The organism is Brevundimonas sp. 357, from assembly GCF_003938605.1.
GTDB lineage: Bacteria > Pseudomonadota > Alphaproteobacteria > Caulobacterales > Caulobacteraceae > Brevundimonas.
The window spans coordinates 1-57,220 of record NZ_RHWX01000004.1; the positions used below are offsets into that span (position 1 = coordinate 1).

Below are 57,220 nucleotides of genomic sequence, written 5' to 3' on the forward strand. Positions count from 1 at the left end.
TCCGCTCCTTCCCAGCCAGGGAAATCTCAGCGGAAAACTCTAACGTCCGGTGATCCAGTTTTCGGGGAGCAGATCAACTAACCCAAGGACTCTGGTCGCCGCTGGATGAAAACTCAGGGGCACGTCAGAGGTGGTCGCTCGCGTCGCCGCCATTCTGAGACGGGTGAACCTCTCGCCGCCTCCGCCTCCGCCCGGCGGGGTGCGGATCGGACGTCTGTCGCTGGATACGGACGGTTGGCGTACGCGTTGGGATGATCTGGAGGTCTCGCTGACTCTGACCGAGTTCGGCATCGTCAAGATGCTGGCTTCGGCGCCGCGGATGGTCTTCACGCGCGACGCCATCATTGATCGCATTCACGGGCCGGGCTTCGCCTTGACGGACCGGACCATTGACAGCCACGTCCGCAACCTGCGCGCCAAGTTCGCCGCGCTAGGCGCCGCTGACGTGATCGAGACGCGTGCGGGAGTAGGCTATCAGATGGGGCCCTGTCGCGGCGGTTCGGCGTGATCGGCGACGTTGTCCGGCGAGCTCGAGCGTTCGTTCATGAGCATTGGCCGGCCCTGCGCCTGCGCACCATCCTGCTGTCGGTGCTGTTCTTTGCGGCGGTCCTGCCGGGGATCAGTGCGATCTTCCTGCGCGTCTATGAGAACACCCTGGTCCGCCAGACGGAGGCTGAACTGATCGCGCAGACCGCCGCCCTGTCTGCAGCGGCCGAGGCGTTGTGGCCGGGCGCCCTTAACGTCGCCTCGACAGAGGTCCAGCGGTCGGAGCCGGGGTATTATCGACCCGAACCGGCGGACATCGACCTGCGTTCCGATCCGGTCCTGCCGCCACGTCCGTCCGTTCGTCGCGCCCTTGGACCGCCGGATCAAGCGGCGGTGGTCGCCGCGGCGCACATGGCGCCGATTATGGAGGAGACCAGTCGGATCACCCTGGCTTCCGTCGCGCTTCTGGACCGAAACGGCGTCGTGGTGAGAGGATTGGGGAGAGGCGGATCATGGGGCGATCTACCGGAGGTGAGGACCGCCCTTTCCGGCGCCTCAGCGACCGTGTTGCGTCGTAACGACGCCTATCTGCCGCGATATCAGATGGAATGGCTCAGTCGAGCTTCGGGACTGCGTATCCATCACGCGCGGCCGGTGGTGGTGAATGGTCGGGTTGAGGGCGTGGTTCTGGCTTCGCGATCACCGCGCGCCCTGTTCAAGGGGATTTATCAGGACCGGGGCAAGATCCTGTTCGGGATCATCGCGGTCCTCGGCCTGCTCAGCGTGCTGGCGGTCGTGGTCTCGCGCGGCATCGCACGACCGATCGAGGCGCTGCGTCGCGTCGCCCGGGACGTGACCCATGGCGGGGGGGCGGTGCCGCCTCCGCCCGCGACGGCGGCGGTCGAGATTCGCGACCTCTATCAGGACTTCGGCCGTATGGCTGAGGCAGTCGATCGTCGCTCACGCTATCTGCGCGACTTCGCCGCCGCCGTCAGTCATGAATTCAAAACGCCGCTGACAGGCATCCAGGGCGCCGTCGAACTGCTTCAGGACCACGGCGACGACATGGAGGCGGAGCAGCGCCGACGCTTCCTCGACAACATCGACGCTGATGCGCGGCGTCTGTCGGACCTAGTGACGCGATTGCTGGACCTGGCGCGAGCCGACATGGCGAAGCCAGAAGCCGGGGCGGCGGTGGATGTTCGGTTGGCGGCGGCTAGGATCGCGGATGCTCTTCGAAATCGTCTGAGGATCGTCATTGATTTTCCGGACGACTTGCCCCGTGTCGCCGTACCCGAGGCCAGTCTGGAGATGGCCTTGACGATTCTGCTGGAGAACAGCCGGCAGGTCGGAGCGGGCGAGGTTGCGATCACCGCTCGTGTCGAGGACGAACAGGTCTGCCTGCGGGTAGCGGACGACGGACCCGGCGTGGCCGAGGGGGACGCCGGGCGTATCTTCGAGCCTTTTTTCACGACCCGTCGAAGCGAAGGCGGCGCAGGTCTGGGACTGTCGATTGCCCGTTCGCTTCTACGAGCCAATCATGCGGACCTGGTGTTGAAGTCCGCCTCAAAAGGAGCCGCTTTCGAACTCGTTCTGCCGTGTTCGCTTGGATGAGACCACATCTGACGGAACAGGAAACGACGCGTTTGGACGCCAAAGAAAAAAGCTGAGTTCACGCTATGTGTCGGCCGCACACTTTCAGTCCCGCTCATCCCGGTGGACGTCGAGATGAGGGGGGAGGCAGTCGCCAGCACTCAGCCTCCAATTCGGTCAAGAAAAAACGCCGGAGCTTGCGCCCCGGCGTTTCTGCATTTCGCGCTGTGCGCGGTCTTAGCCGCGCTGGGCCAGCGGGACGTAGTCGCGCTCGGTCGGGCCGGTGTACAGCTGACGCGGGCGACCGATCTTCTGCGACGGATCGGCCATCATTTCCTGCCACTGGGCGATCCAGCCCACGGTGCGCGCCAGGGCGAACAGCACGGTGAACATGGTGGTCGGGAAGCCCATGGCCGACAGGGTGATGCCCGAATAGAAGTCGACGTTCGGGAACAGCTTGCGCGAGGTAAAGTACTCGTCCTTCAGGGCGACGGCTTCCAGTTCCTTGGCGACCTGGAACAGCGGGTCGTTCTCACGGCCCGTGGCGGCCAGCACTTCATAGGCCGACTGCTGCATGACCTTCGCGCGCGGGTCGTAGTTCTTGTACACGCGGTGGCCGAAGCCCATCAGCTTGTAGCGTTTGTCCTTAACGCCCTGAATGAACTCAGGAATGCGGTCCGGTGTGCCGATTTCCTTCAGCATGTTCAGCGCCTCTTCGTTGGCGCCGCCGTGCGACGGGCCCCACAGGCAGGCGATGCCGGCGGCGATACAGGCGAAGGGGTTGGCGCCCGACGAGCCGGCCAGCCGGACGGTCGAGGTCGAGGCGTTCTGCTCGTGGTCGGCGTGCAGGATGAAGATGCGGTCCATGGCGCGCACCAGGGCCGGGTCGACGTGATAATCCTCGGCCGGCACGGCGAAGCACATGCGCAGGAAGTTCTCGGCGTACGACAGGTCGTTGCGCGGCGAGATGAAGGGCTGGCCGATGTGGTACTTGTACGCACGAGCCGCGATCGTCGGCATCTTGGCGATCAGGCGGATGGCCGAGATGTTGCGCTGGACCGGATCATGGATGTCCAGGCTGTCGTGATAGAAGGCCGACAGGGCGCCGACGGTGCCGACCATGATCGCCATCGGGTGGGCGTCGCGGCGGAAGCCTTCGAAGAAGCGGTCGAACTGGGCGTGCAGCATGGTGTGGCGCGTGACGCTCTGCTCGAACTCTTCGAACTCGGCGGCGTTCGGCAGTTCGCCGTGCAGCAGCAGGTGGCAGACTTCCAGGAAGTTGGACTTGGAGGCCAGTTGATCGATGGGGTAGCCGCGATGCAGCAGCACGCCTTCATCGCCGTCGATATAGGTCAGGCCCGATTCGCAGGCCGCCGTGGAGGTGAAGCCGGGATCGAAGGTGAAGGCGCCGGTGCCGCCGTACAGCTTGCGGATGTCGATGACGTCCGGGCCGGTCGAGCCGGAGAGGACGGGGAGCTCAATGGACTTGTCCTGGTAGGACAGGGTCGCCGAGCCGGCGGGTTTCGCTTGTTCAGTCATCTAGGCCCCTTGTTCTTCTTTCGACCGGCGCGCGGGGAGGCGGACGGCCTGAGTTGGTTATGGGTGATCACTTAGTCTGTTGCAGCGCATCATCCAAGCGTCCGAGACTTTCGTCGCGCCCGAGAGCGCAGAGAGTGCGTGCGATATCTGGCGACGTCGAGCCGCCCGTCAAGGCGGCGCGCATGGAAGGCCCGATTTTTCCGAAACCTACGCCTTCTTCTTCGGCGAAAACCTTAAGCTCGGCTTCCAGAGCAAAGACGTCCCAGCTCTGGAAAAGACCCAGTCGTTCACGCAGTCGTGAAATTCGCTGGCCGCCTTCGCCTTGCAGCAAACCGGCCGATTTCTCGTTTAAGGCGAGCGGACGCGCCTGCAACACGAATGCCGTCTGATCGGCCAGTTCGGGGATGGTTTTGGCGCGATCCTTGACGAAGGGCATGGCGCGAAGAAGCCGTTCCTCGTCGTCCGGCTGCAACGTGCGGCCGCGCGCCAGATGGGCGTCCAGGGTCAGCTTGGCCAGGCGATCGTCGTCCGCCAGACGCAGCCAGTGGGCGTTGACGTGGGCCAGCTTGTCGAAGTCCAGGCGGGCAGGGGCCTTGTTGACGCCGGTCAGGTCGAACCAGGCCAGGGCCTGCTCGTCGCTGAAAAGTTCGTCATCGCCATGCGCCCAGCCCAGGCGGGCCAGATAGTTGCGCATGGCCTCGGGCAGATAGCCCATGTCGGCATACTCGTGCACCGCCTGGGCGCCGTGGCGCTTGGACAGCTTGGCGCCGTCCGGGCCATGAATCAGGGGGATGTGGGCGAAGGTCGGCCGCGTCCAGCCCAGGGCGTCATAGATCAGGCTCTGACGGGCGGCGTTGTTCAGATGGTCGTCGCCGCGGATGACGTGGGTCACGCCCATGTCGTGGTCGTCCACCACCACGGCCAAGTTATAGGTCGGCGCCCCGTCCGAGCGCAGGATGACCAGGTCGTCCAGCGACGCCGAGTCCCAGCGCACGGCTCCCTGCACGGCGTCATCGACCGCGACGGCCTGATCCAGCGGGCGGCGGAAGCGCACTGTGTGCGGCTTGGCCAGATCGTCGACGCTCGGTTCGCGATCGCGCCAGGGCGAGACGAAGTCGCGGCCCTCGGCCTTGGCCTGGTCGCGCAGGGCCGTCGTCTCGTCGGCGGTCAGGAAGTCGCGATAGGCGTGGCCGGTCGCCAGCAGTTCATTGACCACATCGCGGTGACGGTCGGCGCGAGCGAACTGGAAGACCGGTTCTTCGTCGCCGAACAGTTCGAGCCAGGACAGGCCGTCGAAGATGGCCTTCACCGCCTCGTCGGTCGAACGCTCGCGGTCGGTGTCCTCGATGCGGATCAGGAATTTGCCGCCGCGCCCCTTGGCGTACAGCCAGTTGAATAACGCAGTTCTCGCCCCGCCGATATGCAGGTAGCCTGTGGGCGAGGGAGCGAAGCGGGTGACGACGGTCGAGGAAGGGGAGGTCATAGAGGCAGGGTCCATAGGGCAGGGTCTTATACGCCCGCCCGTGGGGAAGCGAACCCTTGTGGCCCGGTTATTTGACAGTCTTCGCCATGACGTGCGGGCGCAGGCGGATCGCTGGCCCCTGTGGTCGTCCGTCTGTTTCGGCGCAGGGTGCGCGGCCTACTTTGCGCTGAAGGATGAACCTGCGACGTGGCCGCTGGCGACGGCGACCACGGTCTTGTTCGGAGCCTGGTTCGTCGGGCGGGCGCGGGGGCTGCCACGCGCGGCGACCCTGATGCTGTTGATGCTGGCGTGCTTCGGCGGCGGCTTGGCGGTCGCCAAGCTGAGGGCCGAGGCCGTGGCGGCGCCGATCGCACCCGCCGACATGAAGCCTACGCAGCTTGAGGGCTGGGTCATGGACGTGGATTCGCCCGGCCGGAACGGCGCGCGCGTCGTCGTGGCGCCGGTGCGCGTGCGTGGTCTGGCGCCTGAGGCGACGCCCGAGCGATTGCGCGTGACGGTGAAAGGGACGCCGCCGCCGCCCGGCGCGGCGATCCGCGTCTTCGGCATCCTGAACCCGCCGCCGCCTCCGGCCAGTCCTGGCGCCTATGACTTCGGCCGCAACGCCTATTTTCAGGGTATGGGCGGGACGCTGTTCGCTTTGGGTCCGACGCGCACCGCCGATCTGACGCCGCCGCCCTGGCGGATGCGGATGGCGATGAAGGTCAACGCCGTGCGCTACGCTCTGGCCGAGCGGATCGTGGCGCGCCTGGGCGAGCGCACCGGCGGGGTGGCGGCGGCCATGACCACGGGGCACGAGACCTGGATCCAGAGCCCGGACCTGGACGCCATGCGGGATTCGGGACTGGCGCACATCCTGTCGATCTCGGGCCTGCACATGGCGGTCGTGGGAGGCTTCGTCTTCTTCGCCGTGCGCCTGCTGGTCGCGGCCTGGCCGTGGCTGGCGTTGCGCGTGTCGGGCAAGAAGGTTGCGGCGATCGCAGGCCTGATCGCGGTCGGGACGTATCTGGTGATTTCGGGGGCGCCGCCGCCGGCCGAGCGGGCGGCGGTCACGGCCTCCATCGCCTTTCTGGCCGTGTTGGCGGACCGGCAGGCGGTGACGATGCGGGCGCTGGCGGCGGCGGCCTTCGTCGTGCTGTTGCTGCGGCCAGAAGCCGTCGTGACGCCGGGGTTCCAGATGTCCTTTGCGGCGACGGCGGCCCTGGTCGCCCTGGTCGAGGTCTGGCCGCGCCGCATCCGAGAGTTCGCCGCACCTTGGCCCATCGTCGCCGTGCAGCGGTTCGGCAGCTGGCTGTTGGCCGCCTGCGCCGCCAGCCTGGTGGCGGGCATGGCGACGGGACCGTTCGCCATGCAGCATTTCAACCGCACGGCCGTCTATGGACTGATCGCCAATCTGGCGACGGCGCCGTTGGCGGATTTCGTCATGATGCCCGCGCTTGCGCTGGGCGCGGCGCTGGAGCCGCTGGGCCTGGGCGCGCCCTTCCTTTGGCTGGCGGGCAAGTCGGTGGATGTCATGCTGGCGATCGGCCATTGGGCGGCGGGTCTGCCCGGCGCGGTTCAGGCGATCCCCAGCGCCCCGGCGGCGGCCCTGCCGGTCGCCTTCCTGGGCATATTGTTCATGTGTCTGTGGCGCGGGCGGTGGCGCTGGCTGGGCCTGCCGTTCGCGGCGGCTGTGCTGATCTGGCCGCGCCCGACGCCGCCGGATGTCTGGATCGGCGACGGCGGGGCGAATGCGGCGTATCGGCAGGCGGAGCAGGCGGTTGTCATGCGGCCTGCGGTGCGCCAGTTCGCCAGCGATCTGTGGTCCCGCCGACGAGGGCTGGAGGCGGTCGGGCGACCGGGCGAAGGCTGGACCTGCAAGCGGTCCTTCTGCGCGCCGCAGGACGAGGAAGGCGCGCTGGCGCTGTGGTGGGGCAAGGCGTCGCCTAGCGAGGCGCAGATGGATCAGATGTGCCGCAGTGCTGAGGTGGTCAGCATAAGGGCCGTGATCGCGGTCCTGCCGCCGTCATGCGAGGGGCGGCTGGTGCTGGACGGCGCGGATCATGCGCGCGGCGGTTCAGTGGAGCTTTGGCGCGATGAAGCCGGCGGCTGGCGCGCCCTGTGGGCGGCGGAGGTGCGGGGAAGGCGGCCGTGGAGCGGAGCTCACTCCTAACCGCTCATCCCGGCGGACGCCGGGATCCAGTAAGAGATACACGCGCTATCGCTGGCCAGATGAGGTCAGAGGACAGGCAAACTTCCAGACAGCACCGCTTAAAGCCAAAGCACTGGATCCCGGCGTCCGCTGGGACGAGCGGAGATGGGGGAGGGCCCCTCAGTGATAGCGGCGCAGCAGCCCGACCAGCTTGCCCTGAACCTCGACCTGATCGGGGCCGAAGATGCGGGTCTCATAGGCGCTGTTGGCGGGCTCCAGCGCGATGGATTGGCCTTTCTTGCGCAGGCGCTTCAGCGTGGCTTCCTCGCCCTCGACCAGGGCGACGACGATCTCGCCCGAGGAGGCGTTCTCCACCCGTTTGATGATGACGGTGTCGCCGTCGAGGATGCCGGCCTCGATCATGGAGTCGCCCTCGATTTCGAGCAGGTAGTGCTCGCCCGCACCCAGCATGGCTTCGGGGACGGGCAGGCGCTCGCGCTCGTGCTGGATGGCGGCGATGGGGGTGCCGGCGGCGATCTTGCCCAGCAGGGGCAGGTCGCGGACGTCGTTGGCGGCCTCGGCGACGGCGGGGCGAGGGTTCAGGCCGCCGCCCTGGATCACGTCGGGCTTGAAAGGCGCGCGGCCCTTGGCCGGGGCGGCGGTCGTCGCCTGTTCCGGCAACTTCACCACCTCCAGCGCGCGGGCGCGGTGGGCGAGGCGGCGGATGAAGCCGCGTTCCTCCAGCGCCGTGATCAGGCGGTGGATGCCCGACTTGGACGCCAGGTCCAGCGCCTCCTTCATCTCGTCGAAGGATGGCGAAACGCCTGTCTCCCGGATGCGCTCATGAATGAACATCAGGAGTTCGTGCTGTTTCTTCGTGAGCATGGCGCAGAATCCAGAACAAGGCGTGAACCGTTGATGATGTTCTGTAAGTGTTCTGGTTAAAAGTCAACTAACGCCACGCTGAACCCCCGCGCCCGCCGCATGACGGGCGCGGGGCCGGGTCTTATTGCGCCGGAGCGGCCGGCGCGCCGTCCTTGTAGCGCGCGAACCATTCGATCATGGCGTTCATGCGGGCGGCGTTCTGGGACGGGCGGACGGCCAGGCTGTGGCCGACGCCGGGGATCTTCACCAGGGCCGTGGGCACGCCTCGCAGTTGCAGAGCGGTGTAGTACTGCTCCGACTCGCTGACCGGGGTGCGATAGTCCTCGTCGCCGACGACGACCATGGTCGGGGTCTTGACGTTGCCGACCAGCGACAGCGGCGACCGGCGCCAGTAGGCCTCCGGGTTCTCCCACGGATATTCGCCGAACCAGTAGCGGGCGAAGAAGGCCGGATTGTCGGCCGTCAGCACGAAGCTGGCCCAGTCGATGACCGGCTTCTGGACGACGGCGGCCTTGAAGCGGTCGGTCTTGCCGACGATCCAGCTGGTCAGCACGCCGCCGCCTGAACCGCCGGTGACGAACAGCTTGTTCGGGTCAGCGATCCCCTGAGCGATGACGGCGTCGACGCTGCTGATCAGATCGTCATAGTCGTTCGACGGATAGTTGTGGTGGATCAGGTTGGCGAACTCGTCCCCATAGGAGGTCGAACCGCGCGGGTTGACCGACAGCACGGCATAGCCCGCGGCGGCGAACAACTGGTTGTCCGTGGCGAAGTGCGGGCCATAGGCGGCGAAGGGGCCGCCGTGGATCTCCAGCACCAGCGGATAGCGCTGGCCCTCGACATAGTCGGCCGGCAGCGTCAGCCAGCTTTCGACCGCGCGTTGATCGTGGGAGGAGGCGACCTGGATGCGGCGCACCTCGCCCAGGCGGCGGGCGCTGAGGAAGTCGGCGTTCAGGCGGGTCAGCTGGGTGCTGCGGCCGCCCTTCAGGACGTGGACGTCGGCAGGACGCGCAGGCGTGCCGCGCGTATAGGCGATGGCCCCGTCGTCGGCCACGGTGAAGCCGCCGCCGGTGTAGGGGCGGCCGAAATCGTCGCCGGTCAGATCCTCGATCAGGGTGGTGACGGCGCCGTCCAGCGACACGCGGGCGACCTTGGTGCGGCCCTGATCGTCATAGGCGACATAGACCGAGCGGCCGTCACGGCTCCACACCGGAGACTGGACCGAGCGGTCGAGGCTCTCGGTCAGGACGCGGCTGTTCGAGCCGTCGGCGTCCATCACATAGAGGCGGGTGTTGTGATAGCCCATCCGCTTGTCGTCATAACCCAGGTAGGCGATGCGGCGGCCGTCGGGCGAGGCGACGGGGGCGTTGTCCGGCCCGGCGCGGCTGGTCAGGGCGGTCAGGCCGCCGGTCTGAACATCCAGGGCGAAGACTTCGCTGTCGGCGGCTTCGCGCTGCCAATCGGGGCGACGGTTGGCGCTGAGGTAGAGGGTGCGGGAATCGGCCGACCAAGACAGGCCGCCGCCGTGGTGGAAGTCGCCGTGCGTCAGCTGGCGCGCGCCGCCGCCCTGCGACCCGACGACGAAGACGTGGCGGAAGCCCGGCTTCAGATAGCCCTGGCCGTCGGAGCGGTAGGAGACGCTGTCGATGATCTCCAGCGGCGGGGCCCACTGGGCGCCCTCGGGCTTGGCCAGGGGCGAGCCGATCTTGGGCTTCTCGCCAGGGACCAGGACGGAATAGGCCAACTGCTCGCCGTTGGGCGACCAACTGACGCTGGACGGGGTGTTGGGCAGGTTGGTGACGCGGACCGATTCGCCCGACGCCATCCAGCGCACGAACAACTGCGACGCGCCGCCCTCGGCGCTGGAGATGTAGGACAGGCGCGTACCATCCGGCGACCAGCGCGGCTGGCGATGCGACCCGGCCGAGGCGACCAGGGGCGAATGGCGGCCGGTTTTCACGTCGATCAACCAGATGGTCGGGCGCATCCGGTCGGTCATGATGTCGGCGGTCTGGCGGACATAGGCGATCTGCCCGCCGTCCGGGCTGATCTGGGCGTCGGAGGCGACCTCCATGCCGAACAGGTCTTGCGCGGTGAACAGGCCGCGGTCGGCGGTCGGCAGGCTGGGCGCGGCGGCCGTCTGGACGGCGGTTTGCGCCATCGCGGGCGCGTGGGCGCTGAGGATCAGGGCGCAGGCCGCCCAGGCGAACTTGTTCATATGAAACCCCCTCTGGTTGAGAGGGATCATAGAAAGGCCCGAGTGCGCCACAAGACATGGAAAGGGCCGCCGGAACGAATCCGGCGGCCCATTTTCATTCGGGTTCCGAAGAAAAGTCAGAACTTGAAGCTGGCCCGCAGCAACAGGGTGTAGCGGACGTAGTCTTCCAACAGCTCGGCGTCGCCGGTGATGGCCAGCATGCCCAGGTCGTTGCCGACATTCAGACGGAAGCCCAGGATCGGGCCGCCGCCCTCGATGCTGGCGGGATCCAGGGTGAAGGAGTCGCCGCCCGAGGCGAAGCGGGCGATGGTCTTGCCTGCATCGACAGAGAAGTTCTGGCGCCAGCCGACGCGCAGCTCCGGACGAATCCAGCCGTCTTTGCCGAAACCGTAGCCGATGTTGACGGCGGCCACGCCCGAGAACAGATGGCCGTCGCGCTCGTCGATCTTCAGGTCGAAACCGTCGCCGCCGCCTTCTTCGGTGCGAGCGTCTTCGCTCAACGAGAAATACTCGACATAGACTTCGGGACGGACGTTCACCCGGCCGAAGTGGCGTTCGTACGAGGCGCCCCCGGCTGCGGCGAGGGTGAAGCCGTTCCAGTCGGATTCGTTCTTCAGGTTGACGCCGTCGGCGACCAGCTTGCGCGTGGCGCTGAAGGAAGCGTAACCGCCGGCGGCACGCGCCCATGTGGTCCAGTACTGACCCTGGGCGCGCCAGTAGAGACCGAGTTCCAGCAGATTGGCCGACAGCACTTCCTCAGCCGCCGATTCCGGGTCTTCCAGATCCGACGAGGTGAAGGCCGCCGTCAGACCGAAAGCGCCCATGTTGGTGCCGCGCTCGACGCCGCCCGCGAGGCCGAAGCCTTCCGAACGGAAGCCGTAGGTGTCGGTCTTGTCCTTGTCGGCGTAGAAGTTGATCTCCTGCACCCAGGCGCTGGTTTCGCCCGGCGCGGCGGCGGCGTTACGGCCGGTCAGGGCGCGGGTCACGGCGTCCACGCCGCTGGCCAGGGACAGCAGCGGGCCGCCCGAATGCTCGGGCAGCAATTGCTGGTAGATGTTGAAGAAGCCGTCGCGGTCCGTCTGGTTCAGCATGGCGGCGCGGATGACTTCATTGTCAGCCAGGCCAGCGTACAGAACGTCATAGGCCGATGCTTCGGCCTTGATCATGCCAGCCTCTTCGGCCGTACGCTTGCGCGCATCGACGGTCAGCTTTCCTGCAGCCTCATCGACGTTCGCGCTGACGACGAAGGCGTAGGGCGAGTTGGACTGCAAGGCGGCCTGGTCGATGTCGCCGACGTTCAGGTCGCCGGCCTCGATAATGGTGAAGGAGGTCGGATCCTGGATCAGAGAGTTGAACCGCACGCCGAGACCGGCGCCGTCGGCTAGATCGGCCGAGCCGCTGACCTTGAAGCCGCCAGAAGCCTGGTTGGCGGGGTCCAAGGTCACGATCAGATTGCCGTCAGCGCCGACGTTCAGGTCGCTGACCTGAAGTTGGCCCGTGTGGCGGGCGTCGAGCGTGCCCTTGGAGATATCAATGTCCAGCTGGCCGTCGCCGTTGGACAGCTTGCCAGTCACGACGGCGCCGCCGCTGATCGACAGGCGGTCGGCGCCCGTACCGAAGGAGATGTCGCCGTTGATCGTACCGTTGCGGATGTCCAGCACGTCTGCGCCTGAGCCGAGGCGGATGTCGCCGATGATGGCTGGTTCATTGGCGTCCGGAACACCGTCCTTGTCTGCGTCAGGCAGTTTGTGGTCCGGGATTACTGTCCCGTCCTGCACAAGGTTGACGCCGGTCATGTTGGCGCTGACGTCTACAGCGATGGCGGAGCCGGTACGCTCGACATCCTTTTCGGGCGTGATGGCGGCGACGATCCGACCGGTGTTGTTGATCGACGACAGCGTGCCCGACTCGTCGCGGATCGCCACGGCGTTGCCTTTGGAGCCGTTAAGGCCGACGGCGAGGGTGCCCGAATTCGAGAGCGAAGCGACATTGGCGCCGCTTTGAATCAGAACGCCTGTAGCGGTGTCTGCGTCGGAACTGGTGACGGCGCTCTGAATGGCGCCCGTGTTGATGATCGTGGGAAGCGACGCGCCGCTGCCGACAAGCACTGTGCTGCTGTTAGCCGACAGGGCGGACGAGCCGATAGTTCCTTCGTTGCGGAAGCCGCCGGCGATGTTCACGGCTTGCCCCGTGCCGCCGATCTGCACGGCCTTGGCGTCCACGTCCTTATAGACCCCCGACGCCTCGATGGCGCCTCGGTTGATGAGGCCATAGGCGGAATTGCCCGTGCCGACTTCGCCGAGGGTGATGGCGCTGTCCGTGGATCCTACGAGGACGGCGGCCGCGCCGCCGAAGGAGCGGATGCTGGCCGTCGTTTCCTGGGCGTCCAGAATGCCGTCGCCGTCACGGTCGGTGTCTTCGCGATTCTTTTTGCCGTCGCCGTCGTCGTCCTCATCACCGTTCTTGACGCCGTCGCCGTCGTCATCGCCATCGATGCCGCCGGAGCCATACGAAGGTGCGGTGTCGAAGACGACGCCCTTGCCTACATCGCCTGCGATGCGCACGGCGGGACCGCCCTGCAGCAGGTCGTCCGCGTCGAGGTTTTCGAGATAGGTCTGGCCTTCACGCGGCTCGCCTGTCGCCGGTTTCGAAGGCGGCGGGACGGTATAGCGATAGCCGGTAGCGGTTACGGCGCCTTGAATCTTGACCCCGCCGCCGACGGCTCCGTCGATAGCTACGCCGGTCGCATTCTCACCGACAGCACTGACCGCGCCCAGCAAGGTTACATCGCCGCTGACGTCCCCCGTGGTTCGCACGCCATAGGTGTTGTTGCCGATGGCCGTGATCTGGCCCTGGCTTATGATGTTGCCGGTGAGGGGCGCTTCAACGGACAGGCCGTAGGAGTTGTTGCCCTCGACCCGGATGGAACCGGAATTCTCGATCGTGATGTTGCCGACGAGCGGCGACGAACCGGCGACTCGCACGCCGTAGCGGCCAGTTCCATCCGCAAAGGGACCATCCAGGTCCCCGTCCTTGTCGTCGTCCTTATATTCCTCGATCGAGTCGGTGATGTTGATGGCGCCGCCGATGGTGACGTTGCCGGTGTTGCCGCCGTTGACCAGCACGCCCGTGGCGCCGTCGGCGGCTTTCAGCATGTCGATCTTGGAGCCGGCGTCGAGATCGACGCTGTTGCTCGAATCCAGCGTCACCGCCGCACCAGACGTTACCGTGATCGAGCCGCCGTTGGCGATCCGCACGTCGTCGCGCGCGCCATTGTTGGCGGTGGATGTGCTGATCGGCGTGGTGCGGCCGTTCGAGATGACCTGTTCGGCCTGAGCGCCGGCCGCAACCATCAGGGGAGCGATCGCTACAGCGGTCGCGAGCAGAATACGCATTCGTAGGAAACCCCTCGTGGTCGCACGCGCAAGGATTGAGGCGCCCCTCCTAACAGGGTCCGCACCCGCACGCCCCAAGTTTCTTGAATTTGGGGCGAATGCAAGGCCTGGCGTAGGGGGACGAAGCTGAACGCCAGATGAAAACACGGGTTTCACGCCAGTGAAAGCTGGACCTTTCGTGCTTCTCACTTGAGCGTTCTCGGCGACGAATGTAGGGCGGAAAATCTGCAGGGCGCTGATTTCCAACGTTCCGCATCCAAAGTCGGAGCCTTGGCGTTAGCGTGAAGAAGTTCAACGAAAAGGTTTCCGGCATGAGCGCCAGCCCCATCGACGTTCAGGAAAGCGAACTGCGGCTGTTTCCTGGCCTGGACGACGAAGTGGCGGCGACTCTCCGGGCGCTGAAGGCTTCTGCGGCTGGGGAGCGGCCGAGATTGGTGGACACCACCATGCTGTTTGCGCCCCGTTCGGGCGGGGTGAAACGTTATCTGTTGTCCAAGAAGGCCTGGCTCGCGGACCATCGCCCGGATGTGGCGCACAGCCTGGTGGTGCCCGGGGCGGGCTACAAGGCAAGCTTGGACGGAATCGTCCGGTTGCAGGCCGCTAAGCTGCCGTTCGGCGACGGCTATCGCTGGCCCAGTTCGGTGCGCCGATGGGGCGCCTGGGTGTCGTCGCTTAACCCCACCCTGATCGAAGCGGGCGATCCCTATACGCCGGGCCAGGGCGCGCTGGAGGCGGGCCAGAGGGTCGGCTGCCCCGTCGTCGGCTTTTGCCACTCGGATCCGGCGGCGCTGGCGGCGCTGCATTTCGGAGAATGGGCCAAGAAGCCGGTCGAAAAGCGTTGGGCCAAGCTGTTCTCGCAATTCGACCGAGTCGTCTCGCCCAGCCGTTTCATCGCTCAGCGTCTGGAAGAGGCGGGCGTGGGCGGCATTGTGATTCGTCCGCTAGGCGTCGAGGTCGACACCTTCCATCCGGATCGTCGGGATCGCGACTGGCTGTTGAAGAAGCTGGGTCTGGGCGCCGACGCCCGCCTGCTGTGCTTCGCCGGCCGACCGGCCAAGGAGAAGAACGTCGGCGTCCTGATCGATGCGGTGCAGCGTCTGGGCGCGCCCTATCATCTGGTGCTGGTCGGCGCGGGGGCGGGGATGCCGCCCGAGGATCGGGTCATCTCCCTGCCGTATGAGAAGGATCCCCGCGCCGTGGCCCGCATCATCGCCAGCTGCGACGCCTTCGTGCACGCCAACGACAAGGAGCCGTTCGGGCTGATCGTGCTGGAGGCCATGGCCTGCGGCCGGGCCGTGGTCGGCGTCAACGCGGGCGGCGTGGCCGAGACGGTCGACGAGAGCGTGGGCCAACTGGCCGCCTCGGCCGATCCGGTCGATTACGCCGAGGCGATCGAGGCCCTGTTCGCGCGCGACGTGGAGGCTCTGGGTCAGGCGGCGCGGGTCAAGGCGGTCGAACAGTTCGCCTGGAGCCGGGTGTTCGAGGATCTGACCATGCTCTACGGCGAACTGACCGGAAAGGCGGAGTTCGTCACGCCGCAAGAGGCGTTGCCGATCAACTAGGCGTCTGCGCTGTCACCGCCCTCGGGCTCGTCCCGAGGGCTTAAGGCCGGACACGGCGGAACAGACGCGCGAAAGCTGCGTCTGCGATCAATCTCGATTTTCTGAGAGATGGAGAGGGAAGGGCGGTGCGCCACTCCCTCAGATCCCTGAGAGGAGTGGCGCGAGTGACGGGGCTCGAACCCGCGACCTCCGGCGTGACAGGCCGGCACTCTAACCAACTGAGCTACACCCGCGTTCCCATCCGAAGCGACTGTGCGCCCCGGCGAGGGGCGTCGTTTAGGCGGGGCCGCGTCGCACGTCAAGCGACGCGGCTGTGGATAAATCAAATCATCTTGCCGAGGGCGTAGCGGCGGCTTGAGGCGGGGCTGTGGGACCGGCGATTCCGCCGTCCGCAGGCAACTGCGACGCCGTGGCGGGCGGCGGCGGTTCGTAGTGCACGCCCACGCCCGGCCCCAGCGGCAGGTCCAGCGCCACCCAGGTCGCCACCATGATCAGACCGGCGACCAGGAAGGCTCCGGCGTAGGGCAGCATGGTCGCCATCAACGAGCCCAGGCCGAACCTGGGATCCCAACGCTGGGCGAAGGTCAGGATCAGCGGGAAGTAGCTCATCAGCGGCGTGGCGATGTTGGTGACGGAATCGCCCATGCGATAGGCGGCGGTCGTCATCTCGGGGCTGATGCCCAACAGCATGAACATGGGCACGACGATGGGCGCCAGGGCCGACCACTTGGCCGAGGCCGAACCGATGAACAGGTCGAAGACGCAGGACACCAGCACCACCACGATCAGCAGCAGCGGCGTGGGCAGGGCCAGTTCGCGCAGGGAGGCCGCTGCGTTGACCGCCAGGATCGGCCCCAGGCCCGACCAGTTGAACATGGCGACGAAGTGGGCGGCGAAGAAGGCCAGGACGATATAGGGGGCCAGTTGGCTGATCCCCTCGCGCATCATGCGGACCAGGTCGTGGTGGGTCTTGATCGAGCCGGAACCTGCGCCGAAGGCCGCGCCCGCCATGAAGAAGGTCAGGGCGAAGAAGGCGACCAGAGAACGATACAGAGGGTTGTAGCGTTGCGCCGGTTCGGCGTCGGCGTCGACGAAGGGCGAGCCGGGCAGGAAGGTCACGGTCGCCCAGACGGCGATCATGGCCAGGATGGTCAGGCCCGCCCAGGCCAGTCCGCGCTTCTCGGCGGCGGTGAGGGGCGTCTTCTCCTCGGCGGCGATCGGGGCGGCGTTATGCGGTACCCAGGGGCCCAGGCGCGGCTCGATCACCCGGTCGGTCAGGAACCAGACGATGGGGGTGAAGACGATCACCACTCCGACGATGAAGAACCAGTTGCCCGCGATGCTGACGGCGTAGGACGGGTCGATCAGGTGGGCGGCGGGCTCGGTGATGCCCAGGATCAGAGCGTCGCTGGCGCCGGGGAACAGATTGCCCGCATAGCCGCCTGAGACAGCGGCGAAGCCGGCGGCCAGGCCGGCCAGGGGGTGGCGCCCCGCCGCGGCGAAGATCACGGCCGCCAGCGGAATCACCACGACATAGGAGGCGTCCGAGGCGTGGTGGGACACCATGCCCGTCACCACCACGATCGGCGTCAGGATGAAGCGCGGCGCGTTCAGCAGGGCGCCGCGGATGGCCGTCGAGAACAGGCCCGTCCGTTCGGCTACCGAGGCGCCGTAGATGATGGTGATGACGATCCCCAGCGGCGGGAAGTCGGCCAGGGTGCGCGGCATGCCGATGAACAGCCGTTCGAGGTTGGCGGGGGAAAGGAGGCTCTGCGCCTGCAGCACCTCTCCCGTCACCGGGTTGACCGCCGACCAGCCCAGCCCTGCGCCGACCAGGCTGAGGGCCACAAGGCCAAGGATCAGCCATAGGAATAGGAAGACGGGATCTGGCAGCCGATTGCCGATGCGTTCGATGGAGTTCAGCAGGCGGGCGGCCAGGTTCATACGCAAGCTCTCGGCTATATTGGAGGCGGTGACGCATTTCGCGGATCAACGGCATAAGAGGCAATCGCGCGGCCTGCGGCAAATCGCCCAAAAAACTGCGAACCGTTCGCAACAAAAAACCTTTGCCGACATGGGTTTGAACCCTGGCGAGGTTGGGTCTAAGAAGCCCCGAATCCGCCCCCTACCTCCCGGCGGGCGAGGCAGCTCGAATGAACGAATTTCTTCTAGAATATCTTCCGATCGTCGTTTTCCTGGGCATCGCCATCGTGCTCGGCGCCGGCTTCATGCTGGCGGCCTGGGTGCTGGCCCCCAAGAACCCCGATACCGAGAAGCTCTCGGCTTATGAGTGCGGCTTCAACGCCTTTGACGACGCGCGCATGAAGTTCGACGTGCGCTTCTATCTGGTGTCGATCCTCTTCATCATCTTCGACCTGGAAATCGCCTTCCTGTTCCCGTGGGCGGTGTCGATGTTCGACCTGTCGCACGGCGGCATGGTCTTCGCCTTCTGGTCGATGATGGTCTTCCTGGGCGTCCTGACGGTCGGCTTCATCTACGAATGGAAGAAGGGAGCCCTGGAATGGCAGTGATCGCCCCCTCCAGTCCTCTGGTCCCCGCCGGCTCGGCCGCGCGTTCGACCGTCGAGGGCTATGATCCCAAAATCCACGACAAGTTCTTTGAGTCCGTCAATACGGAGCTGGGCGAGCGCGGCTTCCTGACGACCTCGCTGGACGACGTCATCACCTGGGCCCGTACGGGTTCGCTGATGTGGATGTCGTTCGGCCTGGCCTGCTGCGCCGTCGAGATGATCCACCTGTCGATGCCGCGCTTCGACCTGGAGCGCTTCGGCACCGCGCCGCGCGGTTCGCCGCGCCAGTCTGACCTGATGATCGTCGCCGGGACGCTGACCAACAAGATGGCTCCGGCCCTGCGCAAGGTCTACGACCAGATGCCGGACCCGCGCTACGTCATCTCGATGGGCAGCTGCGCCAATGGCGGCGGCTACTATCACTACAGCTACAGCGTCGTGCGCGGCTGCGATCGCGTGGTGCCGGTGGACGTTTACGTTCCGGGCTGCCCGCCGACCGCCGAGGCCCTGCTGTACGGCATTCTGCAACTGCAGAAGAAGATCCGCCGCACGGGGACCATCGAACGATGAGCGAACTGGTGCGCGTTGCGGAGCGCGAATCCGCCCTGACGCCCCTGGGCACGGAAATGGTCGCGGCGCTCGGCGTCGAGGCCGTGGTGGCCTATGGCGAACTGACCCTGATCGCCCCGCGCGAGAAGATCGTCGAGGTCATGACGGCCCTGCGCGATCAGTTCGGCTTCCAGCAGTGCATGGACGTCTGCGGCGCCGACTATCCCGACCGCGCCGAGCGGTTCGAGGTCGTCTATCACCTGCTGTCGCTGACGCGCGCTGCGCGCGTTCGCGTCAAGGTGTCGACCGATGAGGTCAAGCCGGTCCCCAGCGTGTCGTCGGTCTATCCGTCGGCCGGCTGGTTCGAGCGTGAAGCCTTCGACATGTACGGCATAATCTTCTCGGATCACCCGGACATGCGCCGCATCCTGACCGACTACGGCTTCCAGGGGCACCCGCTGCGCAAGGACTTCCCGATGACGGGCTACGTCGAGGTGCGCTACGACGAAGTGCAGAAGCGCGTTGTCTATGAGCCGGTGAAACTGACGCAGGAATTCCGCAACTTCGACTTCCTGTCTCCGTGGGAAGGCGCCGACTATCCGACCGTCCTGCCGGGCGATGAAAAGGCGGGAGCGCAGTAATGGCCGACGTCAAGAACATGCCCGCGCCGCTCGGCGCCGCCATCGACCCGTTCGAGGACTATGAAGACGGCCTGACCCCGCACGCGCGGGCGATGGACGACCGCAAGTTCACCATCAATTTCGGCCCGCAGCACCCGGCCGCGCACGGCGTGCTGCGCCTGGTGCTGGAACTGGACGGCGAGCTGGTCACGCGCGTCGACCCGCACATCGGGTTGCTGCACCGCGGCACCGAGAAGCTGATGGAGGCGCGCACCTACCTCCAGAACATCCCCTACCTGGACCGGCTGGACTACGTCTCGCCGATGAACCAGGAGCACGCCTTCTGTCTGGCCATCGAACGGTTGCTGGGTCTGGACGTGCCGTATCGCGGCCAGCTGATCCGGGTTCTGTACTCGGAGATGGGCCGTATCCTGAACCACCTTCTGAACGCGACCATGCAGGCCATGGACGTGGGCGCCCTGACCCCGCCGCTGTGGGGCCACGAAGAGCGCGAGAAGCTGATGGTGTTCTACGAGCGGGCCTGCGGCGCGCGCCTGCACGCCAACTACTTCCGTCCGGGCGGCGTTCACCAGGATCTGACGCCCGAGCTGATCGACGACATCGGCCGCTGGTGCGCCGAGTTCCCGGCCAAGCTGGCGGACATCGAAAGCCTGGTCACCGAGAACCGCATCTTCAAGCAGCGGAACGTCGACATCGGCGTGGTGTCCAAGGAAAACGCCATGGCCTGGGGCTTCTCGGGCGTCATGCTGCGCGGCTCGGACATCGCCTGGGATCTACGCAAGGCCCAGCCATACGACTGCTACGCCGACATGGAGTTCGACATCGTCGTCGGCAAGAACGGCGACTGCTGGGACCGCTACCTGGTCCGCGTCGAAGAGATGCGTCAGTCGGTGCGCATCATGGAGCAGTGCATCCACAAGCTGCGCAACTGCCCCGGCGAGCCGGTCCTGACCGAGGACCACAAGATCGCTCCGCCGCGTCGCGGTGAGATGAAGCGTTCGATGGAAGCGCTGATCCACCACTTCAAGCTCTACACCGAAGGCTTCCGCACCCCGGAAGGCGAGGTCTATGCGGCCGTCGAAGCGCCCAAGGGCGAGTTCGGCGTCTATCTGGTGTCGGACGGCACCAACAAACCCTACCGCGTCAAGCTGTCGGCGCCCGGCTTCCGTCACCTGCAGGCGATGGACTGGATGAACCGCGGCCACATGCTGGCGGACGTGTCCGCCATCCTCGGCTCGCTCGACATGGTGTTCGGAGAAGTGGACCGATGAGCGTTCGTCGTCTGGCCAAGGAGCAACCAGCCTCTTTCGAGTTCTCGAAGGAGACGATGGACAAGGCTCAGTGGTGGATCAAGAAATACCCGGAATCGCGTCGCCAGTCGGCGGTGATCCCGGTGCTGTGGCTGGTTCAGAAGCAGGAAGGGTGGGTGTCCGAGCCCTCGCTGCGCGCTGTCGGCGAGCTGTTGGGCATGGCCTATATCCGGGTGCTGGAGGTCGCGACCTTCTACACCATGTTCCAGCTGACGCCGGTCGGCGCGGCGGCCCTGATCCAGGTGTGCGGCACGACGCAGTGCATGCTGCGCGGCTCCAACGACCTGATGCGCGTCTGCCGCGAGAAGATCGGCCCCAAGGACGAGCTGTCCGCCGACGGCCGCTTCACCTGGCAGGAAATCGAGTGCATCGGCGCCTGCTCGAACGCGCCGGTGGCCCAGATCAACGACCTCTATTACGAAGACCTGACGCCCGAGAACATGGCTCAGATCATCGACGACTTCGCCGCCGGCAAGACGCCGAAGGCGGGTAGCTATGTCGGCCGTCACACGTCGGAGCCTGAAGGCGGCGCACGGACGCTGACCGATCCGTCGCTGTACGACGGCTCGGCCGCCAAGAAGATCAAGAAGCTGCCGAACTCGGAGCCTGTCGCTGAAAAGGCTCCGGCCTGATGGCGCGGCCGGACCTCGAAACAGAAACGGGCAGGGCGGCCTATCGGGCCGAGCTGCGTCGCGTCGGCTGGCGCCCGCGTTGGGCGGGCCTGGCCTGTATCGTGGTCGCGGCCGCTCTGGTTTTGTTCGCGCGCGAGGGCCGTTTCGGCCTGACTGAAAACGCCGCGGTGGCGGCCTATGGCCTGTTGGCCGTCGGATGGGTGCTGGTGATCTACGCCGTCTTCCAGCGCACCCGCCACCACAAGCGCCGCATGGCGGAAGGACTTTAAGGGATCATGGTCGGCATCCTCCAAGACAAGGATCGGATCTTCACCAACCTCTACGGTCTCCAGGACTGGGGCCTTGAGGGGGCGAAGCAGCGCGGCGCGTGGAACGCCACCAAGGACATGCTGGACCTTGGCCGCGACTGGATCATCACCAACGTCAAGAACTCGGGCCTGCGCGGACGCGGCGGCGCCGGTTTCTCGACCGGCCTGAAGTGGTCCTTCATGCCCAAAGAAGTGAAGGATCGCCCTCACTACCTGGTCATCAACGCCGACGAGTCCGAGCCCGCGACGTGTAAAGACCGCGAGATCATGCGTCATGATCCGCAACTGCTGATCGAAGGCGCGATGATCGCCTCCTTCGCGATGCAGGCCCACGCTTGCTACATCTACCTGCGCGGCGAATACATCCTCGAGCGCGAGCGCATGGAAGCCGCCGTCAAGCAGGCCTATGAGGCCAAGCTGATCGGCAAGAACAACGTCCACGGTTGGGACTTCGACGTCTATATCCACCACGGCGCCGGCGCCTATATCTGTGGCGAAGAGACGGCCCTGCTGGAAAGCCTGGAAGGCAAGAAGGGCCAACCGCGCCTGAAGCCGCCGTTCCCGGCGGGCGCCGGTCTGTACGGCTGCCCGACGACCGTGAACAACGTGGAATCGATCGCCGTGGTCGGCACCATCCTGCGCCGTGGCGCAGACTGGTTCGCCGGCTTCGGTCGCCCGAACAACACCGGCACCAAGCTGATGTCCCTGTCGGGTCACGTGAACACGCCCTGCGTGGTCGAAGAGGCCATGTCGATCCCGCTGCGCCAGTTGATCGAGGATCACGGCGGCGGCGTGCGCGGCGGTTGGGGCAATCTGAAGGCCATCATTCCGGGCGGCGCGTCCTGCCCGGTCATCACGCGCGAGCAGGCTGAAGTCGCGCTGATGGACTTCGACTCCATGCGCGAAATGCGTTCGTCGCTGGGTACGGCCGGCGTGACCGTCATGGACGAGTCCACCGACATCGTGAAGGCGATCGCCCGCATCAGCTACTTCTTCAAGCACGAGAGCTGCGGTCAGTGCACGCCGTGCCGCGAAGGCACCGGCTGGATGTGGCGCGTGCTGGAACGCATGGCGATCGGCGACGCCGACCCGTCCGAGATCGACCTGCTGCTCGACGTGGCCGGTCAGGTCGAAGGCCACACCATCTGCGCCCTCGGCGACGCCGCCGCCTGGCCCGTTCAGGGCCTGATCCGGCACTTCCGTCACGAGATCGAAGAGCGCATCCACACCTACCGCAGCCGCCGCGCGAACTTCGCCGGCCACGCGATCGCGGCGGAGTAATCGTAATGCCTATCGCCAAGGTCAACGGCGTTGAAGTCGAGTTCGAACCGGGCATGACCGTGCTGCAGGTCGCCGAGCGCGCCGGGCAGGAAATCCCGCGGTTCTGCTACCACGAGCGCCTGTCCATCGCCGGCAACTGCCGTATGTGCCTGGTCGAGGTGAAGCCCGGACCGCCGAAGCCGCAGGCTTCGTGCGCGCTGCCGGCCGCCGACGGCCAGGAAATCTTCACCGACACGCCGATGGTGAAGAAGGCCCGCGAAGGGGTGATGGAGTTCCTGCTCATCAACCACCCGCTGGACTGCCCGATCTGCGACCAGGGCGGCGAATGCGACCTGCAGGATCAGGCGGTCGGCTACGGCCGCGATGGTTCGCGCTACGGCGAGAACAAGCGCGCGGTTGAAGAAAAGAACATGGGCCCGACGGTCAAGACGTTCATGACGCGCTGCATCCAGTGCACGCGTTGCGTTCGCTTCATCACCGAAGTGGCGGGCGTGCCGGACATCGGCATGATCTCGCGTGGCGAAAGCGCCGAGATCACGACCTATCTGGAAAAGAACATCGACAGCGAACTGTCGGGCAACGTCAACGACCTGTGCCCGGTGGGCGCCCTGACGCACCGCCCGTGGCAGTACCACTATCGTCCGTGGGAGCTGAAGAAGACCGAGACCATCGACGTGATGGATGCGCTCGGTTCGAACATCCGCGCCGACTCCCGCGGCGCCGAGGTCATGCGCGTGCTGCCGCGCGTGAACGAGGGCATCAACGAGGAATGGCTGTCGGACAAGAGCCGCTACGCCGTCGACGGCCTGCAGGCGCGTCGCCTAGACCGTCCGTGGGTGCGTGAGAACGGCAAGCTGCGTCCGGCGTCGTGGGACGAGGCGCTGACCGCCGTCGCCGACAAGCTGAAGGCGGCCCCGGCCGACCGTATCGGCGCCATCGCCGGCGACCTGCAGGACGCCGAGTCGATGAAGGCTCTGCTGGATCTGTTCCGTTCGCTGGGTTCGGCCAACACGGACTGCCGTCAGGACGGCGCAGCGCTGGGCGGCGAGGCTCGCGAGGGCTGGTTGTTCAACTCTGGCCTGCAAGGCATTGAAAACGCTGACGCCATCCTGATCGTCGGCGCCAATCCGCGCACGGAAGCGCCGCTGCTGAACGCGCGCATCCGCAAGACCTGGCTGAAGGGCGGCGTCGAGGTCGGCGTCATCGGGCCGCAAGCCGATCTGACCTATGGCTACGCCTGGCTGGGCGCCGGTTCGAAGACCCTGGGCAAGCTGCCCAAGGCCGCGACCGACTTCCTGACCAAGGCCGAACGTCCCGCCATCATCATCGGCGCGGGCGCCCTGACCGGCGAGACCGGCCCGTCCGTGCTGAACGCCCTGGGCGCGCTGGCCAAGAAGGTCGGCGTGGTCAAGGACGGCTGGAACGGCTTCAACGTCCTGCACAGCGCCGCCGCGCGCGTCGGCGGTCTGGACATGGGCTTCCTGCCGGGCGAGGGCGGTCTGGATGTCGCCGCTATGCTGAAGCCGGGCGCGCTGGACGTGCTGTTCCTGCTGGGCGCCGATGAGGTGAACGCGGACGCATCGGGCGCCTTCCGCGTCTATCTGGGCTCGCACGGCGATCGCGGCGCGCACGGCGCGGACGTGATCCTGCCGGGCGCGGCCTACACCGAGAAGTCGGGCCTGTACGTCAACACCGAAGGCCGGGTGCAGATGGCCGAGCGCGTGGTCTTCCCGAAGGGCGAAGCCAAGGACGACTGGGCCATCATCCGCGCCCTGTCCGAGCGCGTCGGCCACAAGCTGCCGTTCGACACGCTTGAGCAACTGCGCGCCAAGCTGATGGGCGACCATCCGACCTTCGGCCGCATCGACTATCTGGCCCCGGCCGCGACGTTCGACGTCGCCAAGCTGGGCGCCAAGGGAGACCTGGGCGACGTCGCCTTCGTCTCCGTCATCGCCGATCCCTATCTGACCAACCCGATCGCGCGCGCCAGTGAAACCATGGCCCAACTGTCCGCTGAGCGGACGGCGCCGGTCGCCCTGGCGGCGGAGTAAATCATGGACGCTGCGACTTCCTTCTGGACCACGCCTCTGGGTTGGACCCTCGCCACTGTCGGCGGGATCCTGCTGGTGGTGGTCGGTATCCTGATCTCCCTGGCCTTCCTGTTGCTGGCCGACCGCAAGATCTGGGCGGGCGTTCAGCTGCGCAAGGGCCCGAACGTGGTCGGCCCCTTCGGCCTGCTGCAGTCCTTCGCCGACTTCTTCAAGTTCGTGCTGAAGGAGATCGTCATTCCGGCCGGGTCGGACAAGGTGGTCTTCATCCTGGCCCCGCTGATCAGCTTCGTGCTGGCCTTCGTGGCGTGGGCGGCGATCCCGTTCGCTCCCGGTTGGGTGGTCGCGGATCTGAACGTCGGTATCCTGTACATTCTGGCGATCAGCTCGCTGGGCGTTTACGGCATCATCATGGGCGGCTGGGCTTCGAACTCGAAGTACCCGTTCCTGGGCGCGCTGCGCTCGGCGGCGCAGATGGTGTCCTATGAGGTCTCGATGGGCCTCATCATCATCAACGTCATCCTGCTGGCCGGGACGATGAACCTGACGCAGATCGTGACTCAGCAGTCCGGCTGGTTCTGGAACTGGAACGCCTTCGGCGGCGGCCTTGAGACTCTGCCGACGATCATCGTCATGCTGCCGATGACCATTGTTTTCTTCATTTCGGCCCTGGCCGAGACCAACCGCCCGCCGTTCGACCTTCCGGAAGCGGAGTCGGAACTGGTGGCTGGCTATCAGGTCGAATATTCCTCGACGCCCTATCTGCTGTTCATGATCGGCGAGTACGCCAACATCGTCTTCATGTGCGCCATGATCACCCTGCTGTTCTGCGGCGGGTGGAATCCGGGCTTCCCGACCGACTTCCTGAACAGCGTCCCGGCCTTCGTCGCCAACCTGTTCTACCTGCTGGTCTTCATCACCAAGGTCGTCTTCTGGTTCTTCATGATCGCCCTGGTGAAGGCCTTCGTGCCTCGCTACCGCTATGACCAGCTGATGCGTCTGGGCTGGAAGATCTTCCTGCCGGCCTCGTTGGTCGCCGTGGTCTTCGTGGCGGCGTGGCGCGTGTTCGCGGTGGGCGGCTGATGGGCGGTTACGCCACAGTCCTGATCGCGCTGGCGCTCGCCGCCGGTCTGTCGGCCTGCACCTTCAAGCCGATGGATCCGGCTGCGCCCGAGACCGCGTCCGCGCGTCTCGAGCGGCTGGACCGCGAGCGGCGAGAGGAGGCGGACAAGCGCGCCTATTGCCAACGTCTGTCGCGGGACGATCCGCGCTTCAGCAGGGACGGCTGCGAACGCCGGATCGGTGGATGAAGACGAAAGCCGCAGCCCTGATGTTCGCCCTGGCCGCGCCCATGCTGGCGTCGGCCTGCGCGCCCTATGAGGCCGACCCGGTGTCGGTCTATCAGTGGGAGCGCAAGGTGCAGGAAATCGAACGGCGCGAGGCGGAACGTCAGCGCCTTTGCCAGACCCTCGACAAGGAAAGCGCCCGCTATCAACGCGAGTGCGCCGGAGTGAAATCGTAATGCTGACCCGTATCGTTCAGGCGGCCAAGGGCGCGATGCTGACCGACGTGTTCGGCGCCGTCGGCCTGTCGATGAAGTACATGATGAAGCCGAAGGCGACGGTGAACTATCCGTTCGAGCGGAACCCGCAGTCGCCGCGCTTCCGTGGCGAACACGCGCTGCGCCGCTATCCGAACGGCGAAGAACGCTGCATCGCCTGCAAGCTGTGCGAGGCTATCTGCCCCGCACAGGCCATCACCATCGAGGCCGAACCGCGCGCCGACGGCAGCCGCCGCACGACGCGCTACGACATCGACATGGTCAAATGCATCTACTGCGGCCTGTGCCAGGAGGCCTGCCCGGTGGACGCCATCGTCGAGGGACCGAACAGCGAGTTCGCCACCGAGACCCGCGAAGAACTGCTCTATGACAAGGCGCGCCTGCTGGACAACGGCGACCGCTGGGAGCGTCTGATCGCGAAGAATCTGGAACTCGACGCTCCGTATCGCTAAACGGAGCGGCGATTCCGCCACGCTGACCCTGACCTTCGGGCCGGGGCCGATTTTGGAAGGGTCCGGGGGTTCTCCTCGGGCCATTGGTTTTGAAGAGGGGCGTCGTCCCGCACATGTTGCAAGGCCTGGCCTTCTATCTTCTGGCGACGGTCGCCGTGGTTTCCGCCCTTCTGGTGGTGACCGCGCGCAATCCCGTGCACTCCGTTCTCTGGCTGATCCTGACCTTCTTCTCGGCGGCCGGTCTGTTCGTTCTGCTGAGCGCCGAGTTCCTGGCGATGCTGCTGGTCGTCGTCTACGTCGGCGCCGTGGCGGTGCTGTTCCTGTTCGTCGTCATGATGCTGGACGTCGACTTCGTGAAGCTGCGCGAAGGATACGCGCGCTACCTGCCGCTGGCGGGCATCGTGGCGGGCGTCCTGCTGGCCGAGATGATCATGGTGTCGATCACCGTCGTTCAGGGCGGAGCCGCCCGTGACGCCACCTCGCCGGTTCCGGCGGGGCCTGACGTCACCAACATGGAGACGATCGGCCGCGTGCTCTACACGGACTACGTCTACTTCTTCCAGGCGGCGGGCGTGGTCCTGCTGATCGCGATGATCGGCGCCATCGTCCTGACCCTGCGTCACCGTCCGGGCGTGCATCGCCAGGATCTGGCGGCACAGGCTAACCGCGAACGCGCCAAGGCCGTTGAGATCAAGTCCGTGACCACGGGCCAGGGCGTCACCCCCGAGGAGCTTCTGTAATGGATATCTCGCTCCAGCATTATCTGGCGGTCGCCGCCATGCTGTTCACCATCGGCGTCTTCGGCATCTTCGTGAACCGCAAGAACGTCATCATCATCCTGATGTCGGTCGAGATGATCCTGCTCGCGGTGAACATCAACTTCGTGGCCTTCTCCACGCACCTGAACGACGTGTCGGGTCAGTTGATGGCCATGTTCGTCTTGACCGTCGCCGCGGCCGAGGCCGCCGTCGGCCTGGCCATTCTCGTGACCTTCTTCCGTAACCGCGGCGACATCGCGGTCGACGACGCCTCCGTGATGAAGGGCTGATCGGAACCGTGACTATCCAGACTCTCGTCACTCTCGGCGTCTTCGCCCCCCTGCTGGGGGCCATGATCGCCGGCTTCTTCGGTCGCCGGATCGGCGACGTCGCCTCGCAGGCCGTCACCACGGGCCTGCTGTTCTTCTCGTGCGCGGTCTCCTGGATCGTGTTCAGCCAGTGGACCTGGGGCGGGTTGGAAGCCTTCACCGTGCACCTGGCGCCGTTCATCCACGTCGGCGAGTTCCAGTCGAACTGGTCGATCCGCGTCGACGCCATGTCGGCCACCATGTTGATCGTGGTGACGTCGGTGTCCTCGCTGGTTCACCTCTATTCCTGGGGTTACATGAAGGAGGACGACAGCCGTCCTCGCTTCTTCGCCTATCTGTCGCTGTTCACCTTCATGATGCTGGCGCTGGTGACGGCGGCCGACTTCCTGCAGATGTTCTTCGGTTGGGAAGGCGTGGGCCTGGCGTCCTATCTGCTGATCGGTTTCTGGTTCAAGAAGCCCTCGGCCACCGCCGCCTCGATCAAGGCCTTCGTGGTCAACCGCGTCGGCGACTTCGGCTTCCTGCTCGGCATGATGACCGTGTTCTGGATGTTCGGCACGATCGAGTTCGCCAAGCTGTTCCCGCTGATCGCCGGCAAGGCCGGGACGGGCTGGGAATTCCTGGGCCACACCTGGTCGGCGCTGGATCTGGCCGGTCTGCTGCTGTTCATCGGCGCGATGGGCAAATCGGCGCAGTTCTTCCTGCACACCTGGCTGCCGGATGCGATGGAAGGCCCGACGCCCGTGTCGGCCCTGATCCACGCGGCCACCATGGTTACGGCCGGCGTCTACATGGTCTGCCTGCTGTCGCCGCTGTATGAGCACGCGCCCGTCGCGTCGCAGTTCATCGCCATCATCGGCGGCATCACGGCCATCTTCGCCGCGACCGTCGGCATGATGCAGAACGACATCAAGCGCGTGATCGCCTATTCGACCTGTTCGCAGCTGGGCTACATGTTCTTTGCGGCGGGCGTCGGGGCTTACCAGCCCGCCATGTTCCACCTGTTCACCCACGCCTTCTTCAAGGCCCTGCTGTTCCTGGGCGCCGGTTCGGTGATCCACGGCATGCACCACGAGCAGGACATGCGGAAGATGGGCGGCCTGTGGAAGCTGCTGCCCGTCACCTATGCGACCATGATGATCGGCACCATCGCCATCACCGGCCTGGGCATGCCCGGCGTCGGCGGCTTCGCCGGCTTCTACTCCAAGGACTCCATTCTTGAGAGCGCCTATGCGGCGGCGACGACCGGCCATTCGGCCGCGGGCATGTTCGCCTTCGTCATCGGCATCTCGGCGGCCCTGCTGACGGCTTACTACTCGTGGCGCCTGGTGTTCATGACCTTCCACAACAAGCCGGTGTGGAAGGAAGAGGAGGGCGCGCACCATGCGGACGCCCACGCTCATGACGATCATCATGCTCATGACGATCATGCGCACGACGACCATCACCATGGTCCGCTGAAGCCGCATGAGAGCCCGCTGGTCATGGTCGTGCCGCTGCTGGTGCTGTCGATCGGCGCGGTGTTCGCGGGCATGATCTTCGCCCCGCACTTCATCGGCCATCATGAGGCTGAGTTCTGGCGCGGCGCCATCTTCGTCGGGGCTGAGAACCACGTCCTGCACGAAAGCCACAACGTCCCGACCTGGGTGAAGTGGGCGCCGCTGATCGTGACGCTGCTGGGCACGGCCATCGCCTACTGGCTGTATGTCGTGAAGGAAGGCGCGGCCAAGGAGATGGCCGACCGCAAGGGCCCACTGTGGACCTTCCTCTACAACAAGTGGTTCTTCGATGAGCTGTACGACGCCGTCTTCGTGAAGGGGACCAAGGCGATCGGCGACTTCTTCTGGAAGATCGGCGACGTGAAGATCATCGACGGCCTCGGTCCGAACGGCGCGGCCTGGGCTTCGCTGAAGTCGGGCGGCTGGTTGTCCCGGTTCCAGTCCGGTTTCGTCTACTTCTATGCATTCGTGATGCTGATCGGCGTGGCGGCATTCCTTGCCTTCGCCATCTTCACGTGGGGAGCCTGAGCCTCGTGCCTCACATTCTGAGCATCGTCACCTTCCTGCCGCTTCTCGGCGCGGCCGCGATCCTAGTCGCGCGCCTGCTGAACAAGGGCGGTCAGGACGCCGCGGCCCCGGCCGCTCGCTGGATCGCCCTGATCACCACAATGGTGGTGCTGGCTGTGTCCGTCCTGCTGGTCGCGCAGTTCGATCCGTCGAACCCGGCCTATCAGTTCGTCGAGAACTACGCCTGGTTCGCGGGCGCCGGCTATCACCTGGGCGTGGACGGGATCTCCATCCTGTTCGTCCTGCTGACGGCCTTCCTGCTGCCGATCTGCATCGTGGCCAGCTGGAAGTCGATCGAGACGCGCGTCGTCGAATACATGATCGCCTTTCTGATCCTGGAGACCATGGTCATCGGGGTGTTCACCTCGCTGGACCTGTTCCTCTTCTACATCTTCTTCGAAGGCACCCTGGTGCCGATGTATCTGATCATCGGCATCTGGGGCGGCGCCAACCGCATCTACGCGGCGTACAAGTTCTTCCTGTACACCCTGCTGGGATCGGTCCTGATGCTGCTGGCCATGCTGTGGATGGCCCACACGACCGGCACCACCAGCATTCCGGAACTGAAGCAGTACGCCTTCGACCCGGCGGTGCAGCCGCTGCTGTGGCTGGCCTTCTTCGCCTCCTTCGCGGTGAAGATGCCGATGTGGCCGGTGCACACCTGGCTGCCCGACGCCCACGTTCAGGCGCCGACGGCCGGTTCGGTCATTCTGGCCGGCATCTTGCTGAAGCTGGGCGGCTACGGCTTCATCCTGTTCAACATCCCGATGTTCCCGCTGGCGTCGCAGATGTTCACGCCTCTGGTGCTGACGCTGTCTGTGATCGCCGTGGTCTACACCTCGCTGGTCGCCTTCCGTCAGACGGACATCAAGAAGCTGATCGCCTATTCGTCGGTCGCTCACATGGGCTTCGTGACCATGGGCATCTTCGCGGGCAACGACACCGGCGTGCAGGGCGCCGTCTTCCAGATGCTGAGCCACGGCCTGATCTCGGGCGCGCTCTTCCTCTGCGTCGGCGTGGTCTATGACCGGATGCACACCCGTGAGATCGCCTTCTACGGCGGCCTGACGGCGCGGATGCCCTGGTATGCGGCCATCTTCCTGATGTTCACCATGGCCAACGTCGGCCTGCCGGGCACCTCGGGCTTCATCGGCGAAGTGCTGACGATGACGGGCGCCTATCAGGTCTCGACCTGGGCGGCCCTGATCGCGGCCTCGGGCGTGATCTTTTCGGCGGTCTATGCGCTGACGCTGTTCCGCAACGTCATGTACGGCCCGATCACCAATCCGGCGCTGGAAAACATCACCGACATCGACAAGCGCGAACTGCTGATCTTCGTGCCCCTGATCGTCGGCACCATCTGGCTGGGCCTCTATCCCAACGCCGTTCTCGACTACACCGGGCCGACTGTTGAAGCCCTGACCAGCGCCTATCGCGCCGCGATCGGCGGGTGAGACCATAATGCCTGATCTGTCCTCCGCTCTCCAACTCGCCGCCCCGGAGCTGACCCTTGCGGTCGGCGGGCTGGTGCTGCTCATGCTCGGCGCCTTCGCCGGCGAGAAGTCGACGCGCCTGGTCTCGGGCCTGTCGGTGCTGCTGCTGCTGGCGGCGACGGCCCTGGCCGTCGTCGGCCCGCTGGGGTCCGCCTTCAACGGGGCCTATGTGGCCGATCCGCTGGCCGTCTTCGGCAAGGCGGTGATCTTCCTGTCCGCCGCCGTGGCCGTGGTGCTGGGCGACGGCTGGATGCATCGCAACAACATCGCCAAGTTCGAGTATCCGATCCTGATCGTGCTGGCCTCGGTCGGCATGGGCATGATGGCGTCGTCAGGCGACCTGATCTCGCTCTACATCGGCATCGAGATGCATTCGCTGGCCCTGTACGTCCTGGCCGCCTATCGCCGTGACGATCTAAAGGCCTCGGAAGCCGGTCTGAAATATTTCGTTCTGGGCGCGCTGTCGTCGGGGTTGCTGCTGTACGGCGCCAGCCTGATCTACGGTTTCGCCGGTTCGATGCGGTTCGAGGACATCGCCGCCTTCGCCACCGCCAACCCCGGTCCGGGCCTGATCTTCGGCCTGGTCTTCCTGATCTGCGGTCTGGCGTTCAAGGTTTCGGCCGCGCCGTTCCACATGTGGACGCCGGACGTCTATGAAGGCGCCCCGACCCCGGTCGTGGCCCTGTTCTCGACCGCGCCCAAGGTGGCGGCCATGGTGCTGATCATCCGCGTTCTGGTCGAAGGCTTCGGTCTGGCCCATGCCCAGTGGGCCCAGGTTCTGATCCTGATCTCGCTGATCAGCTTTGCGGTCGGCGCCTTCGGCGGCCTGATGCAGAAGGACATCCAGCGCCTGCTGGCCTATTCGTCCATCATCAACATCGGCTACGCCCTGCTGGGCGTGGCGGCGGGCACCCAGGTCGGCGTCCAGGCGACCCTGATGTTCATGACCCTGTATGTCGTGGACCAGATCGGCTTCTTCGCCATCCTGCTGTCGCTGAGCCGCAACGGCCGTCCGATCCGCAAGATCGCCGATCTGGCCGGTCTGAAGAAGGACCGTCCGGTCACGGCCGTCGCCCTGACGATCCTGTCGCTGTCGGCCGTCGGCATTCCGCCCATGTCGGGCTTCTGGGGCAAGTTCTACGTCTTCGGCGCCGCCGCCGACGCGGGTTACTGGATGGCGGGCGCCGCGGGTCTGGTGGCCTCGGTCGTCGCGGCCTTCTACTATCTGCGCATCATCAAGGTGATCTGGTTCGACACGCCTGAGTTCGACGTGACGACGGACAAGGCGCCGGCCGGCGCGCAATGGATCGGCTGGGCGGCTGCGGCCTTCAGCTTCCCTGTGCTGCTGATCGCCCTGACCTGGCTGGAGCCGCTGACGCGCGCGGCGGCCGCGGGCGTCGGGATCGGATAAGGGGCCTTGGCGGCTCCGGTCCTGATCCTCGAAGAGACCGACTCCACCAACGCCGAGGCGCGTCGTCGCGCCGAGGCGGGCGAGGCCGGGCCGCTGTGGATCGCGGCCCGGCGTCAAACCGCCGGGCGGGGCCGTCGTGGCCGCGCCTGGGACAGCCGGGACGGCAACCTGGTCACGACCCTGCTGCTGACGCTGAACTGCACTCCGGCCGAGGCGGCGCAGCTGACCTTCGCCGCCGCCCTGGCGGTGGCCGATCTGCTGGATCGTTATGTCCCGCCGGCGCTGGTCAGCATCAAATGGCCCAATGACGTCCTGCTGGACGGGCGCAAGTCGTCGGGCATCCTGATCGAGTCCGGCCCGGCGCCTTCCGGCAGCCTGTGGCTGGCCGTGGGCGTCGGCGTGAACCTGTCCCGCGCGCCCGAAGGGACCGAGCGCCCGACCACCTGCATCGTCGAGCACCTGCGTCATGACGTGCCCGTCGCGCCGTCGATGGAGGAGGGAGCCAAGGCGTTAGCCGAAACCTTCGATGCCTGGCTGGAACGCTGGACGCGCTTGGGCTTTCAGCCCGTGCTGGACGCCTGGGTCGCGCGCACGCCGGGCCTGTTCGGGCCATGCACGGCGCGGCTGAGTCATGAAACCCTGAGCGGGATCGCCGACGGCGTCGAGGCCGACGGCGCCCTGCGCCTGAAACTGCCGGACGGAAGCCTGCGGATCATCTCCGCCGGTGACGTCTTCTTCGGAGAAGCCGCCTGATGCTGCTGGCGATCGAGCAAGGCAACACCAACACCCTGTTCGCCGTTCACGATGGCGAAGAGTGGATATTCCAGTGGCGCACCGCCACCGATCCCATGCGCACGGCCGATGAATACGCCGTCTGGCTGCATCAGTTGTTCGAGATGCGCGGCCAGGGCCAGACCATGGCCGACATGGACGGCTGCATCATCTCCAGCGTGGTGCCGCAGTCGATCTTCAACCTGCGCAACCTGGCGCGGCGGTACCTGAACGTCGAACCCCTGGTGATCGGCGAGAACGTCGAACTGGGCATCGAAGTGCGCATCCATAAGCCCAGCGAGGCCGGGGCCGACCGTCTGGTCAACGCCATCGGCGCGCTTCAGGTCTATGAGGGCGACCTGCTGCTGATCGACAGCGGCACGGCCACCACCTTCGACGTCGTATCCGGCGCGAACGGGCAGGGGGCGGGGGCCTTCGAAGGCGGGCTGATCGCGCCGGGCATCAACCTGTCGCTTCAGGCCCTGCACGAGGCGGCGGCCAAGTTGCCGCGCATCGCCATCCAGCGCCCCGATACCGTGATCGGGCGCGACACCGTCACCTCCATGCAATCGGGGGTCTTCTGGGGCTATATCGCCCTGATCGAAGGGCTGGTGGACCGCATCAAGGCCGAGTGGGGCAAGCCCATGACGGTCATCGGCACCGGCGGCGTCGCCTCCCTGTTCGAGGGCGCAACCGACTCTATCGACCGGTTTGATCCGGACCTGACCATCCGCGGCCTACTCGAAATCTGGCGGCGGAACTCCCATCTGTAAGGCCGTATGAAAAAACAAAATCAAAACGACGAACTCGTCTTCCTGCCGCTGGGCGGCTCGAACGAGGTCGGCATGAACCTGAACGCCTATGGCTTCGGCCCGGCGCATGACCGCAAATGGATCATCGTCGACGTCGGCGTGACCTTCGGCGATCAGTCCACGCCCGGCGTGGACGTCATCGTGCCGGACCCCAGCTTCCTGGAAGGCGAGAACATCCTGGGCATCGTGCTGACGCACGCGCACGAGGACCACATCGGCGCCCTGGGCTGGCTGTGGCCGCGCATCCAGGCGCCTTTGTACGCCACCCCCTTCACCGCCTTCCTGATCCGCGAGAAGCTGCGCGACGCCGGTATCTATGAAGATGTCGAGCTGCACGAGGCGCCGCTGGGTTCGACGGTGAACCTGGGCCCGTTCGAGGTGACCTACGTCACCATCACCCACTCGATCGCGGAGCCGAACGGCCTGGCCATCAAGACGTCGTTGGGCACGGTGCTGCACACCGGCGACTGGAAGATCGACAACGATCCGGTCGTGGGCGAGCGCACCGACGTCGACTTCATCCAGAAGCTGGGCGACGAGGGCGTCCTGGCGATGGTGTGCGACTCCACCAACGTCTTCGTGGACGGCGTCGCCGGGTCCGAGGGCGATGTGAAGGTCAAGCTGGCTGAGTTGATCCAGGGCCTGAAGGGTCGGGTCGCCGTGGGCTGCTTCGCCTCCAACGTCGCGCGGATGCACAGCGTTATCAGCGCTGCAGAAGCCGCCGGGCGTCGCGTGGCCCTGGCCGGGCGCTCGATGCACCGCATCACCGCCGCCGCCAAGTCGGTCGGCATGTTGAACGACATCAAGCCCTTCCTGTCTGAACAGGAGGCCAAGATCTGGCCGGCCGACGAGATATTGTACCTGTGCACCGGCAGCCAGGGCGAGGCGCGCGCCGCCCTGTCGCGCGTGGCTGAAGGGACGCATCCCTTCATCAAGCTGGGCGAGGGGGACCACTGCATCTTCTCGTCGCGCGTCATCCCCGGCAACGAGCTGTCCATCGGCCGTCTGCAGGACAAGATGGCCGAGCGCGGAATCCGCATCTACACCGAGAAGGATCACCCCGGCATCCACGTCTCGGGCCACCCGTGCCGTGACGAACTGCGCCAGATGTATCAGTGGGCCCGGCCGCAGATCGCGGTGCCGACCCACGGCATGCGCCGCCACCTGATCGAGCACGGCAACCTGGCCAAGGACATGCAGGTGCCCGAGACGGTCACGCCGCGTAATGGCGACATGGTGCGCCTGGCGCCCGGACCCGCCGCCATCATCGACGAAGTGCCCTCGGGCCGTCTGTTCGTCGACGGCGGCATGCTGGTGGAAGAGGCCGGCGAGGCCCTGCGCGAACGCAAGCACGCCGCCAACAACGGCATCCTGATCGTCAGCTTCGCCCTGGACAAGCGCGGCCGCATCGCCAGCGACATCGACGTGCGCGGCATCGGCCTGCCGGGCGACGCCGACCGTCCGCTGGGCGACGTGCTGGACGACATGGCCGAGCGCGTCGAGAACACGGTGCGCGGCCTGAAGGGCGAGGCGCTGGAAGACGAAGCCGTTATCGAACAGGCGGTCAGCCGGACCTTGAAGAAGGCCAGCCAGCAGATCTGGGATCGTCGTCCGATCGTGGAAACCGTGGTGCTGAGGCTCTGATGGCGGATCGTCTGTATCTTCTGAACGCCGACTGGTTCGACGATCAGGGCGGGCCATGGTTCTGCCCGCCCGGCGCGCGGATCGAGGGAGTGCTGGGCCTGTATCCGCGCCTGCGCGAGCATCTGACGGTGACCCATCTGGATCACCCGCGCCCGCGCCCGGCCGTGATCGCCGAGGTGGGAGAGGCGAACCAGAGCTGCCCGCTTCTGGTGCTGGACGGCGAGTTCGACTGGCCCGACGCCCAGGTCAGCGAAGAGACCGGCGCGCGCTTCCTGCAGGACGACGCCATCCTGCCGTATTGGGCCGCGCGCTACGGGATCGGCCGGCCGCATCCGTAACCCATGACCCTTCTCCCGATGGGAGAAGGTGGCCCGAAGGGCCGGATGAGGGTTCCCGGCTGAAGTCGGCGTAAGCCGTTGCAAATCGGCTGATTGCGGAATCCTCACCCTTTGGCTGCTTCGCGCCGCCCTTCGGGTCGCCTTAGCGGATCACCTTCGGCTCTCCGAAGCTCAAGCCCTCTCCCATCGGGAGAGGGTGTTAGAGCGTGACTTTGCGGTAGTTGTCGCGGTCCAGCGCGCCGATCTCGACCGAGATCTGGCGTGGGCCTTCATAAGGCGCGACCCCGGCCAGCAGCGCGGCCTGGACGGCTTCGCCCAAAGCTGTCTTCTGTTCCTGGGTGCGGCCGCTGAGGATGCGCAGGTCGCAGTGGACCATGGCCTGATCCGGGTCGCCGTCGGCGATGATCAGGCGGTCGCAGCGCACGATGCGCGTCTTGCAGGCGGGAAGTGTCGCGCCGACCGTCTCGACACAGAGGCGATGAATCTCCAGCGCCAGGGCGCGCCAGTCGGTCGCGTCGAAATGGGTGGAGTGTTCCAGCGTAATCTGTGGCATTCAGGGCGTCCTTGTTGCGGAGCCTCTCCTTATCGCGCCGCGACGATGATTGCGATGAACGGACTTTAGAGACGATGCCCCTTGGCCCCTTCACCCTGGTCGCCACCTTTCTGACGGTGTGGTGGATCGTGTTGTTCGCGATTCTGCCGCTGGGCATGTCGGACCAGATCAAGGATCCGCCGACGGACGGCACCCAATGGGGCGCGCCGAAGAACCCGAACCTCAAGAAGAAGTTCATCACCACGACCTGGGTGTCGATCATCGTCTGGCTCATTATCGTCGCCATCGTCTGGATCGGCTGGACCCCCGTGCCCGACATCACCCACGCGAACGCGCTCTAGCTTTCGCCCCCTTCGCCCGGTTAAACCTCGGGCCTGACTGAATTTGCCGAGAATCCTCCCATGCGCCTGTCGCGCTACTTCCTGCCGATCCTGAAAGAAGCCCCCTCCGACGCTCAGATCGTGTCGCATCAGCTGATGTTGCGCGCGGGCATGATCAAGCAGGAGGCCGCGGGCATCTACGCCTGGCTGCCATTGGGCTTGCGGGTGCTGCGCAAGATCGAAGGCATCGTCCGCGACGAGCAGGTCAAGGCCGGCGCCGTCGAACTGCTGATGCCGACGTTGCAACTGGCGGACCTGTGGCGCGAGAGCGGTCGCTACGACGCCTATGGCCCCGAGATGCTGCGCATCACCGACCGTCACGAGCGCGAGCTGCTGTACGGACCGACCAACGAGGAAATGGTCACGGATATCTTCCGGGCCTATGTGAAGAGCTACAAGGCCCTGCCGCTCAACCTCTTCCACATCCAGTGGAAGTTCCGCGACGAGCGCCGCCCGCGCTTCGGCGTCATGCGCGGCCGCGAGTTCCTGATGAAGGACGCCTATTCCTTCGATCTGGACGAGGCCTCGGCCCGCATCGCCTACAAGCGCATGTTCGCCGCCTATCTGAACACCTTCTCGCGCTTGGGCCTGAAGGCGGTGCCGATGCGCGCCGACACCGGCCCCATCGGCGGCGATCTGAGCCACGAGTTCATCGTTCTGGCCGAGACCGGCGAGAGCGAGGTCTTCTGCGACCGTAAGCTGGTCGAGATGGACGCACCGGGCCACAACCTCAGTGTCGAGCAGCTGGAAGGCGTGTTCAACGAGCGCACGGCCCTCTACGCCGCGACCGAGGAAATGCACGACGCGGCCCAGTTCGAGACCCAGACGGCCGAGGGCGACCGCCTGTCGGCGCGCGGCATCGAGGTCGGCCACATCTTCTATTTCGGCACCAAATACTCGACGCCGATGAAGGCCAAGGTCGCCGGGCCGAACGGCCAGGACACCGAGGTCCACATGGGCAGCTACGGCGTCGGCGTGTCACGCCTGTTGGGCGCCATCATCGAGGCCAGCCATGACGAGGGCGGCATCATCTGGCCGGACTCGGTCGCGCCGTTCGACGTGGTGGTGATCAACCTGCGCGCCAGCGACGAGGCGGTCTCGGCCGCCTGTGAAGACGCCGTGGCCAAGCTGGAAGCGCTGGGCAAGGACGTCCTCTATGACGACACGGACGAGCGGCCGGGCGGCAAGTTCGCCACCGCCGACCTGATCGGCGTGCCGTGGCAGCTGACCATCGGACCCAAGGGTCTGGCTGACGGCGTGGTCGAACTGAAGCGCCGCGCCACCGGCGAGAAGCAGAGCCTGTCGCTGGACGCCGCCCTGGAGCTGCTGACGAAATGACCGACGCCGCGACGGCTTCCGCCCCGCAGCCCGCGCCCAAGCCGGCCGGCCCGTTCTCCAGCTGGGAGATCGGGCTGGCGCTCCGCTATCTGCGCGCCAAGCGCAAGCAGGGCGGGGTGGCGCTGATCGCCATGATCAGCTTCATCGGCATCATGCTGGCCGTCGCCGTGCTGATCAGCGTGATGAGCATCATGGCGGGCTTCCGCGGCACGCTGATGGACCGGATCCTGTCGTTCAACGGCCATATGTATGTGCAGGGGCCGGTGCTCTATGCGCCCGATCGCGACGCCGCGCTGAAGCGGATCGCCGACGTGCCGGGCGTCGTGTCTGTGACGCCTTTGACCGAAAGCCCCGCCATGTTCCGCGCGGGGAATCTGGCGACCGGCGGCATGGTGCGCGGCGTAAGGCCCCAGGACTTGGCCTCGATGAAATTCGTCTTTGAAAGCCTGAGCCCGGAGGCGCGCGAACGGTTCGGCAAGGGCGAATACGGCGGCGATCACGTCCTGATCGGCAAGACCCTGGCGGAGGAAGCGGGGCTGCGCGAGGGGGATCCGATCTCGCTCTACACCCCGACCGGCGCCGACAGCGCCTTCGGCAATCTGGGCGGGCTGGAGAAGACCTATATCGTTGGCGGAATCTATACGTCAGGCGCGGCCGATTACGATCGCGCCTTCATCTTCATGCCTCTGGAGCAGGCTCAGCTCTTCTTCGGCAAGGATGGCGTCTGGGACATCATCGAGATGAAGGTAGCCGAGCCGGATAAGGTCGAGAACTTGCTGACGCCCGTTCAGCGCGCCGCCGGGTCGGGCAACGCCGTCACCGACTGGCGCAACCGTCAGGCCGCGATCTGGGGCGCGCTTCAGGTGGAGCGCACGGCCATGAGCATCATCCTGGGCATGGTGGTCGCCATCGCCGCCATGAACATCATCAGCGGCATCGTCATGCTGGTGAAGAACAAGACTCGCGACATCGCCATCCTGCGCACCGTGGGCGCCAGCCAGTCGTCCATCCTGCGCATCTTCTTCATGTCGGGCGCAGCCATCGGCATCGGCGGCACCATTGCGGGCCTGGTTCTGGGCCTGTTGTTCTGCTGGAACATCGGGGCGATCCAGCATTTCCTCGAGGGCCTGCTGGGCGTCCAGCTGTTCAACGCCGAGGTCTATATGCTGGATTCCGTTCCGGCCAAGGTGGACCCGTGGGACGTGACCTGGGTTGCGGTCTTCTCCTTCTTCATGAGCTGCCTGGCCAGCTTGCCGCCGTCGTGGAATGCGTCGCGCATCGATCCGGTGGAGGCTCTGCGCTTTGAATAGGTTACTGAAGAAGAAGCCCGCCGTGGCCGCCGAGGCGAACGGCGCCATCCTGTCGTTGCGCGGGGTGTCGCGCACCTATCCGACCGCCCAGGGCGGGCTGACGGTGCTGAAGGGCGTCGATCTGGAGGTCATGCCGGGCGAGGTCGTCGGCCTGATCGGTCCCTCGGGCTCGGGCAAGTCCAGCCTGCTGCACGCGGCGGGTCTGCTGGAGCGGCCGACCAGCGGCCAGGTGCTGATCGACGGCGAGGACGTCGGCGGCCTGGACGAGCGGGCGCGTACGCGCTTGCGTCTGCACCGCATCGGCTTCGTCTATCAGTTCCATCACCTGCTGCCGGAGTTCGATGCTCTGGATAATGTGGCCCTGCCGATGCGCATCGCAGGCGTGGGGGAAGGGGAGGCGCGGCGTCGCGCGACCGAGAAGCTGACGGCGCTCGGTCTGGGCCAGCGCGTCACGCACCAGCCCGCGCAACTGTCGGGCGGCGAGCAACAGCGCGTCGCCATCGCCCGCGCCCTGGCCAACAGCCCGCGCCTGCTGCTGGCGGACGAGCCGACCGGCAACCTGGACCCGGCCACCAGCCAGGCGGTGTTTGAGTCCCTGCGCGAACTGGCCAAGACCACGGGCGTCGGCGCCCTGATCGCCACGCACAACATGGAGTTGGCCGGTCACATGGACCGCGTCTTCGCCTTGAAGGACGGCCACCTGGAACAGCGGGCGGCCGAAAGCCACGCCTACTAGGAGGCGATGAGCCGCGTCGTCGCCTGCAGCGGCGTGCGATAGGGCATCATGGTCCAATGGAGCGCAGCTGCGCCCAGCAGCGGCGGGACGTCGGCATATCGGGGGTGAACCGGGTCGATCGCGCGACGCAGGACTGCTGTCTCGTCCGGCCTGAGCGGCGGTTGAGACAGCGCCAGGACACGGTGGATACGAAACCGCACCGTTTGCCGCCAGGCCTCTGTCGACGCCGTCTCGCAGGGGCTGGCGCCGAGCAGTTGACGGAAGCCGTCAAGAGAGCCGGGCGACCCTTCCATGGCGTAAATGATGACGTCATCCACGCTGGCGGCTACGCCGGCGAGCCCCAATGACCGGGCTTGGTCGCGGCGCATGTCGATCAGGGCCGGCCAAAGTGCGCCTTGCGCGAATCCTGACGGTGGTCGGGTCAGGAATAAGGCGCTTTGCAACACAGCGAGCCTCCATGTTCGCCTCGGCGTAACTGTAATATCGTTCTGCGTATGCTCACGCGGGATCAACTGCGTGGGACTACGAGGTTTTTCCCGCGCTAAGCCTTGCGTAGTTTCAACGACATGATGCGTGATGGCATGGACGGCGGTCGAAATGGACAAGATGCGGAAAGGGTTGGGCGCGCTATCGCTGAAATCGCTATCATTGATGATGATCGGGCGCTGCTGGAGCTGACCCTTTTGGCGGTGCGCGAGGCGGGGTTCTCCGCCGTCGGTTTTCATGAACCGCTCGACGCCTTGATGTGGGCGTCCGACGCGGATCCGACCTGTCTCGTCGCCGATCTGAAGATGCCGGGTGTCGAAGGGTTGGATCTGGTGGCCGCCTTCTGCGCCCTGAACCGACATGCCGTTATCGTCGTCAGCGCCTTCGTGGACGTGCGGACGACGGTGGACGCCATGCGCCTGGGCGTGGACGATGTTCTGTCCAAGCCCACGACGATCGATGAGTTGGTGCGCGCCCTGCGTCGCGGGGCGGAGGCCTTGGCGTCCATGCCGGCGCGTGAGGAACTGACCTTCACCCGCCGCGAGCGTCAGGTCGCTGAGATGCTGGTCGAGGGGCTGACCACCAAGCAGATCGCCCAGAACCTGGAGCTGAGCCCGCGCACCGTCGAGTTCTTCCGCGCCAGCCTGCTGCGCAAGACGCAGTCCCCCAACTCGGCCGCCCTGGCCTCGGCGCTGACCCGGCTCGGCTTCCTCGCGAATTGAGGTTGACGAGAACAAAGAGGCAACATAGAACAAATGGGAAACATTTGATCTGGGGATAAAATCAATGACGCGTTGGGTGAGGGATCTGCTGTCGCTTGCGTCCTGCGGCGGCTTCGTCTGGATGGTCTGGCAGGCGGCCTTCCTGGTGACATGACCGCGCCCCATTGAGGCGCGACTCCCTGCATGATGACGATGCGCCCGTGTGATCGGGCGCTGCGATGCGGAGTTTTCGATTGGCGGATGCGGTGAACAGTCAAGGCTTTGTCCACCTGCGGGTCCGCAGCGCCTATTCGCTGCTGGAAGGGGCGATCAAGGCCGGCAAGATCGGCAAGATGGCCGCCGATGCTGGGATGCCGGCGGTGGGGGTGGCGGACCGCGCCAATCTGTTCGGCGCCCTTGAGTTCAGCCAGACGGCCAAGGATGCGGGCGTCCAGCCTATCGTCGCATGCGCCCTGCCGGTGCTCGATATCGGCGGGCAGGTCGCCCAGCGCTGGGCCAAGACGCCGACGGTCGTGCTGATTGCTCAGAACGAGCAGGGCTGGCTCAATCTGTGCGCCTTGTCGTCCGCCGCCTATCTGGACGCGGGCGAAATGGCCGAGCCGGGCGTGCCCTGGGGGCGGGTTGTGGATAAGTCCGACGGGTTGATCCTGCTGTCCGGCGGTCCCGACGGTCCCATTGATCCCCTGTTCGTGCAGAAGAAGCCGGCCGAGGCCGCCGAAGCCCTGGCGGAAATGAAGCGGGTGTTCGGCGATCGCTTCTATGTCGAACTGCAACGCCACGGCCTGTCCAGCGAGACGGTGGCCGAGGGCGGGCTGGTTGAATGGGCCTACGCCAACGACGCGCCGTTGGTCGCGACCAATGACGTCTATTACGCCAAGGCGGCGCAGGCGAAGTCGCATGACGCCTTGCTGTGCATCTCCGACGGCGCCTTCACTGGCCAGGAGGACCGCCGCCGCGTCACCGGCGAGCACTGGTTCAAGTCGGCCGAGGCGATGCGCGAACTGTTCGCGGACCTGCCCGAGGCCTGCGACAACACCATTCAGATCGCCCGCCGCTGCGCCTTTCTGGTCAAGACGCACAAGCCGATCCTGCCGCGCTTCGACACGGGGGCTGGCCGATCGGAAGACGACGAACTGGCGCACCAGGCGCGCGAGGGGCTGAAGGCGCGGCTGGAGAAGAACCAGGCTTATGCGCCCGAGGAAGACTACTGGTCCCGCCTGGAATGGGAGGTCGGGATCATCCAGCAGATGGGGTTCCCCGGCTACTTCCTGATCGTGGCGGACTTCATCAAATGGGCCAAGCTGCATGATATCCCGGTGGGGCCGGGGCGGGGCTCGGGAGCCGGCTCCCTGGTCGCCTGGTCGCTGACCATCACCGACCTGGACCCCTTGCGGTTCGGCCTGCTGTTCGAGCGGTTCCTGAACCCCGAACGGGTCTCCATGCCCGACTTCGATATCGACTTCTGTCAGGAGCGGCGCGAAGAGGTCATCGACTACGTCCAAGACCACTACGGCAAGGACCGGGTGGCCCAGATCATCACCTTCGGCACCCTGCAGGCGCGGGCCGTGCTGCGCGACGTGGGGCGCGTGCTGCAGATGCCGCTGGGCCAGGTGGATCGTCTGGCCAAGATGGTGCCGGCCAACCCCGCCAACCCCGTGACCCTGGCCCAGGCCATCGACCTGGAGCCGCGCTTGCGCGAGGCGCGCGACGCCGAGCCTGCCGTCAAGGCGTTGCTGGAGACGGCGCTCGAGCTTGAAGGCCTCTACCGCAACGCCTCGACCCACGCGGCGGGCATCGTCATCGGCGATCGGCCGCTGACGGAATTGGTGCCGCTGTATCAGGATCCGCGCTCCACCATCCCTGCCAGCCAGTTCAACATGAAGTGGGTCGAGCCTGCGGGCCTGGTGAAGTTCGACTTCCTGGGCCTGAAGACGCTGACGGTGCTGGATCGGGCCAAGAGCTATCTGGAACGGCGCGGCGCGGCCCAGGACTGGGGCCTGCTGCCGCTGGACGATCCCAAGACCTATGAGTTGATGGCTTCGGGACAGACGGTCGGGGTGTTCCAGCTGGAATCCCAGGGCATGCGCGACACCCTGCGCAAGATGCGCTGCGGCTCGATCGAAGAGATCACGGCTCTGATCTCCCTCTATCGGCCGGGGCCGATGGAGATGATCGACACCTACATCGACCGGAAATTCGGTCGGGCCGAGGTCGACTACCTGCACCCCAGCCTGAAGGAGGTGCTGACCGAGACCTACGGCGTCATCATCTACCAGGAACAGGTGATGAAGATCGCCCAGATCCTGGCGGGGTACAGCCTGGGCGAGGCCGATTTGCTGCGCCGCGCCATGGGCAAGAAGAAGAAGGAGGAGATGGATTTCCAGCGTCTCCGCTTCGTCAAGGGCGCCTCAGAGAAGTCCGTGCCGGAGGCCCAGTCGGGCTCTATCTTTGACCTGGTGGCCAAGTTCGCGGGCTATGGTTTCAACAAGTCGCACGCGGCGGCCTATGCGCTGATCTCGTTCCAGACGGGCTGGCTGAAGGCCAATCACCCGGTAGAGTTCTTCGCGGCGTCGATGAGCCTCGATCTGTCGAACACCGACAAGCTGGCGGTCTTCTATCAGGATTGCCGACGGTTCGAGGTTCCGGTCCTGGCGCCCGACATCAACCGTTCATCCGCGGACTTCGACGTGTCGTGGAAGGACGGGCAGGGCAGCGTGCTCTATGCGCTGGGCGCCATCCGCAACGTGGGCCTGGAGGCGATGAAGCACGTCATCGAGGTGCGCGAGACAGGCGGGCCCTTCCCCGATATCTTCGACTTCCTGGAGCGGGTCGATCCGCGGGCGGTGAACAAGCGGGCGTTGGAAGGCCTAGCGCGCGCGGGCGCGTTCGACAGCATCCATCCGAACCGCCGCCAGCTGTTCGAACAGGCCGATGTGCTGATCGCCTATTGCCAGAGCGTGGCGGCGGAGCGGGCCTCGTCACAGGTCAGTCTGTTCGGCGTCGATCAGGCCGCCGCCGCGCGGCCGCGCCTGAAGAGCATGGAGCCGTGGGCTGGACCGGACAAGCTGGATCAGGAGCTTTACGCCGTCGGCTTCTACCTGTCGGGCCACCCGCTGGAAGAGCTGACGCCTGCATTGAAGCGCAAGCGCGTGACCTTCGTGGCCGAGGCGCAAGGCCTGGCCGAGGCGGGGCATGAAGCCTTCCAGATGGCCGGTGTGGTGCGCCGTCGTCAGGAGCGGGCCAGCGCCCGCACCGGCGAGAAATTCGCCTTCGTCACCTTCTCGGACCCGACGGGCGAGTTCGAATGCCTGTTCCCGCCCGAACAGCTTCGGCGGTGCCGCGAGGTTCTGGAGGTCGGGGCGTCGGTTCTGGTCAAGGTTCGGGCCAAGGCGGCGGATGGCGAGGTGCGCTTCTTTGGCGATGACGCCAGTCGCATGGACGTGCTGCTGGACGACGCCCAGATCGGATTGCGCGTCATCCTGTCGGCGCAATCGGCGGATGCCGAGGCGCTGAAGGCCCGGCTGGATCGGGCGCGGGCGCAGGGCAAGGGCGGCGAGGTCTGGCTGCAGGCGACGCTGGGCGGCCGCACCGAGGTCGAGATCAAGTTGCCGGGTCGATACCGGCTGGACGCGGCGCTGCGCGGCGCGTTGAAGTCGGCGCCGGGGGTGGTGATGCTGGAGGACGCCTGATGAGCGAGACGAGCGTGAAGACCCATGCCGGGTCGTGCCACTGCGGCGCGGTGGCCTATGAGGTGGATGTCGGGCTGGACGGCCTGGTGGAGTGCAACTGCTCCCATTGTTATCGCAAGGGGTTCGTCCTGGCCTTTACGCCGCGTTCGGCTTTTCGCCTGATCAAGGGCGAGGAGGCAATGACTTCCTACTTCTTCAATCGGCACAAGATCGAGCATCGCTTCTGCCGGACCTGCGGGGTGCAGCCGTTCGGTTACGGCGTAGCGCCGGACGGCAGCGAGGTGGCGGCCATCAACATCCGCACCCTGACCGATGTCGAACCCTGGGACTGGACAGCTCAACGCGTGGACGGACGCAGCTTCTGATCAATCTTCTCGTGGGAGGAACTGTTCGCGCGGCGTTTTGAGATCGATGCTTCTGGCTAACCGCTCTGTAGCCCATCATCTTCGACGCCTTGCCTTTTTCGGCCGTTTCGCCTACATGCGCGGCGCACTTCGCACGTGGGCGTGGCGCGGCCCGGGGAGACATCCCGGTCTGCACCGTTCCGAGGGATCAGCCGGTCCTTTTAACCGCCCGCGCTAGGTTTGATCGGAAAAAGGAAAAGACGATCATGGCTCTGCCTGAATTCTCGATGCGTACGCTGCTGGAAGCCGGCGCTCACTTCGGCCACCAGACGCACCGCTGGAACCCGAAGATGGACCGCTACATCTTCGGTTCGCGCTCGAACATCCACATCATCGACCTGTCGCAGACGATGCCGCTGTTCCACCAGGCTCTGGTGGCTGTGCGCGACGTCGCCGCCAAGGGCGGCCGCGTCCTGTTCGTCGGCACCAAGCGCCAGGCCGCCGGCCCGGTGGCTGAAGCCGCCACGCGCTGCGCCCAGTACTACATGAACAACCGCTGGCTCGGCGGCACGCTGACCAACTGGCGCACCGTTTCGGGCTCGATCGCTCGCCTGCGCGAGCTGGAAACCATCGTCGGCGCCGGCGGTGAAGGCCGTAACAAGAAAGAGCTGCTGACCCTGCAGCGCGAGAAGGACCGTCTGGAACTGTCGCTGGGCGGCATCAAGGACATGGGTTCGGTGCCGGACATCATGTTCGTGATCGACACCAACAAGGAAGCGATCGCGATCCAGGAAGCCCGCAAGCTGAACATCCCGATCATCGCCATCCTGGACACCAACTCGGACCCGGACGGCATCACCTATCCGGTTCCGGGCAACGATGACGCCGCTCGCGCCATCCAGACCTATTGCGATCTGATCGCTGACGCCGTTCTGGACGGCCTGGCCGCCGGCGCCGCCGCTCAGGGCATCGACCTGGGCGCTTCGGAAGCTCCGGTCGAGCCGGCTCTGCGTGAAGCCGCCGTGGTTGAAGCCGAAGCCGCTCCGGCCGGCGCTGAAGGCGCAGCTGAAGAGCTGGTCGCCGCCGAGGCCGAGAAGGTCGAGGGCTGAGACTGACGTTCCGGCGCCGCCGCGCGCCGGACCGACGTCAACTTGACATGCGGCCGGGCTAAACAGTCCGGCCGCCCATTTTGAATTTCAGGAGAAGAACATGGCCGAGATCACTGCCGCCCTTGTGAAGGAGCTTCGCGAGCGTTCGGGCGTCGGCATGATGGACTGCAAGAAGGCGCTGGTTGAGACCAACGGCGACATCGACGCGGCTATCGACTGGCTGCGCGCCAAGGGCCTGTCCAAGGCCGCCAAGAAAGCCGACCGTGTCGCCGCCGAGGGCCTGGTGGCCGTCGCCGTGCGTGAAGACGGCAAGGGCGAAGTCGCCTCGGCCATCGAGTTCAACGCCGAAACCGATTTCGTGGCCCGCAATGACCTGTTCCAGGCTGCGGCCAAGGAATTCGCCCAGCTGGGCCTGCACCACGACGGCGTCGACGCCATCCACGGCGCGACCCTGGAAAACGGCAAGAGCGTTCAGGACGAAGTCACCAACCTGATCGCCACCATCGGCGAAAACATGCAGCTGCGTCGTGCGGCTCGCCTGTCGGTCGATGAGGGCGTGGTTTCGACCTACGTTCACAACGCTGTCTCGCCCAGCGTAGGCCGTATCGGCGTGCTGGTCGCCCTGGAAGGCGCCGGCGACAAGGAGGCCCTGCGTGAAGTGGGCCGTAAGATCGCCATGCACGTGGCGGCCACGGCTCCGCTGGCGCTGGACACCTCGGACCTGGACCCGGCCGCGATCGAAAAAGAACGCGCCGTCCTGATCGAGAAGGCCAAGGAAGAAGGCCGTCCGGAAAACATGATCGAAAAGATCGTGGAAGGTCAGATCAACAAGTTCCAGAAGGACGTGGTGCTGTCCAAGCAGCCGTTCGTCATGGATCCTGACGTGACCATCGAGCAACTGGTCGCCAACACCGGCAAGGAACTGGGTTCCACGCTGAAGCTGGCCGGCTTCGTCCGTCTGGCCCTGGGTGAAGGCGTCGAGAAGGTCGAAACCCCCGACTTCGCGTCGGAAGTCGCCTCGATGACGGGCGGCAACTAACTCGAAACATCTTCCCGAAAGGGAAGAAATTTCAAAAGGGCGCGTTCGGCTTTGATGGCCGGCGCGCCCTTCGTCTATGATGAGCCGCCGATTCACCTCGCGCGGATGCGTAACCCCTGTATCCACGGACCCATGCCCATGCCTGACGCCCCCTCCGAGTTTCGTTACAAGCGCGTGCTGCTGAAGGTCTCGGGCGAAGTCCTGATGGGCGATCAGTCCTACGGCATCGACATGAAGACGGTGGACGTGGTCGCGGCCGCGGTCGCCGCTGTGGCGCGTCAGGGGGTTGAAATCTGTCTGGTCATCGGCGGGGGCAACATCTTCCGCGGCCTGTCCAAGGCGGCGGCCGGCATGGATCGCGCCAACGCCGATTACATGGGCATGTTGGCGACCATCATGAACGCCTTGGCCATGCAGGGCGCGCTCGAGAAGATCGGCGTCGATACACGGGTCCAGAGTGCGATCCCGATGGCCGCCATCGCCGAACCCTACATCCGCCGTCGCGCGATGCGGCATCTGGAAAAGGGCCGCGTGGTGATCTTCGCCGCCGGGGTGGGCGCGCCCTTCTTTACCACGGACTCCGGCGCGGCGTTGCGCGCTGCCGAGATGGGCTGCGACGCCCTGCTGAAAGGCACCAGCGTCGACGGCGTCTATACCGCCGATCCGAAGAAAGACCCCACGGCCACGCGTTATGAGACGCTGACCTATCAGGAGGTTCTGGCCAAGGACTTGCGCGTCATGGACGCCTCGGCCATCGCCCTGATGCGAGACAGCGGCATTCCGATCGTCGTCTTCTCGATCCGCGAGGAAGGATCGATTCAGAAGGCGCTGACGGGAGAGGGCACCTTCACCGTCATCACCAACAAAGCCGCCTGAGCGGCTTCGTCATCAAACGACAGGACCAAGGACACACGTCATGGCCAAACCCGATCTCAAGACTTTCCGCGACCGGATGGACAAGTCCGTCGCCGCCCTGAAGGACGACTACGCCGGCCTGCGTACCGGCCGCGCCAACGCCGGTCTGCTGGAGCCGGTCGTGGTTGAGGCCTATGGCGCAACCTCGCCGCTGACCGCCGTGGCCGCGATCAGCGTGCCGGAGCCGCGCATGATCTCGGTCAGCGTCTGGGACAAGGGGATGGTGGTTTCGGTCGAGAAGGCCATCCGTTCGGCGGGCCTGGGCCTGAACCCGGTCGTCGACGGTCAGACGCTGCGTATTCCGATCCCGCCGCTGACCGAAGAGCGCCGCAAGGATCTGGCCAAGCTGGCCGGCAAATACGCCGAGGACAAGAAGATCGCCGTGCGAAACGTGCGCCGCGACGCCAACGACGAGCTGAAGAAGGCTGAAAAGGCCGGTGAGATCAGCCAGGATGATCAGAAGAAGATGGAGGCCGAGGTCCAGAAGGACACCGACGCGGCCATCAAGCGCATCGATGAGACCTTGAAGGCCAAGGAAGTCGAGATCATGCAGGTCTGACGCGGTCGGATCTGCTCAGGAAGGACTCCCCACATGTCGGCCCAGACCGCCGCTACGCCTCTTGAAAAGGGGCCACGTCACGTCGCCCTGATCATGGACGGTAACGGCCGCTGGGCGCAGAGTCGGGGCTTGCCTCGTGCTGTCGGTCACCGCGAGGGCGTTCAGGCTTTGCGCCGCACGATCAAGGCGGCGCCGGAACTGGGCGTGCGCTGCCTGACGGTTTTCGGCTTTTCAACCGAGAACTGGAACCGTCCGGCGGACGAGGTTTCCGATCTGATGGGCCTGGTGCGCGCCTTCGTCGGCAGCGACCTGAACCGGCTGGACGCTGCGGGCGTGCGGGTGAAGGTGCTGGGTCGTCGCAAGGGTTTGCCGGACGACATCGCCGCCATCGTCGCTCGAGCCGAGTCCCAGACGGCGGGCAATGAAAAATTCCTGCTGCAGGTGGCTTTCAACTATGGGGGCCGCGCTGACCTGGTGGACGCCGCTCAGCGCTTGGTGGACCAGGCCAGGGCGGGGCAGGCGATCGAGGTCGATGAGGGGGCGCTGGGCGCGGGTCTGTCCACCGCGGGCGCCCCGCCTGTTGATCTGATCGTGCGGACTTCGGGCGAGCAACGGCTTTCGAACTTCCTCCTATGGGAGGCGGCCTATGCTGAACTGGTCTTCCAGGACATTCTGTGGCCGGACTATGGGGCGGAGGCCCTGGCGGATGCGATCGCCCAGTTCGGTAATCGTGATCGTCGCTACGGTGGTCGTGAAACAGTAAACGCCTCTTATGGCGAGGCGGTGAGCTGACATGGCGTTGAAGCCTAGGGATATCGCTCTGCGCGCGGCGTCAGCCGTAGTGTTGGCGCCGGCGGCGGTGCTGGCGACCTGGGCGGGCGGCGGCTGGTTCTGCGCCCTCGTCGTTGTGGCGGCGGTCCTGTTGGCGTTCGAATGGGCGCGGATGAGCGCTCCTGCTCTGTGGCGCTCGGTCGGCACGGGTGTCGCCCTGGCGCTGATCGTCGCCATCATTGCAGCGCATGTCGGACAGATTTCCCTAGCGTTGATCCTTATGGTGTTCGGCGCTCTGGCCTCGGGACTTTTTGCGCGGACGCGCGGAGAGTCGGCGCTGGATGCGGCCTATGGGGTGCTCTACCTCGGCTGGCCCTGCATCCTGCTGATCTGGCTGCGTGATCTGAACGAGGTTCAGGGGCTGTACTGGACCGTGCTGGTTTTCGCCGTCGCCTGGTCGGCGGACATTCTGGCCTATCTGGTCGGCAGCGCCGTGGGCGGGCCGAAGTTGTGGCCGCGCTTTTCGCCCAACAAGACATGGTCCGGATTCATTGGAGGCCTGTTAGCCGGAATGATCGCGGGTGCGGCCATGGCCGGTTGGTTCGACATGGGGCGTCTGAACCTGTTCTGGGGAGGGATGCTCGGTCTGGCCGCCGCCCTGGCCACGATGGGGGGAGATTTGTGGGAATCGGCGCTGAAACGGCGCTTCGGGGTCAAGGATGCGGGTAATATCATTCCGGGACACGGGGGGCTTCTGGACCGTGTCGACGGCTTGATGTTCGCCGTGGTCGTCGTGGCGGCGGGGCGTGTGATCGTTCTTTTGCTGGAGCGCGCGGCATGATCACGCGCCGTGTCACGATTCTGGGCTCGACCGGCTCGGTTGGTTCCTCGACGCTGGAACTGATGGAGCAAGCTCAAGCTGCTGGTTCCGGACGGTTCGAGGTCGTGGCGTTGACCGGCGGCGCCAATATCGCACGTCTGGCTGAACAGGCGCGCTGCTGGCGGCCGCGTATCGCCGTAACGGCCGATCCGGCTCGCCTGAACGAACTGCGCGAGGCTTTGGCGGGGACCGGTGTCGAGGCTGCGGCGGGGCCGGAAGCCATTGTCGAGGCGGCCGTACGGCCTGCCGACTGGATCATGGCCTCCATCGTCGGAGCGGCGGGTTTGCGTTCAGCCTGGGCGGCGGCGGGGACGGGCGCGACGCTGGCCCTCGCCAACAAGGAAAGCCTGGTCTGCTGCGGTCCGGCGCTGATCGAGCGGGTCAAGAGCAGCGGCGGGCGACTAATTCCGGTCGATTCCGAACACTCGGCCATCTTCCAGGTCTTTCCGGCAGGGGCGCCGGAGCGCGTGTCCAAATTGGTGCTGACCGCGTCGGGCGGACCGTTCCGCACCCTGCCGCGCACGGCCATGACGCGGATCACTCCCGAGCAGGCCGTGGCCCATCCGAACTGGAGCATGGGCGCAAAGATCTCGGTCGATAGCGCCACCATGGCCAACAAGGGGCTGGAACTGATCGAGGCCGCCTATCTGTTCGACATGCCGGGCGAGCGGATCGACGTGGTGGTCCATCCGGAATCGATCATCCACAGCCTTGTGGAATATGTGGATGGTTCAACCCTGGCCCAGATGGGTGCGCCGGACATGCGGACGCCGATCGCCTGCGCCCTGTCCTGGCCGGACCGTCTGGCCTGGCCGGCGCCCAAGCTGGACCTGGCGGCCCTGGAGCGACTGACGTTCGAGGCGCCGGACGAGGTACGCTTTCCGGCGCTGCGTCTGGCGCGCGAGGCGTTGGCGGCGGGCGGATCGGCTCCGATCATCTTCAACGCCGCCAATGAGGTGGCGGCCCTGGCTTTCCTTGACCGGCGGCTGGGCTTTCTCAATATTGCCGCAGTCGTCGCCGACACCCTTGAGAAGGCGGCGGGCGCGGGCGCGTCTTGCGGTTCCGACGATGCCTGCGATGCGGCCTTGGCCGTTGATGCGGAGGCGCGGCGGATCGCGGGCGATGTCATCGCCTCGCTGAATGTCGCGGCTTAAGGGCCGACAGGAGATACGAACGGAATGCTAGGCGTCATCAGCCAGGTTCTGACCTATGTCGTGCCGTTCCTGCTCGTGCTGACGCTTGTCGTGACAGTGCATGAACTCGGCCATTTCCTGACCGCGCGCGCCTTTGGCGTGAAGATGGATCGTTTCGCTATCGGTTTCGGCCGACCGATCTTCGCTCGTACGGACAAGCATGGCGTCGAATGGCGGATCGGCTGGTTGCCGCTGGGCGGATATGTGAAGTTCTCCGGTGATTTGGACGCCACGGGCGTGCCGGACCGGGCCGGGCTGGACGCCATGCGCAAGGAACTGGTCGCCACCCACGGGCCAGGCGCCGAGCGTGAGTATCTCTATTTCAAGCCTTTGTGGCAGCGCGCCCTGGTCGTGGCGGGCGGGCCGATCGCCAACTTCGTCCTGGCCGTCTTCATCTTCACTCTGTTGTTCAGCCTTGTGGGCGTCGAGCTGCGTCCGGCGCGGGTCATGCAGGTTCAGGCCGGATCGCCCGCCGCCGCCGCCGGGTTCCAGCAGGGGGATCTGATCACCCATGTTAACGGCAAGCTGATCAAGGACGGGGGCGAAGTGACGCGCGTCGTGGCTCTCAGCAGCGGCGATCCTGTTCAATTCACCGTGGAACGAGGCGGAGGGGCCGTGCAACTGACGGCGACGCCCGAGCGCCGGGTTGAGAATGATCCTATCGCAGGCCGGGTCACGGTGGGCCGGATCGGCCTGGCGATGGGCTCGACGCGCGAAGAAGTCCGCCACGTTCGCTACGGACCGATTGCGGCGGTGGGGCAGGGCGTCCGTGAAACCGGCACGATCCTGAACACTACCCTGACCTATATCGGGCGCATCTTCACCGGCCGTGAAAGCGGCGATCAGTTCAGCGGCCCGCTGGGCATCGCCAAGGCGTCAGGCGCCTTGACCAACGCCGCCGTGGCCGCGAATCCGGAGCCATGGGCCGTTGTTCGCAATCTGTTGCTGACGCTGACGAGCTTCGCCGCCATACTTTCGGTCGGAATCGGCTTTCTTAATCTGATGCCAATTCCGGTTCTGGATGGAGGGCATCTGCTGTTCTACGCCTATGAAGCCGTGGCGCGCCGCCCGATGGCGGCCAAGGTTCAGGAAGCGGGATACAGGGTCGGTCTTGCTTTGCTGGCGGGTTTGATGTTGTTCGCGACCTGGAACGATCTGCAGAAACTCAATCTCTTCAAATTCCTCGGCGGGCTCGTCTCGTGAGCCGACGCCAGCCCCCGATGGTATCCCGCATGAATCAAAACGACAGCCGCCCCATGACCCAGACCCGTGGCCGCATCTTCGGGGTCAGCGCCCTGGCCCTGACCTTCGCCGCCGGCCTGGCGAGCCCCGTTCTCGCGCAGGAGGCGCCGGCCCCGGCGACGGCTCAACAGACGCCTAACGTGGTGGTTCAGGAAGCCCCCCCGCAGGCTGACCGCGCCGTTGTCAATCGCATCGTGGTGCGCGGCAATCAGCGTATCGACCAGACTACGGTCCTGTCCTATCTGCCGATTCAACCAGGCGACACCATCGATGCGGTGACGATCGATGTGGCTGTGCGCACCTTGTCGCGAACAGGCCTGTTCGCCGACGTGCAGCTGGGATTGCAGGCCAACGGCGACCTGATCGTCGAGATCGCCGAGAACCCGATCATCAACCAGGTGACCTTCGAGGGTAACAAGGCTCTGGCTGAGAAGAAGCTGCGCGACGAAGTCACAATTCGCCCGCGCGGCATCTACACCCGTGCTCGGGTGCAGGAGGACGTTGGCAAGATCGTCGAACTGTACCGCCTGTCGGGCCGCATTTCCGCGACTGTCACGCCCAAGCTGGTGCAGCTGGATCAAAACCGCGTCGATGTGGTGTTCGAGATCGACGAAGGGCCTGAGACGGGCATTTCGGCGATCACCTTCCTGGGTAATCAGGCGTTCTCGGACAGCGATTTGGCCCAGATCATGGTGACGAAGCAGTCGTCGTGGTGGCGCCTGTTCAGCTCGAACGACAACTACGATCCGAACCGCCTGGACTACGACCGCGAACAACTGCGCAAATTCTATACGAACCGCGGCTATTATGACTTCCGCATCCTGTCATCCGTCGCCGAGCTGAAGCCGGACAACAGCGCCTTCGGCGTGACGGTGACTGTGGACGAGGGGGACCGTTACAACTTCGGCGAGATCAAGGTCGTCACCGAGAACGACCGTCTGAACGCCGACTTCCTGCAGCTTCTGCTGCCGATTCGTTCCGGCGATCTGTATGAGAGCGATCGCATCCAGGCGGCGGTCGACACCCTGACCTTCGCCGCTGGTTCGGCGGGCTACGCCTTCGTTGAAATCAATCCGTCCTATCGCGCGGATCCGGAGACGGACACGGTCAATGTGACCTTCAACGTGCGGGAGGGACAACGCGTTTACATCGACCGTATCAATGTGGTCGGCAACACGCGTACCTTGGACAGCGTCATCCGCCGCGAACTGATGGTGGGCGAGGGCGACGCCTTCAACCGCTCCCTGGTCGAACGCTCACGCAACAACCTGCGCGCCCTGGGCTTCTTTAAGGACGTCAAGATCGAAGAGACGCGCGGCAGCGCGCCGGATCGTTCGGTCGTCAACGTCACCGTCGAAGAGCAGCCCACCGGCGAACTGTCGGTCGGCGCGGGCTTCAGTTCGGTCGACTCCTTCGTGCTGAACCTGGGCATCACCGAGCGCAACTTCCGCGGCCGGGGCCAGAACGTCGTGGCGCGCGCCGAATGGGGCTCGCTGCGTCAGCAGATCGACTTCCGCTTCACTGAGCCAAAGTTCCTGGGGCGGGACGTTCGCGCGGGCTTTGACCTGTTCCACATGCGCTATGACCTGAGCAAATACTCGTCTTACGATTATCGTTCGACCGGCGGCGGGGTGCGCATCACCTATCCGTTGAACGGTTACGCCTCGTTCAGCGCGCGCTACTTCCTGAAGGACGACGAGGTCGTCATTCCGTTCGGCTACTGCAGCGGCGTCGGCGCCGGTTCATCGGCGCTATGCGACCAGGCGGGTTCGTTCATCAACTCATCGGCGGGCTATACACTGTTGGTGAATCGCCTGAACGACCCCGTCCGTCCGACGCGCGGCTGGACCGTCTCCTTGCGTCAGGACTTCGCCGGCATTGGCGGCGACGTGAACTATCTGAAGACCGAGGCCGACGCGTCCTGGTACTATGGCGTCCGGCCGAACTGGGTGGTCAGCGTTCAGGGGCAGACCGGTTATGTCAGCGGCTGGAACGGCGATCCGATCCGGATCAATGACCGTTTCTTCAAGGGCGGCAATACCTTCCGTGGCTTCGAGACGGCGGGCATGGGCGCGCGCGACCTGACCACCACTGACGCGCTGGGCGGAAACTTCTACGCCATCGGTACGGTCGAACTGACGGTTCCGAACATGCTGCCCGAAGAATACGGCATCAAGACTTCGCTGTTTGCGGACTTCGGTACGATCGGTATGTTGGACGACCGCTATCTGGTTGATCCGGCGACGGGGCAGCGTAATCCGAGGATCGTCGATGAGCTGTCCCTGCGCGCGGCTGCAGGTGTCAGCATCCACTGGCGTTCGCCCATGGGGCCGATCCGTTTCGACCTGTCGAAGGTTCTGTCCAAGGAAGACTACGACAAGACCGAGACCTTCCGTTTCTCGACCTCTACTCAGTTCTAACCGCGGCTTGATCGCCGCCACTAAGGCTTAGATTATGAAACTCATCGCTCTCGGCGCCTTCGCTCTCGCCTCTTTGACCGCATCGGCCGCTCTGGCTCAGACACAAGGCCCGGCCAACCCCGGCCCGGTGATCCCTGGCGTTTGCGTCTATTTCAACCAGCGGGTCTTGGCCCAGTCCACCGCCGGCCAGGCCGTCCAGACGCGCATGGAACAGTTGGCCCAGGAAGTTCAGGGCGAACTTCAGCCTTACGCCACCGCTATCCAGACCGAGGTCCAGGCCCTGCAACAAGGCGCAGCCACCATCCCGGCTGACCAGATGAACCAGCGCCGTCAGGCGCTGCAGCAACGCGTTCAGGAAGCCCAGCAACTGGAAGGCACGCGCGAAAACGAACTCCGTTACACTTTGGCTGAGCAGCGTCGGAAGATCTCGGAAGCGGTCGAGCCCCTGCTGGTCGCCGTCTATCAGGAGAAGGGCTGCGGCATCATGATCGACCGCGAGAGCGTCTTCATCCTGAACCCGGCCATGGACGTGACGGACACGGTCATCCAGCGCCTGAACGCCCAACTGCCGACGCTGAGCTTCAACCGCATGCCGGTTCCGGCCCAGCCGCAATCCTAAGGCGGGCCATGCCCGATCCGAGGTTTTTTGAGACCCTGTCGTCCCTGACGGTCGCCGCCCTCGCCGAGCACATCGGCGGGGAGGTGGTCCGGGGCGGCGAGGTCATCGTCTCGGCCGTCGCGCCCCTGTCCAGTGCGGACCGGGGCGCGATTGCGTTTCTGGGCGACCGCAAGTTTGCCGCAGCGCTAGCTGAGACGAAGGCCGGGTGCGTGATCGTACCGGCCTCGGCCGTGGATGCGGCGCCGGCTGACGCCGCCGTCATCGTCTCCGGAGAAGCGCAGGCCGCCTGGGCGCGGGCTTCGGCCCTGTTGCACCGACCGATCCGTCTGGATCGCGCCATCACCGCCGCCGAGGCCGCCGAGGACGACACGGTCGTGGTCGAGCCCGGCGCTATCCTGGGCGAGGGCGTCCGCATCGGTCGCGGCAGCCGCATCGGCGCCAACACGGTCATTGGGCCGGGCGTCCAGATCGGCCGCGACTGTCTGATCAGTTCCGGCGTCACCGTCGGCTTCGCCCTGCTGGGCGACCGGGTGAAGCTGCTGGCGGGCGCGCGGATCGGCGAGGCGGGCTTCGGCGCCGCTGGATCCAAGGCCGGACCGGTGGATATTCCGCAACTGGGCCGCGTCATCCTGCAGGACGGGGTGACGGTCGGGGCCAACTCCTGCATCGATCGCGGCGCCTATGACGACACC

The 57,220-nt window shown here is 65.7% G+C and carries 50 protein-coding genes, 1 tRNA gene and 1 pseudogene (1 of these 52 cut by a window edge); 43 read left to right on the forward strand and 9 right to left on the reverse strand.

Annotation, left to right across the window (positions count from 1 at the left end; translation table 11 throughout):
- The first annotated feature begins 130 nt into the window (after nt 1–130).
- The gene (locus EGK63_RS04535; RefSeq protein ID WP_243637575.1) at nt 131–508 is read left to right on the forward strand and encodes a response regulator transcription factor; all 378 of its coding nucleotides are present in this window, start codon (nt 131–133) and stop codon (nt 506–508) included.
- A complete protein-coding gene (locus EGK63_RS04540; protein WP_125900133.1) occupies nt 505–2,100 on the forward strand; it encodes a HAMP domain-containing sensor histidine kinase in 1,596 nt (531 codons plus the stop codon). The genes EGK63_RS04535 and EGK63_RS04540 overlap by 4 nt, the downstream gene beginning before the upstream one ends.
- A 216-nt stretch (nt 2,101–2,316) precedes the next feature.
- Here EGK63_RS04540 and gltA read toward each other — a convergent pair whose 3' ends face one another.
- The gene (gene gltA / locus EGK63_RS04545; RefSeq protein WP_125900134.1) at nt 2,317–3,618 is read right to left on the reverse strand and encodes a citrate synthase; all 1,302 of its coding nucleotides are present in this window, start codon (nt 3,616–3,618) and stop codon (nt 2,317–2,319) included.
- 67 nt (nt 3,619–3,685) lie between these two features.
- Nucleotides 3,686–5,101 (reverse strand): glutamate--tRNA ligase, encoded by a 1,416-nt coding sequence (gene gltX, locus EGK63_RS04550; protein ID WP_125900135.1) that lies wholly within the window; start codon nt 5,099–5,101, stop codon nt 3,686–3,688.
- 58 nt (nt 5,102–5,159) lie between these two features.
- Here gltX and EGK63_RS04555 point away from each other — a divergent pair, with 58 nt between their 5' ends.
- The gene (locus EGK63_RS04555) at nt 5,160–7,250 is read left to right on the forward strand and encodes a ComEC/Rec2 family competence protein (RefSeq protein WP_125900136.1); all 2,091 of its coding nucleotides are present in this window, start codon (nt 5,160–5,162) and stop codon (nt 7,248–7,250) included.
- A gap of 159 nt (nt 7,251–7,409) precedes the next feature.
- Here EGK63_RS04555 and lexA read toward each other — a convergent pair whose 3' ends face one another.
- The 3 genes from lexA to EGK63_RS04570 form a co-directional block, all read right to left on the reverse strand.
- The gene (gene lexA, locus EGK63_RS04560) at nt 7,410–8,114 is read right to left on the reverse strand and encodes a transcriptional repressor LexA (RefSeq protein ID WP_003164579.1); all 705 of its coding nucleotides are present in this window, start codon (nt 8,112–8,114) and stop codon (nt 7,410–7,412) included.
- 121 nt (nt 8,115–8,235) lie between these two features.
- Nucleotides 8,236–10,332 (reverse strand): S9 family peptidase, encoded by a 2,097-nt coding sequence (locus EGK63_RS04565; RefSeq protein ID WP_125900137.1) that lies wholly within the window; start codon nt 10,330–10,332, stop codon nt 8,236–8,238.
- Nucleotides 10,333–10,448: 116 nt separating this feature from the next.
- Nucleotides 10,449–13,727 carry an autotransporter domain-containing protein gene (locus tag EGK63_RS04570; protein WP_125900138.1) on the reverse strand — a complete coding sequence of 1,093 codons (3,279 nt, stop codon included), beginning with the start codon at nt 13,725–13,727 and terminating at the stop codon, nt 10,449–10,451.
- Between the two features lie 311 nt (nt 13,728–14,038).
- Here EGK63_RS04570 and EGK63_RS04575 point away from each other — a divergent pair, with 311 nt between their 5' ends.
- Nucleotides 14,039–15,289: a glycosyltransferase gene (locus EGK63_RS04575; protein WP_125900312.1), complete on the forward strand. Its 1,251-nt coding sequence runs from the start codon at nt 14,039–14,041 to the stop codon at nt 15,287–15,289.
- Between the two features lie 156 nt (nt 15,290–15,445).
- On the opposite strand, the gene EGK63_RS04580 is transcribed toward EGK63_RS04575, so the two are convergent.
- Nucleotides 15,446–15,522 (reverse strand) — tRNA-Asp (locus EGK63_RS04580).
- 94 nt (nt 15,523–15,616) lie between these two features.
- Entirely contained in the window at nt 15,617–17,233 is a 1,617-nt protein-coding gene (locus EGK63_RS04585; RefSeq protein WP_125900313.1) for an AbgT family transporter, read from the reverse strand.
- A gap of 209 nt (nt 17,234–17,442) precedes the next feature.
- Between EGK63_RS04585 and EGK63_RS04590 the strand changes: the two genes are divergently transcribed.
- The 21 genes from EGK63_RS04590 (at nt 17,443) to EGK63_RS04690 (ending at nt 36,223) form a co-directional block, all read left to right on the forward strand.
- Nucleotides 17,443–17,820, forward strand: a complete 378-nt coding sequence (locus tag EGK63_RS04590; protein WP_003164585.1) for an NADH-quinone oxidoreductase subunit A — start codon at nt 17,443–17,445, stop codon at nt 17,818–17,820.
- Entirely contained in the window at nt 17,790–18,389 is a 600-nt protein-coding gene (locus EGK63_RS04595) for an NADH-quinone oxidoreductase subunit B family protein (protein WP_087141646.1), read from the forward strand. The genes EGK63_RS04590 and EGK63_RS04595 overlap by 31 nt, the downstream gene beginning before the upstream one ends.
- The gene (locus EGK63_RS04600; protein ID WP_125900139.1) at nt 18,386–19,009 is read left to right on the forward strand and encodes an NADH-quinone oxidoreductase subunit C; all 624 of its coding nucleotides are present in this window, start codon (nt 18,386–18,388) and stop codon (nt 19,007–19,009) included. The genes EGK63_RS04595 and EGK63_RS04600 overlap by 4 nt, the downstream gene beginning before the upstream one ends.
- Nucleotides 19,010–19,026: 17 nt before the next feature.
- Nucleotides 19,027–20,280, forward strand: a complete 1,254-nt coding sequence (locus tag EGK63_RS04605) for an NADH-quinone oxidoreductase subunit D (protein WP_371412927.1) — start codon at nt 19,027–19,029, stop codon at nt 20,278–20,280.
- Nucleotides 20,277–20,951 carry an NADH-quinone oxidoreductase subunit NuoE gene (nuoE, locus tag EGK63_RS04610; protein ID WP_125900141.1) on the forward strand — a complete coding sequence of 225 codons (675 nt, stop codon included), beginning with the start codon at nt 20,277–20,279 and terminating at the stop codon, nt 20,949–20,951. The genes EGK63_RS04605 and nuoE overlap by 4 nt, the downstream gene beginning before the upstream one ends.
- Complete coding sequence (locus tag EGK63_RS04615) at nt 20,951–21,220, forward strand: hypothetical protein (protein ID WP_125900142.1); 270 nt, start codon at nt 20,951–20,953, stop codon at nt 21,218–21,220. Before nuoE ends, EGK63_RS04615 begins: the two co-directional genes overlap by 1 nt.
- 6 nt (nt 21,221–21,226) lie before the next feature.
- Nucleotides 21,227–22,540 (forward strand): NADH-quinone oxidoreductase subunit NuoF, encoded by a 1,314-nt coding sequence (nuoF, locus tag EGK63_RS04620; protein WP_125900143.1) that lies wholly within the window; start codon nt 21,227–21,229, stop codon nt 22,538–22,540.
- A gap of 5 nt (nt 22,541–22,545) precedes the next feature.
- The gene (gene nuoG, locus EGK63_RS04625) at nt 22,546–24,591 is read left to right on the forward strand and encodes an NADH-quinone oxidoreductase subunit NuoG (protein ID WP_125900144.1); all 2,046 of its coding nucleotides are present in this window, start codon (nt 22,546–22,548) and stop codon (nt 24,589–24,591) included.
- 3 nt (nt 24,592–24,594) lie between these two features.
- Entirely contained in the window at nt 24,595–25,671 is a 1,077-nt protein-coding gene (gene nuoH / locus EGK63_RS04630; protein WP_125900145.1) for an NADH-quinone oxidoreductase subunit NuoH, read from the forward strand.
- A complete protein-coding gene (locus tag EGK63_RS04635; RefSeq protein ID WP_125900146.1) occupies nt 25,671–25,898 on the forward strand; it encodes a hypothetical protein in 228 nt (75 codons plus the stop codon). The genes nuoH and EGK63_RS04635 overlap by 1 nt, the downstream gene beginning before the upstream one ends.
- Nucleotides 25,895–26,110: a hypothetical protein gene (locus tag EGK63_RS04640; protein WP_125900147.1), complete on the forward strand. Its 216-nt coding sequence runs from the start codon at nt 25,895–25,897 to the stop codon at nt 26,108–26,110. Before EGK63_RS04635 ends, EGK63_RS04640 begins: the two co-directional genes overlap by 4 nt.
- On the forward strand, nt 26,110–26,601 hold the full coding sequence (nuoI, locus tag EGK63_RS04645; protein ID WP_040345161.1) for an NADH-quinone oxidoreductase subunit NuoI: 492 nt from the start codon (nt 26,110–26,112) through the stop codon (nt 26,599–26,601). The genes EGK63_RS04640 and nuoI overlap by 1 nt, the downstream gene beginning before the upstream one ends.
- A gap of 113 nt (nt 26,602–26,714) precedes the next feature.
- Nucleotides 26,715–27,341: an NADH-quinone oxidoreductase subunit J gene (locus EGK63_RS04650; protein ID WP_125900148.1), complete on the forward strand. Its 627-nt coding sequence runs from the start codon at nt 26,715–26,717 to the stop codon at nt 27,339–27,341.
- Nucleotides 27,341–27,649 carry an NADH-quinone oxidoreductase subunit NuoK gene (gene nuoK, locus EGK63_RS04655; RefSeq protein ID WP_003164596.1) on the forward strand — a complete coding sequence of 103 codons (309 nt, stop codon included), beginning with the start codon at nt 27,341–27,343 and terminating at the stop codon, nt 27,647–27,649. Before EGK63_RS04650 ends, nuoK begins: the two co-directional genes overlap by 1 nt.
- 14 nt (nt 27,650–27,663) lie before the next feature.
- Entirely contained in the window at nt 27,664–29,715 is a 2,052-nt protein-coding gene (gene nuoL / locus EGK63_RS04660) for an NADH-quinone oxidoreductase subunit L (protein WP_165906542.1), read from the forward strand.
- Between the two features lie 5 nt (nt 29,716–29,720).
- The gene (locus EGK63_RS04665) at nt 29,721–31,208 is read left to right on the forward strand and encodes an NADH-quinone oxidoreductase subunit M (RefSeq protein ID WP_088412126.1); all 1,488 of its coding nucleotides are present in this window, start codon (nt 29,721–29,723) and stop codon (nt 31,206–31,208) included.
- Nucleotides 31,209–31,215: 7 nt separating this feature from the next.
- On the forward strand, nt 31,216–32,658 hold the full coding sequence (gene nuoN, locus EGK63_RS04670) for an NADH-quinone oxidoreductase subunit NuoN (protein WP_046653599.1): 1,443 nt from the start codon (nt 31,216–31,218) through the stop codon (nt 32,656–32,658).
- A 6-nt stretch (nt 32,659–32,664) separates the two neighbouring features.
- A complete protein-coding gene (locus EGK63_RS04675; RefSeq protein ID WP_125900150.1) occupies nt 32,665–33,411 on the forward strand; it encodes a biotin--[acetyl-CoA-carboxylase] ligase in 747 nt (248 codons plus the stop codon).
- Nucleotides 33,408–34,202, forward strand: coding sequence for a type III pantothenate kinase (locus EGK63_RS04680; protein ID WP_040345174.1), 795 nt, complete (start codon nt 33,408–33,410; stop codon nt 34,200–34,202). Before EGK63_RS04675 ends, EGK63_RS04680 begins: the two co-directional genes overlap by 4 nt.
- Before the next feature lie 6 nt (nt 34,203–34,208).
- Entirely contained in the window at nt 34,209–35,885 is a 1,677-nt protein-coding gene (locus tag EGK63_RS04685; protein WP_125900151.1) for a ribonuclease J, read from the forward strand.
- The gene (locus EGK63_RS04690; protein ID WP_125900152.1) at nt 35,885–36,223 is read left to right on the forward strand and encodes a DUF3088 family protein; all 339 of its coding nucleotides are present in this window, start codon (nt 35,885–35,887) and stop codon (nt 36,221–36,223) included. The genes EGK63_RS04685 and EGK63_RS04690 overlap by 1 nt, the downstream gene beginning before the upstream one ends.
- A 199-nt stretch (nt 36,224–36,422) precedes the next feature.
- Here EGK63_RS04690 and EGK63_RS04695 read toward each other — a convergent pair whose 3' ends face one another.
- Complete coding sequence (locus tag EGK63_RS04695; RefSeq protein ID WP_125900153.1) at nt 36,423–36,776, reverse strand: 5-carboxymethyl-2-hydroxymuconate Delta-isomerase; 354 nt, start codon at nt 36,774–36,776, stop codon at nt 36,423–36,425.
- 74 nt (nt 36,777–36,850) lie between these two features.
- Between EGK63_RS04695 and EGK63_RS04700 the strand changes: the two genes are divergently transcribed.
- The 4 genes and pseudogenes from EGK63_RS04700 to EGK63_RS04715 all read left to right on the forward strand — a co-directional run.
- On the forward strand, nt 36,851–37,117 hold the full coding sequence (locus EGK63_RS04700; RefSeq protein ID WP_087141628.1) for a DUF1467 family protein: 267 nt from the start codon (nt 36,851–36,853) through the stop codon (nt 37,115–37,117).
- Between the two features lie 60 nt (nt 37,118–37,177).
- Nucleotides 37,178–38,494, forward strand: coding sequence for a proline--tRNA ligase (gene proS, locus EGK63_RS04705; RefSeq protein WP_125900154.1), 1,317 nt, complete (start codon nt 37,178–37,180; stop codon nt 38,492–38,494).
- Nucleotides 38,491–39,804 (forward strand): lipoprotein-releasing ABC transporter permease subunit, encoded by a 1,314-nt coding sequence (locus EGK63_RS04710; protein ID WP_125900155.1) that lies wholly within the window; start codon nt 38,491–38,493, stop codon nt 39,802–39,804. The genes proS and EGK63_RS04710 overlap by 4 nt, the downstream gene beginning before the upstream one ends.
- Nucleotides 39,761–40,369 (forward strand): annotated as a pseudogene (locus EGK63_RS04715) (ABC transporter ATP-binding protein); the annotation flags it as partial. The gene EGK63_RS04710 and the pseudogene EGK63_RS04715, both read left to right, overlap by 44 nt.
- Nucleotides 40,370–40,536: 167 nt before the next feature.
- Here the strand turns inward: EGK63_RS04715 and EGK63_RS16710 are convergent.
- Nucleotides 40,537–41,265 (reverse strand): hypothetical protein, encoded by a 729-nt coding sequence (locus EGK63_RS16710; RefSeq protein ID WP_243637576.1) that lies wholly within the window; start codon nt 41,263–41,265, stop codon nt 40,537–40,539.
- On the opposite strand from EGK63_RS16710, the gene EGK63_RS04725 reads away from it, so the two are divergent.
- From EGK63_RS04725 to lpxD, 14 genes are all read left to right on the forward strand, one after another.
- The gene (locus EGK63_RS04725; protein ID WP_243637587.1) at nt 41,230–41,748 is read left to right on the forward strand and encodes a response regulator transcription factor; all 519 of its coding nucleotides are present in this window, start codon (nt 41,230–41,232) and stop codon (nt 41,746–41,748) included. The genes EGK63_RS16710 and EGK63_RS04725 overlap by 36 nt on opposite strands.
- 233 nt (nt 41,749–41,981) lie before the next feature.
- Entirely contained in the window at nt 41,982–45,437 is a 3,456-nt protein-coding gene (dnaE, locus tag EGK63_RS04730) for a DNA polymerase III subunit alpha (RefSeq protein WP_125900158.1), read from the forward strand.
- Nucleotides 45,437–45,802 (forward strand): GFA family protein, encoded by a 366-nt coding sequence (locus tag EGK63_RS04735; protein WP_125900159.1) that lies wholly within the window; start codon nt 45,437–45,439, stop codon nt 45,800–45,802. Before dnaE ends, EGK63_RS04735 begins: the two co-directional genes overlap by 1 nt.
- A gap of 245 nt (nt 45,803–46,047) precedes the next feature.
- A complete protein-coding gene (rpsB, locus tag EGK63_RS04740; protein WP_125900160.1) occupies nt 46,048–46,890 on the forward strand; it encodes a 30S ribosomal protein S2 in 843 nt (280 codons plus the stop codon).
- Between the two features lie 100 nt (nt 46,891–46,990).
- Nucleotides 46,991–47,929: a translation elongation factor Ts gene (gene tsf, locus EGK63_RS04745; protein ID WP_125900161.1), complete on the forward strand. Its 939-nt coding sequence runs from the start codon at nt 46,991–46,993 to the stop codon at nt 47,927–47,929.
- A gap of 138 nt (nt 47,930–48,067) precedes the next feature.
- A complete protein-coding gene (pyrH, locus tag EGK63_RS04750) occupies nt 48,068–48,805 on the forward strand; it encodes a UMP kinase (protein ID WP_125900162.1) in 738 nt (245 codons plus the stop codon).
- Nucleotides 48,806–48,845: 40 nt separating this feature from the next.
- Nucleotides 48,846–49,403 (forward strand): ribosome recycling factor, encoded by a 558-nt coding sequence (frr, locus tag EGK63_RS04755; protein WP_125900163.1) that lies wholly within the window; start codon nt 48,846–48,848, stop codon nt 49,401–49,403.
- A 33-nt stretch (nt 49,404–49,436) separates the two neighbouring features.
- Nucleotides 49,437–50,195 carry a polyprenyl diphosphate synthase gene (gene uppS / locus EGK63_RS04760; protein WP_125900164.1) on the forward strand — a complete coding sequence of 253 codons (759 nt, stop codon included), beginning with the start codon at nt 49,437–49,439 and terminating at the stop codon, nt 50,193–50,195.
- A gap of 1 nt (nt 50,196) precedes the next feature.
- Nucleotides 50,197–51,015 carry a phosphatidate cytidylyltransferase gene (locus tag EGK63_RS04765; protein WP_125900165.1) on the forward strand — a complete coding sequence of 273 codons (819 nt, stop codon included), beginning with the start codon at nt 50,197–50,199 and terminating at the stop codon, nt 51,013–51,015.
- Nucleotides 51,012–52,208, forward strand: coding sequence for a 1-deoxy-D-xylulose-5-phosphate reductoisomerase (dxr, locus tag EGK63_RS04770; protein ID WP_125900166.1), 1,197 nt, complete (start codon nt 51,012–51,014; stop codon nt 52,206–52,208). Before EGK63_RS04765 ends, dxr begins: the two co-directional genes overlap by 4 nt.
- Before the next feature lie 24 nt (nt 52,209–52,232).
- Entirely contained in the window at nt 52,233–53,450 is a 1,218-nt protein-coding gene (locus EGK63_RS04775; RefSeq protein WP_125900167.1) for an RIP metalloprotease, read from the forward strand.
- 53 nt (nt 53,451–53,503) lie between these two features.
- Nucleotides 53,504–55,909, forward strand: coding sequence for an outer membrane protein assembly factor BamA (gene bamA, locus EGK63_RS04780; protein ID WP_243637577.1), 2,406 nt, complete (start codon nt 53,504–53,506; stop codon nt 55,907–55,909).
- A gap of 34 nt (nt 55,910–55,943) precedes the next feature.
- Nucleotides 55,944–56,528: an OmpH family outer membrane protein gene (locus tag EGK63_RS04785; protein WP_125900169.1), complete on the forward strand. Its 585-nt coding sequence runs from the start codon at nt 55,944–55,946 to the stop codon at nt 56,526–56,528.
- A gap of 8 nt (nt 56,529–56,536) precedes the next feature.
- Nucleotides 56,537–57,220: the 5' portion of a UDP-3-O-(3-hydroxymyristoyl)glucosamine N-acyltransferase gene (lpxD, locus tag EGK63_RS04790; RefSeq protein WP_125900170.1), read on the forward strand. The gene runs 336 nt beyond the window's last position; only the first 684 of its 1,020 coding nucleotides appear in the window; its start codon is at nt 56,537–56,539; the stop codon falls past the right edge of the window.

Excerpts from the sequence above, each read along its gene's own strand:
- EGK63_RS16710 (WP_243637576.1), bottom strand. The coding sequence starts at position 41,265 with ATGAAAACCGACGGCGGAGAACCCCGCCTCGCGCACCGCCAAAAGGGT.
- EGK63_RS04575 (WP_125900312.1), top strand. The coding sequence starts at position 14,039 with ATGAGCGCCAGCCCCATCGACGTTCAGGAAAGCGAACTGCGGCTGTTT.
- nuoK (WP_003164596.1), top strand. The coding sequence starts at position 27,341 with ATGGATATCTCGCTCCAGCATTATCTGGCGGTCGCCGCCATGCTGTTC.
- EGK63_RS04605 (WP_371412927.1), top strand. The coding sequence starts at position 19,027 with ATGCCCGCGCCGCTCGGCGCCGCCATCGACCCGTTCGAGGACTATGAA.
- tsf (WP_125900161.1), top strand. The coding sequence starts at position 46,991 with ATGGCCGAGATCACTGCCGCCCTTGTGAAGGAGCTTCGCGAGCGTTCG.
- EGK63_RS04690 (WP_125900152.1), top strand. The coding sequence starts at position 35,885 with ATGGCGGATCGTCTGTATCTTCTGAACGCCGACTGGTTCGACGATCAG.
- nuoI (WP_040345161.1), top strand. The coding sequence starts at position 26,110 with ATGCTGACCCGTATCGTTCAGGCGGCCAAGGGCGCGATGCTGACCGAC.
- EGK63_RS04785 (WP_125900169.1), top strand. The coding sequence starts at position 55,944 with ATGAAACTCATCGCTCTCGGCGCCTTCGCTCTCGCCTCTTTGACCGCA.
- EGK63_RS04765 (WP_125900165.1), top strand. The coding sequence starts at position 50,197 with ATGGCGTTGAAGCCTAGGGATATCGCTCTGCGCGCGGCGTCAGCCGTA.
- uppS (WP_125900164.1), top strand. The coding sequence starts at position 49,437 with ATGTCGGCCCAGACCGCCGCTACGCCTCTTGAAAAGGGGCCACGTCAC.
- EGK63_RS04585 (WP_125900313.1), bottom strand. The coding sequence starts at position 17,233 with ATGAACCTGGCCGCCCGCCTGCTGAACTCCATCGAACGCATCGGCAAT.
- dxr (WP_125900166.1), top strand. The coding sequence starts at position 51,012 with ATGATCACGCGCCGTGTCACGATTCTGGGCTCGACCGGCTCGGTTGGT.
- EGK63_RS04700 (WP_087141628.1), top strand. The coding sequence starts at position 36,851 with ATGCCCCTTGGCCCCTTCACCCTGGTCGCCACCTTTCTGACGGTGTGG.
- EGK63_RS04735 (WP_125900159.1), top strand. The coding sequence starts at position 45,437 with ATGAGCGAGACGAGCGTGAAGACCCATGCCGGGTCGTGCCACTGCGGC.
- nuoE (WP_125900141.1), top strand. The coding sequence starts at position 20,277 with ATGAGCGTTCGTCGTCTGGCCAAGGAGCAACCAGCCTCTTTCGAGTTC.
- EGK63_RS04565 (WP_125900137.1), bottom strand. The coding sequence starts at position 10,332 with ATGAACAAGTTCGCCTGGGCGGCCTGCGCCCTGATCCTCAGCGCCCAC.
- EGK63_RS04635 (WP_125900146.1), top strand. The coding sequence starts at position 25,671 with ATGGGCGGTTACGCCACAGTCCTGATCGCGCTGGCGCTCGCCGCCGGT.
- nuoG (WP_125900144.1), top strand. The coding sequence starts at position 22,546 with ATGCCTATCGCCAAGGTCAACGGCGTTGAAGTCGAGTTCGAACCGGGC.
- EGK63_RS04650 (WP_125900148.1), top strand. The coding sequence starts at position 26,715 with ATGTTGCAAGGCCTGGCCTTCTATCTTCTGGCGACGGTCGCCGTGGTT.
- EGK63_RS04775 (WP_125900167.1), top strand. The coding sequence starts at position 52,233 with ATGCTAGGCGTCATCAGCCAGGTTCTGACCTATGTCGTGCCGTTCCTG.
- EGK63_RS04615 (WP_125900142.1), top strand. The coding sequence starts at position 20,951 with ATGGCGCGGCCGGACCTCGAAACAGAAACGGGCAGGGCGGCCTATCGG.
- nuoN (WP_046653599.1), top strand. The coding sequence starts at position 31,216 with ATGCCTGATCTGTCCTCCGCTCTCCAACTCGCCGCCCCGGAGCTGACC.
- EGK63_RS04600 (WP_125900139.1), top strand. The coding sequence starts at position 18,386 with ATGAGCGAACTGGTGCGCGTTGCGGAGCGCGAATCCGCCCTGACGCCC.
- proS (WP_125900154.1), top strand. The coding sequence starts at position 37,178 with ATGCGCCTGTCGCGCTACTTCCTGCCGATCCTGAAAGAAGCCCCCTCC.
- EGK63_RS04685 (WP_125900151.1), top strand. The coding sequence starts at position 34,209 with ATGAAAAAACAAAATCAAAACGACGAACTCGTCTTCCTGCCGCTGGGC.
- pyrH (WP_125900162.1), top strand. The coding sequence starts at position 48,068 with ATGCCTGACGCCCCCTCCGAGTTTCGTTACAAGCGCGTGCTGCTGAAG.
- nuoH (WP_125900145.1), top strand. The coding sequence starts at position 24,595 with ATGGACGCTGCGACTTCCTTCTGGACCACGCCTCTGGGTTGGACCCTC.
- gltX (WP_125900135.1), bottom strand. The coding sequence starts at position 5,101 with ATGACCTCCCCTTCCTCGACCGTCGTCACCCGCTTCGCTCCCTCGCCC.
- EGK63_RS04710 (WP_125900155.1), top strand. The coding sequence starts at position 38,491 with ATGACCGACGCCGCGACGGCTTCCGCCCCGCAGCCCGCGCCCAAGCCG.
- rpsB (WP_125900160.1), top strand. The coding sequence starts at position 46,048 with ATGGCTCTGCCTGAATTCTCGATGCGTACGCTGCTGGAAGCCGGCGCT.
- frr (WP_125900163.1), top strand. The coding sequence starts at position 48,846 with ATGGCCAAACCCGATCTCAAGACTTTCCGCGACCGGATGGACAAGTCC.
- EGK63_RS04590 (WP_003164585.1), top strand. The coding sequence starts at position 17,443 with ATGAACGAATTTCTTCTAGAATATCTTCCGATCGTCGTTTTCCTGGGC.
- gltA (WP_125900134.1), bottom strand. The coding sequence starts at position 3,618 with ATGACTGAACAAGCGAAACCCGCCGGCTCGGCGACCCTGTCCTACCAG.
- nuoF (WP_125900143.1), top strand. The coding sequence starts at position 21,227 with ATGGTCGGCATCCTCCAAGACAAGGATCGGATCTTCACCAACCTCTAC.
- EGK63_RS04570 (WP_125900138.1), bottom strand. The coding sequence starts at position 13,727 with ATGCGTATTCTGCTCGCGACCGCTGTAGCGATCGCTCCCCTGATGGTT.
- EGK63_RS04640 (WP_125900147.1), top strand. The coding sequence starts at position 25,895 with ATGAAGACGAAAGCCGCAGCCCTGATGTTCGCCCTGGCCGCGCCCATG.
- bamA (WP_243637577.1), top strand. The coding sequence starts at position 53,504 with ATGACCCAGACCCGTGGCCGCATCTTCGGGGTCAGCGCCCTGGCCCTG.
- EGK63_RS04695 (WP_125900153.1), bottom strand. The coding sequence starts at position 36,776 with ATGCCACAGATTACGCTGGAACACTCCACCCATTTCGACGCGACCGAC.
- EGK63_RS04595 (WP_087141646.1), top strand. The coding sequence starts at position 17,790 with ATGGAAGAAGGGAGCCCTGGAATGGCAGTGATCGCCCCCTCCAGTCCT.
- lexA (WP_003164579.1), bottom strand. The coding sequence starts at position 8,114 with ATGCTCACGAAGAAACAGCACGAACTCCTGATGTTCATTCATGAGCGC.